Origin of the sequence: Nocardia sp. NPDC005998 (genome assembly GCF_040614395.1) — a bacterium.
Lineage (GTDB): Bacteria > Actinomycetota > Actinomycetes > Mycobacteriales > Mycobacteriaceae > Nocardia.
In genome coordinates, this window is record NZ_JBEXUI010000018.1 from 2,004 (window position 1) to 59,674 (window position 57,671).

The following is a 57,671-nucleotide window of genomic DNA, read 5'->3' on the forward strand; positions in this document are numbered from 1 at the left end:
GGACCAGAACAACACAGCGGACCAAACACCTTCCGCGGACCAGAACAACACAGCGGACCAAACACCTTCCGCGGACCAGAACAACACAGCGGACCAAACACCTTCCGCGGACCAGAACAACACAGCGGACCAGACACCTTCCGCGGACCGGAGGCCTATCGCGGACCGGAGGCCTATCGCGGACCGGAGGCCTATCGCGGACCGGAGGCCTATCGCGGACCGGAGGCCTATCGCGGACCGGAACAGCAGCGCGGACCAGATGCCTATCTAGGACCGGACGCCCACCGCGGGCCCGAACAGCAGCGCGGACCAGATGCCTATCTAGGACCGGACGCCCACCGCGGGCCCGAACAGCAGCGCGGACCCGACGGCTTTCACGGAACCGAGCCGCACGGTGGCCCCGCGGCACAGCACGGCCCAGAGCTCGGCGCCCCATACAGGCCGGGCCCACCGCAACCCGATGCGCGCCACGACTCCGGCCCACACGTACGTCCGGACACACCCGCGCAGGGTTCGTCGCACCCGGCCAACGCATGGCAAGGCGGCCAACCACTTCCGACCCGCAACCCGCGCCAACCCTCCGCTGGCTTCGATCCTCTCGGCAGCAGGCCCCCGACACCCCCTTCGCAACCGCTGGTAGCCCCGCTGAATCCCGCAGCCACCCAACAGCCGGGCGCGACCCAACTCCCAGACGACACCCAGCACCCAGGTGGCCCCGTACAGCCGGGTACCACCCAACAGCCGATGGCCACACAACCGCCTGCGGCCCAACAACTTGGAGCTGACCAGCAGCCGGGCGCCACCGATCAGCCAGGCGCTACCCAGCTACGAGGTGGCTCGCAGTATCCAGGCGCGGCCGATTACCCAAGCGCGCCCCAACAATGGGGCGCTGCGCAACCGCCCGCCCAACAACCTGCGGCTGTCCAGCAGCCGGGCGCTATCCAACCGACCACCGCCGAACCGCCCGCATCCGTCGAGGCGACGGTGCGCTACCAGTCGCAACGCCCCGACCTGCCGCCGCCACCAAATCAGGCTCCTGCACAACCACATTCGCCTGCCACATCGCCTGCGCCGACCGGTGCACACCCTGGAGCGCCGACCACCAGCGACGGCCCCAGCGCGCTGACCACCAGCGAGCACCCCGGCATCCCGACAACCGGCGGGCACCCCGCGATGCCGACAACGGGCGAACGCCCCGACATGCCGACCACCGGCGGGCATCCCAGCGGGCCGACAACCGGCGAACACCCAACGACCGGCGAACGCCCCGCAATGCCAGCGCCAGGTGACGACCCAGGCTTCCCGACAACCGGTGAACGCCCCGACATGCCGACAACCGGCGAACACCCCACCGGGCCAACGACCGCCGAACACCCAACGACCGGCGAACGCCCCGCAATGCCAGCGCCAGGTGACGACCCAGGCTTCCCGACAACCGGTGAACGCCCCGATACGCCGTCAACCGGCGAACACCCCACCGGGCCAACGACCGCCGAACACCCAACGACCGGCGAACGCCCCACAATCCCGACGCCAGGCGACCACCCCGGCTTCCCAACAACCGGTGAACGCCCCGGTACGCCGACAACCAGCGAACACCCCACCGGGCCGACAACCGGCGAACACTCCGGCGTACCAACGACCAGCGAACAGCCTGGCTTGCCGACAACCGGTGAACACCCGACAACCGGCGAACCCCCCACTGCGCCAACGACTGGCGAGCAGCCCGCAACGTCGGCGACCGAGGATCTCGACGGGCCTCCGCCATGGCTCGAGACTCCGCGCACCGAGCAGCCGCAACCAGGGGCTGAAGCCTCCGGTGTGGGCTCGCGGACCCCGGCGGCTACCCCGGAACTGGAGTCGACACCCGCTGCCGAACAGGATTCGGGCAGTGGCCGTCTCGCTCCGCCAGCGCGACTCGATGACCCGCACTCGCCCGCTTCACACGGAACCGACGGCCCGCCACAGCGAATCGACGACTCACGCCCACCGGCTGCCCGTCACACCGACAGTCCGCCGTCACGGCACGACGAAACGCACCCTGCAGGCTCACATTCATCCGATAGCGCGCCGCCGCGACTCGATGACCCACGCCCACCGGCTGCCCGTCACACCGACGGCCCGCCGTCACGGCAGGACGAAGCGCACCCGGTCGGTTCACATTCATCCGATAGCTCGCCGTCGCAAAACGACGAGTCTCAGGCGCCGGTTTCGCGTGGTGGCGATGAGCCGCCGCCGTGGCTGGCGCCGCAGCGGTCGACAGAGGGACCATCTGCTTCCGAGCAGGCGGCTGCGCGGGTGGGGCAGCGGCCCGAACTACCGCCGCCGCCAGGGGAATTCGATGTGCATCAGGGGGTGGACGCCGAATCGTCGGCCGGACCTGCCGCAGGAGGTATCGGCTCGGCGTCCGAGGCGGCGGCAAACGAGGCAGGCCGAGTAGGTCGTCCGGACCTGCCGCAGGTCCCCGGCATGGAACACGCCGCGAACGGCACCGCTGCCGATGCGACGGGCGATAGCGCGCAATCGCACGGTGCGACACCGATATTCGATCCCGCGACCGTCGATCCGACTCGGCGCGCGGGTCGACCCACGGCCCCGGTTCCCGCCGCACCCGCCTCATCGGAATACGGACCGACACCGGGTGATCTCGCCCGCGATTCGGCTCCGATCACCGGGCAGACACCGACACCAGCCGACTTCCGCACCCCTGGCTCCAGGCCACAGGGACCGGGCAGCGACTTCACTCGCCCGCCCGCGACACCACAGGCACCGGGTAGCGACTTCCACGGAACCGCGTCCGCACCGCACGCACCCAGCAGTGACTTCACTCGCCCGCCTGCCACACCGCAGGCACCCGGCGGTGACCTTCACGGAACCGCGTCCGCACCGGACGCACCCAGCAGCGACTTCACTCGCCCGCCTGCCACACCGCAGGCACCCGGCGGCGACGTTCACGGAACCGCTTCCGCACCGGACGCACCCAGTGGCGATTTCACTCGCCCGCCTGCCATACCGCAGGCACCCGGCGGCGACGTTCACGGAACCGCTTCCGCACCACAGGCATCTGGCAGCGACTTCACTCAGCCGCCTTTCGCGCCGCAGGCGACCGATTTCCATGGAGCGTCTGGCACCGGTGGTGTGCCGGGGCAACCGGATCGCGGTTCGGCGGGGCCGGACCGTGCCATACATCCCGGCCCTGGATCGGTGGGCTCGGAGCTCCGACCGGGATCGCAGGCCGACGAATTCGGGCGGCCGGGGGCGGCACCGCAGGGACCTGGGGCCGACCTTGCGGGGCCGACCGGGCCCGATGGCACTGCCGCACAGCCGGACTCGGGGCAGGCGAAACGGGATCGTGGGTTGGCGGCGCCTGGTTGGGCCGCGCACCCCGTGCCGGGGACCGCGGGTGGATCGTTGGCCGCTGGTGGGCGCCATCGGTTGCCATCGGAAATCGACGCTGGTACGCCGGGCGGAGCCGAGGCCGAAGAGGCCGGGCGTCCGACCGATGGGCCCGACGAGGCATCGGATCCGTATGGGTCCGGCGAACAAGGTCGCAATGCTGTCGATACGGGGCAATCCGCCGCAGGTGCGGACGCGCAGCACGGCGACGCGGCCGGATTTGTCCAGCCGGGTCAGCATGCGCCGGGCGGCGATCAGCCGAATGATCCGTGGCGCAATGGAACTGGGTATCAGCAGCCGCCGATGGGGCAACAAGCGCCGGGCGGCGCGCCGTGGCAGGGTGGGCCCGGGTATGCGCAGCCGTCGATCGGGCGGGCGCCCGAGGGTGAGCAGTGGCAGAATCCGGCGGCCCGTGGTCGGCCGGGGCAGCTGTCACCGACCGGTGGGCCGCCTGCCGACCAGTGGCAGCAGGGCCGGGGTTATGCGCCGTCGCCGATGGGACAGCAAGCACCCGTTGGGGATCCGCAGGCCGGATACGGTCAGCCGCCCGCTGGGGATGCACACGCCGGATACGGCCAGCCGCCCACGGGAGATACACACGCCGGATACGGCCAACCACCCACGGGAGATACACACCCCGGATACGGCCAACCACCTGTCGGCGGTCAACAGGCCGGATACGGGCAGTCGCCTCCCGTGCCGGGATATGGGCAGTCAGGCGGAATGCCGCAGCCGTATCAGCAGGGTGCGCAGCATCCGCATGGACCGCAGCCCTCACTCGATGATGTGCCGTTGCGGCGGGCCAAGAAGTCGCCGAGTAGCGGGTGGCGCAAGGCCGTGCATCACGTATCGGGCGGTGCGATCAATCCCGGGTTGTCCGCGGAGGAGTTGCGGCTGCAGGAACTGGTCGCACGAATCAGGCAGCCGGTGCGCGGTGACTATCGGATCGCGGTGCTCTCGCTCAAGGGCGGTGTCGGAAAGACCACGACGACTATGGGTCTCGGGTCGATCTTCGCCTCCATCCGGGGTGACCGGGTGATCGCGGTCGACGCGAATCCGGACTTCGGCACGCTGTCGCAGCGGGTGCCGTTGCAGACCCGCTCGACCGTGCGCGATCTGTTGCTCGATCCCGCGATCCAGCGCTACTCGGATGTGCGCAGACATACTTCGCAGGGCACCAGCCGACTGGAAGTGCTTGCCAGCGAACGCGATCCGGCAGCGTCGGAGGCATTCAACGACGAGGAGTACCGCGCGGTCGCCCGCATCCTGCAGCGGTTCTACAACATCATCCTGACCGACTGCGGTACCGGACTGATGCATTCGGCAATGGGCGGTGTGCTCGACCTGGCGCATTCGCTGGTGCTGATCTCCTCGGCCGCGATCGACGGCGCACGCAGTGCCGCGGCGACGCTCGACTGGCTGTCCCTGCACGGCCATGACCACCTGGTCCGCAATGCGGTCGTGGTGATCAACCTGCCGCGTGAGGGTTCACCGAATGTGGGCATCCAGCAGCTGCGCGAATACTTCCTGTCGCGCTGCCGCGCCGTGCACATCATCCCGTACGACTCGCACCTGTCCGAGGGCGCCGAAATCGATCTGCACCGCCTACACAAGACCACCAAGCGCGCCTACGTCGAACTCGCCGCGACGGTCGCCGACGAATTCGGCATAGACCACCGCAGATACGGTGGCTGACCGGCTGGGTTGAATTTACCGCGCCATCAGCGCGGCGAGTTCTCGAAACTCACTCCGACGTGCACGTAGTGGCGGGCGAAGCGGCGGCCCGCGATGAGCGCCTCGGCGTGCGCGGCCGAGTGGTGGTCACCCCATGTGCGGATCGTTCAGCGCCGGACAGACGGACACCGGGTGCACCGGCGGTGCAGCGCACACACTTCCACGGCTCGGCTCAGGTCGATAACCGCGCCGGGTATCGCGACCGGGCACTCGCAGGACTCGCTGGCGGTTACCAAGGCCGCAATCATGCACTTCACCAAGACAATCGAGAAGCGCGCACCTCTGCGATGGATCGGCCGCGGCGACGGCGGAACAGGCCGCGCAGGGTGCCCGCGTTCAGGTAGCCGACCTTGACGGCTATCGCTTCGATGGTCAGGGTTGTGGTGCGCAGTAGCTGGGTGGCTCGTTCCAGCCGCACCTCGTGCACGAAATCTCGTGGTGACATGCCGATTTCGGCCTGGGTCGCGCGTTGCAGGGTGCGTTCGGTGACGCCGAGCCGCTGTGCCGCGTCAGCGATCAGGAACTGTTCGGCGATGTGGTCGCGAACCCAGCGCTCGAATGCGGCGACCAGGGAGTCGTTGCGGGCGATCACCTCGGGAATCGCGCTGTCGAGCTGATTGCGCCGATCGCCGACCACCAGGTATCTGGAGGTCAATTCGGCCAGTGTCGGACTCTGCGCGGCGATCAGCGACAGGGCGAGGTCGATATGCGACAGTGTGGCCGCCGCGGTCGTGAGCCGGTCCGCGCGGCACAGGATCCGGCTCTCGTCCAGGTCGATGCGCGGATATCGACGCCGGAAGGCCGGGCCGAGCCACCAGCTCGTCGTCGCCACCGCGCCGTCCAGCACGCCCGCCTCGGCCAAGTAGAAGGTGCCGGTGCACGCCGCGGCGAGGTGCGCACCGGATTCGTAGGCGCGCGTCATCAGTTGCAGCACCGGCCGATTCGCGGGCGCGGAGACCAGTCCGATCAAACCCTCCGCATCCAGGACGCGCGAGGCGGGGACGACCACCAGACCGATGTCATCGGGCAATTCGGCCATCGGTGTCGTCTGCGCGAGGAAACCGTGCGCCGTACGCACCTGCCCACCGGGGGCCACCATATGCACCCGCCATGGTTCGGGTGCCGCCTCCAGTTCACCGCGTAGCCCATTGGCGGTGGCAAATGTTTCCAGTACGGCGGTGAGTCCGAGATCGGCAACGCCGTCCTGCACGAAGACCGCAACATCCATGTCGGAAACAGTACTGAATATGTCGTATCCGACACTCGGATCCGCGGAATAAGCGCCCTAGTCTTCGTACTACTTGTCCGTCCTGCCCTGCGGAGTTCCCATGACGCTCGTCGAAACCTTCGGTATCCACCACGTCCGCCTGACCGTGACCGATCTCGACCGGTCCAAGGCGTTCTACCGGGATGTGCTCGGCTTCCATATCGCCGCGGAATCACCGGGCAGCCCGGATGATCCGCAGGTGCGCACCGATCCCACCCAGCTCTACGGCGGCGTCGTATTCCAGACAAACGGGATGCTTTTCGGCCTGCGCCCGGTGGCCGCACCGACCGACCGATTCGATTCCGAACGCGTCGGACTGGACCATCTCAGCTTCAGTGTGCCGTCGGTGGATGATCTGGCTCGCACCGAAACCCGGTTGTCCGAGGCCGGAATCGAGCACGGGGAGATCATTCGACTCGAGGCATTCGGCATCGCGATCCTATCGTTCAGCGATCCCGACGGTATCCACCTCGAGCTCACCGCACCGCTGTGAACGCCCCCGCGCACTGTAGTAACCCGATGTCCCGCAGCCGTTCGACGCTGGTCCGCCCGACCGCGGACGCCGCACTGCCGAGCACCAGCGAATTACTGTGCGCAATGAGCGGTCAGCAGGTGCGCGGACATGTGTGCCGGTGGTCGCACGATCTGGTCCGATTGCATCGCATCCGGCGCGAGCGTCCACAGTCGACCGCCGTAATCGACTGTCTGCGAACCGAACTGGTCGCCAATATCAATGGCTGGGCGACCGAGCACCTGCCGCGTCGGTCCGCCGATCTGCTCGACGCCCAACTCGGCGACACCATCGATCGCATCGCGGCCAGCGCCGATCGCGCGTTCCACCTGATGATGACCGAGGATCTGTCCGGGGAACATATGCATGTGGCATGGACGCGATTGGCCGAACTGGCAATCGCCTACGGCGACCTGGTCCGTCAGGCCGAGGACGGGCGGTGGTGTCTGTCCCCGTACACCCGACGCCGCTGAGCCATCGATGCCCGGCACACCGAATCGACAAGGGGCCGTGGCCGGTCCGTCACGAACTGCCACGGCCCCTCGTCGACCCGGGTCGTCACCACTCCGGAAGTCGCCGCCGTCCCGCGAGTATGTCGCGCACCAGATCGTCATAGGCGTCAGCCAATTCGGCGAGATGGTGCCATGCGCTGTGCAACTGGTCGTCGTGGGCGTCCAGTGTCATCAACGCGTGGTGGGCGCGCACCGACGATTCCGCGATCCGGTCGATGACCGAGCCGACCGTTTCGGTGTGTAGCGTCGCGCCGAGCCGATGCTGCGGCACACTGCGCGCCACCCAATCGTCGATGGCCATGACCAATTCGACTCTCCGACGCTCGATTTCGAGAATCGTCGCCTGGTCGGTCGACACCGAACCACCGCGGCCGACGAGTCGTCGCTCGTGCAGCACCGCGAGGTCACGGGCGAACCAGAGGAGCGGGCCACCGACAACTCGGTGACCGCGGCACGCGCGAACGAGTAGATCCGAGGTCGGAAGCAGCCCGGGAGTCAGGGACTGCACCGTCGAATCGACACATCGCGATGTGCCGGGAAGAGCCATCACAACCGTAGATGAATCCGAACCTGCCACGTTGCCTCGCCGTCATCGCCGCACAACACCTGCTGGATCAGGACGTTCATTACAATAAACCTCTGAAGGCACCTGTCAAGCGTTACCCGGCCGTAGGGAGTCACGAAGAGTACACTTCGTTACCTGCATGACTGACCGAGGAGCAAGATGGCGGACGGTCCGACGTATCACCGGATCGCAGACCTCCTCCGCGAGGAGATCCGCGCAGGCAAGTGGAATGCGGGCGATCGGTTGCCCAGCCATACCGAGCTGGCCGATCAGATGCAGGTTTCGATCACTACCGCGCGCAACGCTATTCAGGTGCTCGTCGCCGAGAATCTGGTCTACACGGCTACTTCCCGTGGCACTATCGTGCGAAACCAGGAAGTGCTGGAATCGGTTGTCACCGACCATATTCGCCCGGATCGGCCGCAGTCGCCCCATGACATCTTCGAAGAGATCGCGCGCGCAGCACACCGCGAGCCAACCAAGGAATTCAGCGCGAAAATGGAACCGGCAAGTCCGGAGGTGGCGCAGTGGCTCGGTGTGCCGGAGGATTCCTGGGTATTGGCCAGGACGGTTGTCCAGTATCTCGATAACGAGCCGTGGTCGTGGGAGGTCAGCTTCTATCCACGAGACTTGGCGGAGGCGACCGGCATCGATTCGCCGCACGATATTCCCGAGGGCACGACACGCCGAATCGCGGACCGCGGACAGGCCGAAACCGCACATCGAGACACCCTCGTCGCCCGCCCGGCCAGCGCGGAAGAGGCGATCGTGCTCGGCGTCGCCACCGGCACCATTCTGCTGGACCACCTGCGCATCGGCGCCAATCACGAGCGCATCACCCGGGCCACCCGGCACCGCTCGATCGCCACCCGCAACCGGCTCGCCTACGAATTGGGTGACGCCGTGGGCACCGGCGTCATCCGACACACCCTCGGCATCTCTTACGGGTCGGGTATCTCCTTGCCATGAAAAATGTTTCGCCATGAATACGGTATTGCCATGACTACCGTGATCCGCCGGGCATCCCTCAGTGATCTCGGCTTGATCTGCCGCCTGCGGATCCAGCGCACCGCCTGGCTCACCGCGCGCGGCTCCGATCAGTGGACCGTGGCCGGACGCGGCCTGCCGATCGAGATCTTCGCCAGGTCGGTCGGCCGGTCCCTGGACGCAGGGGAAACCTGGATCGCCGAGGTGGCCGGGGAACCGGCCGGGACGATCACCGTCAACGAGCAAGCCGATCCGGGGCTCTGGTCACCGTGGGAACTGGCTGATGCGGTGATCGTGCACTACATGATCGTCGAGCTGCGCTTCGCCGGTCAGCGCATCGGCCACCGACTACTGGCCCACGCGGCATCGCTCGCGCGCGAACAACAGCGCCATTGGGTCCGGCTCGACGCCTGGACCACCAATACCGATCTGCACGACTACTACCGCAGCGCAGGCTTCCACCTGGCCAGGATCGCGGGACCGGTCACCTCCGGCCCGTCCCGCGCCCTATTCCAACGCCGCTCCGACAGTTGGACATTCGAGCCGATCACAACGGTGCTGACCCGGGTACCGGAGCCGCAGCCCGGGTTCGAGGCTCACAGCGGCGGCAGATAGGCGATCTGCACCATCTCCTGACCTCGGTTGCGCGACACCAGAATGCCGCGGCCGGGCGGCAGTTTCATCGGGCGGACATCGCCGATCAGCTTGCCCTCGTCCTTGGGTCCGCTCATGATCAGCGCGTCGACGGACAGGTTCTTCATACCGCCGAGCACATTGTCGTAGAGCGCGCGCGAGACGCCGCCGGTGCGCCGGGTGACCACCAGGTGCAGACCGATATCGCGGGCCTGCGGCAGGTATTCCAGCAGCGGGAGCAGCGGATTGATGCCCGCGGTGATCATGTCGTAGTCGTCGACGAGCAGGTAGATCTCCGGTCCGGTCCACCAACTGCGCTCGCGCAGCTGCTGCGGGGTGATATCGGAGCCGGGGATGCGCTTGGACATATACCTGGCGAGTTCGTTGACCATCGGGCCGCAGGTCTGCGATGAGGTGGAGTAGCCGCCGAGATGGGCCTCGTCGACCACGCCGAGCAGGCTGCGACGGTAGTCGATCAGGATGATCTTCGCCTGCTCCGGAGTCGCGTTCTCGGTAATGCCCATGGCGATATTGCGCAGCAGCGTCGTCTTGCCGCATTCCACATCGGCGAAGGCCATGAAGTGCGGCTCCTGGCCGAAATCCAGGACGAACGGGTCCAATTCGTTCTCGCCGAGTCCGACGAGGATCTTCGTCGGCCCGAGTTCGACGTCATGTCTGCGCGCAATCGCCACGACCTCCTCGCGGCTGATCTGCTGCGGCAGCATGCGCACCTCGGGGGCGCGGCGGCCGGGGTAGAGCTGCTGCATCTGGTCCCTGGCCTGGGCCGCGCCCTCGGCCAGAGTCTGCGGATCGGAATCGGAATCCAGCCGGGGCAGCGCGATGAGCATATGCAGTTCATCGGGGGTCAGACCACGGCCGGGACGGCCGACCGGAACCAGCGCCGCGGTGCGCCTGCCCATTTCGGAGTCCGTCGGATCGCCGAGGCGCAGCTCCACCCTGGTGCCGATCTGGTCCTTCACATTGGGCCGGATCTCGCCCCAGCGGGCGGCGCCGATGATCAGGTGGATGCCGTACGAAAGTCCCTGTGCCGCGATGGCGGTGATCTGCGGTTCGACGGCGTCGAACTCCTCGCGCATGGCCTGCCAGCCGTCGATGACCAGGAAGACATCGCCGAACTGGTCCGCGGCCAGCGGATCGTTCGGGTCGGCCTGGGTCCCGTTGATGAGCCTGGCCTCCATCTGGGAGTACTTGCGGCGCCGGAACTCCACCATGGACTCGATACCGAGTGCGGCGAAACGCTCCTCGCGCTGGCGCATCAGGGTGGTCAGCTCGGCGACGGTGCGCCGCACCCGATCGCCGTCGAGGCGACCGGCGACCGAGCCGACATGCGGCAGACCGGACAGACCGGCGAGACTGCCGCCACCGAAATCGAGGCAGTAGAACTGCACCTGCTCGGGGCTGTGGGTCGCGGCCGCGGCCATGACGATGGTGCGGATGGCCGTGGACTTACCGGACTGCGGACCGCCGACGACCGCGACATTGCCCTGCGCACCGGCCAATTGGATGGTCAGCACGTCGCGGCGCTGTTCGTAGGGCTTATCGATGATGCCGATCGGCATCCACAGCTGACCGTGTCGGTTGACCGGGGAACGCCAATCCGGATCGGGCAGCAGCATATCCACCGTCGGCGACTCGTCCAGCGGCGGCAACCACACCTCGTGCGCCGGACGACCGTGTCCGGTAAGTCGCTTCACGACCACCTCGAGCAGCGTCTCGGGAACGCCCCCGCTCTGCGGTTCGTCCGCCGGCTCGGCTCCCGGCGGCGGCGGCAGATCGGGCAGCTCCATGCGCACCGGCTGCGGCCGTTCCTTGATCTCGACCTGCGCTGCGGTGAACACCGTCGGCGACTGACCGCCGACCACCCGGCCGTCCACCTGCCTGCTGCCGCTCGGCGAGACATATGGGCCGGACACGTAGGTCGCGTTGAACCGCAGCGGATCATCGGCATCGCTCTTGAGATAGCCGGAGCCGGGGATGCCGGGCAGGTGATAGGCATCGGTGATGCCGAGCACCGCGCGGGATTCGTTGGCCGAGAAGGTGCGCAGACCGATCCGGTAGGACAGGTGCGAATCGAGGCCGCGCAGCTTGTTCTCCTCCAGTCGCTGCGAGGCCAGCAACAGGTGCACGTGCAGTGAGCGGCCCAGGCGGCCGATCATGACGAACAGATCGGCGAAATCCGGCTTCTGCGAAAGCAATTCGGAGAACTCGTCGACGATGACGAACAGTGCGGGCAGCGGATCGAGCGCAACGCCCGCCGCGCGCGCCTTCTCGTAGTCGGTGACATTGGCGAAATTTCCGGCGGCGCGCAGCAATTCCTGGCGGCGGTTCATCTCACCGGCCAGTGCGTCCTTCATGCGGTCCACCATCGAGAGTTCTTCCTCGAGATTGGTGATGACCGCGGCGACGTGCGGCAGGGAGTCCAGACCGAGGAAGGTGGCGCCACCCTTGAAGTCGACGAGTACCAGGTTCAGCGCGTCCGGTGAGTGCGTGGTCACCATCGAGAGCACCAGCGTGCGCAGGAATTCGGATTTACCCGAACCCGTTGCGCCGATGCACAATCCGTGCGGACCCATACCGCTCTCGGCGGATTCCTTGATATCGATTTCGACCGGGGTACCGTCCGGGGTGACCCCGATCGGCACGCGCAGCCGCTCGCGCGCGGTGCGCGGACGCCATACCTTCGACGGTTCGATCTGCGCGGCATCCGGAATCTTGAGCAGCGCCATCAGACCCGGATCGGTCCTGGTGTCATCGCCGAGGCTGACGATCTGCGCGGCGGTCGCGATCCGGAACCGGGCCAGGCTGCGGGCGAAGGCCTCGGCCTCGGCCGGACTCACCACATCGGCGGTGGCGAATTTCTCGGTGCCGGCGGCACTTTTCGCGCTCACTTCACCGTCACCGACCACCAGTTGCAGTCCGCGCCGGGCGGCGAGGCCGTTCTCGGGGGCGGTCAGGTCGAGCACGGTGACCGAGTCCAAGCCGGATTCGCTGATCAGCCGCTCGGTGCCGTTGACGTAGCCGTCATCGATGATGACCACCAGATGCAACCGGCCCTGTGTCGGTTGCGGATTGCGCATGAACCGGCCGCGCTCGAGCAGTTCCGAGGCGAGTGCGGTCTCGAGTTCGGCCAGCGATCCGTACATCATCCTGGCCGAGCCCATGCCGTCACGGACGGTCGGATGTTGCAGATGCGGCAGCCATTTCGCCCACGCCCAGGCCGGACCGTCGGGATCGGCGCAGACAATGGCGACCGCGACATGGTCGGGTCCATGAAATGCGGTGAGCTCCATCAGCATCGAGCGCGCCAGCATCCGCGCTGACGCGTTATCGCCACCGAGGTTGATGGCCGGGAAGGCCCGCAACGACACCGCGGTCGGCAGTTGGTGCACCACCGAATGGGTACGCACGAAACGGCGCAGCGCCACGGTGGAGACCGGCTCCAGGTCCTCCAGCGGTCCGGTTTCCGGGCGGGCCAGCTTCGTCGCCAACCGATGGCTGCCCACGCCGACCCGCACATGTCCGAAGTCCGGATCGTTCGGGCGACGTTCCCACATCCGGCGGGTGCCGACTACCGACGGCAGATCGATCGGTTCCGGATGACTCCAGGACAGCGACTCCAGCTGCTTGGTACCGGTGCGGCGGACATCCTTGCGCATCTGGTCCAGATACCGGAAGTAGTCCTTGCGTTCCTCGTTGAGCTCGCCAGCGCCCTTGGGGCCGTTGCCCCGCATGCCGAGCATCATGCCGCCCATCGACATGAGCATCATCATCGGGAACATCATCATGAACGGGTTGGCGAGCAGGTTGCGACCCATCATCACCATCATCGCGATCATGCCGACGACGGCGACCACCATGATCACCGGCATCAATTTCATGATCAGCGGTCCGGGCAGGGCCCGCTGGATCTCCGGCGGCGAATTCAACGCCACCTCGCCGCCCGGCGCGCGCGGCGGGGCGATGCGGGGGCGGCGCACGAAACCTTCGGTAACCATGGGTCCTCTACAGCTCTGTTTCGGAGTCGAGGTCGGCGGAGCCACGCGACCGCCGGAACGGAATCGACAGGGCCGCACCGAGTCCCAGCACGATCAGGCAGGTGACCGAGCCGATGACCGCGACGCGGCGCGGCAGTGGATCGGGTCCGGCCGGATGTACCGGGGCCGCCATGACGCGTGGGGTGTCCGCGCCGGTGCCGATCGCCTTATCCGGCAGCTGCGCGGTGAGCGCGGCCAGTGGATCGATGAGACCGTGTCCGACCCGATCGTCGTGACCCGGACCGGGCGCGTGCGCGGTGCGGGTGATCCGCTCGATCACCTGTCCGGCCGTGAGTTCCGGGAACCGAGACCGAACCAGTGCGGCCAGCCCGGCGACATAGGGTGCGGCGAAGCTGGTGCCCTGAATGGATCCGGTGCCCTCCTGGGTGATCGCGCCATTCACCAGTCCGGTGCCGCCCGGCTTATTGTCGAGCGACACGATATTGCGTCCGATGGCGGCCGCGCCGACCCACGGACCGTGCAGGGACAGTGCCGATGGCGAGCCGTTCGGATCGATGGAGGCGACCGTCAGCACGTAGGGCTGGAACCAGGCCGGGCTCGCGATGGTCTGCACGCTGTCCCAGCCCGAACCATCGTTCTGCTTCTCGCACGCGCCGCCGTTCTCCACATTGCCCGCCGCCGCGACCACCACCACATTGTGGTCGTAGGCGTACTTCACCGCGGACCCGAGCGGGACGTCGGCGGTATCGGTTCCCACTGCGCTGCACGAGACTTCGGAGATATTGATGACGGACGCGCCCATATCGACGGCGCGGACCACCGCGGCGGCCAGCGCAAGCACACTGCCGTAGCCGGAGCGCACCATGGCATCGGGCGGCTGATCGCCGCCCGCGCGATCCTTGCGCTCATAGTGTGTGCTCAACTGGCGGATGCTGAGGATCTCGGCCTCGGGTGCGACACCGACGAAGGCGTCGTCGGGGCTCGGCCGCGCCGCGATGATGCCGGCGACCAGGGTGCCGTGACCGTCACAGTCGGCGGTGCCGTCGGAATCCGAGACGTAGTCGCCACCGGCCTGTAGCGCGGGCAGGCGCGGATGCCGGTTCACACCGGTGTCGATGACCGCAACCTTCTGTCCGGCACCGCGGCTGAACTGCCAGGCCGCTGGCAGATCGAGCACGCGCTGCGGCAGCGGCGGCTCCGCAGGGGCGCCACCGATGAGCGAGAGTTCGGCGCAGACGACCTTCTGCTCGGTCGGCTCCAAGGGGGCGGGCCGCCCGCTGAGTGCCTGTGCCGGTCCGAGCGCACCCGAGTCGATCGTCGGCGGTGGGATCGCGCCGGCGGGCGCGGATGAGCCGAGGACGGCCGCGCCGAGAATCGCAGCGGCGCAGATGATTCCGGTCCTGCGCCGCCAGCCGGGCTTGCTCGCCCGAGCAGTCATAGGTTTCTGGCCATCGAATACACGCCCATGATCCACAGCACCAGCGGAATCACCGCGACGATGAGCAGATATTCGATGATCTCCATGGCCCGCCGGGTCACCGGCGTCACCTCGAGGTGCGGGCCGATCACGCCGAACACCACCACCGCGGCGGCGAAGGCGAGCAGCAGCACACCGGCCAGCAACAGCAGATCCGAATCGCCGAGGGCCAGGCCGGTGATCAGGCCGATGATGATGACGGCTCCACCCGCGATCAGCGCACCGGCCTGCACCAGATCGGCGAAGGAACGGCCGCGCAGACTCACGATCACCGCGGCGATGGCGGCCAGCGTAATCCCTTGCCAGCGCGCGGATCCCAGCGGATCTGCGGCACCGAGCGCACCGACCGCCGCCGCGATGGCACAGGCGATGAGTATGCCGGTCTGATACTGATTGGCGGCCCTGGCACGCTCACCGAGTCCGGCGGCCGAGGGCAGCGCGGTGGCGCCGATCGCGCCGATGCCCTCGATGGTGGGCCGCGGTTCGTGATCGGCCGGATCGATCGCACCGCCCGCGGTCGGCACCGGCGGAATCGGCAGCCGGGCCAGCACCGCCGCCAGCCGCGGCACCGCCGAGATCAAGGTGATCGCCACCACCAGGATCGCGGCGGAGATCTTCGGCAATTCGAAGTCCCAGACCATCCGGCACAGCGCGGCGACGCCGCCGAAGAGCGCGACGGTCACCGCGGCCGCCGCCAGCGCGGCACCGGTCGCGGAGGCGCGATAGATCACCGCCGCGGCCACCAGCGTGACCGAGCAGCCGAGCAGCAGATGTGGACTGCCGAGATCGCCGGGCACGAAAAGCGCTGCGCCGCCGAAGAACAGCAGCAATGCGCACAGCGACAACCAGGTGGCGGTCAATTGGTCCGCGTACCTGCGCGCGGCGATCGCTGCGGCGGCCGCGACGACAATGCCGACGCCGGTCGCGAGGAACGGCGCGGCGAGACCACCGCCGTGCGCGCGTCCGGCACCGAGCAGCAGCAGCGCGAGCAGCACCGCCGATACCGCGGCGACCAGACCGGTCCAGCGTGCCGCATTCGACGACCAGCCGCGGAAATCGGCTGCGGTGAGCCGGGATACGGCATCGATGACATCGTCGAAGAGCGCGGGCGATTCCTTCGCGGTAACCGCGCGCAGCACCAGCAGCTCACCGTCGTACACCTCGGCCTCGGTGAGGCTGCGGCTCGGCGCGATGGCGTCGCGGCCCAGGCGGGCCAGCGTCCAGTGTTCGGTATGCAGCGGGGTGCCGCCGTCGTCGCTCTCCACCAGATCGGGATTGCGGGATTCGATCAGGGTGACCAGATCACCGATAAAAGTGGCGATCGGCACGGTCGCGGGGAGCCCGACATCGAGTTGGGTATTTCCACCGATGACAGAGACTCGGCACAGTTCGGGTTCGGCGGCGCGAGTGCCGCCACTCAACGGCTCGGTCAATTGCGTGTCGACCCCAGCTCTTTACCGAAAGTTCCGAACACTTGCGCCCAGTCCCCTACTTGTCGAACCAACACTTGGTTCCACTCTCGCACGAACGCTCCCGTGTGGCATCCGGTTGTCACACACTTTGCAACCTATCGGTAGCAAACATAATGTATCGGACGAGCCGAGCCGCCGCGATCGCTAAGCTGGTCGGAAGATGAACGCGGCCAATCGCGTACCAAAATAGATAGCTCCAACCAAGACTTCGGGGTTTGACAGCAATGACCGGCAACCGCCAAGCACAACGGGCCTTCGACGCCGGAATCCTGTCGCTGGGCCTGACCATCGACGGACAGGAATCGGCTCGCGATCTCGAGTACGCGAAACTGGCCTTCCAGCGCGCCACCGAGTGGGATCCGACCATGTGCGACGCCTGGCTGGGACGAGCCGCGGCGGGTGAGGTCACCACCGAGGTGCTCTACAACCTGTACAAGAACAGCGCGACAACGCTTTACCGCGAGCAGCGGCGGCTCGGGCTGCCGCAGCGGGCATTGGCCGGACGCTTCCTCGCCGGGCTGTACATCGACTATCCCCTGGCCAGCTACACCGAGATCTGGCTGGCCCAAGCGGCACAGCTGATCTCGGAGAAGGAGTACGACGAGGCCGAGCGCGTGCTCGACGAACTCGCCGGGCACCGCGCCTCGATGCTCTCCGATACCGATCGCGAAATCGACGACCGGATCTGCGCATACATCCGTGGCGTACTGCATTTCAACACCCAGCGCTGGCCCGATGTGATGGCCGTACTCGCCGGATCCGCCGAATGGGACGATCCGTATCTGGCGGCGGGCGCACATGTGATGGTCGGTTCGGCCTGCGCCCAGCTCGGTCTGTTCGGCGAGGCCATCCGGCGCATGGAGCAGGCCGAGGCGGGTCCGATTCCGGCGGCGCGCACGACCGCCATGTTCTGCCGCGGCCTGTGCCTGCGCGAGACCGGTAAGGAGGCCGAGGCGCAGGCCCTGTTCGAGAAGGTGTATTCGCAGGCACCGGATTTCGCCGCGAATACCGCCGCCATGCGCGATCGCACCTACCGGCTCACGGTGACCACCAAGGAATCCATCGATGCGCGCACCGACCGCTGGGATCCGGCATCGGCGCCCTCGGTCGAGGCCATGCAGAATGCCGATGCCGAGGATCGCGCGAAAAAGATTCTGGCCGAGGCGCGCGCCGAACTGGATTCCCAGATCGGTCTCGAATCGGTGAAAACGCAGGTTGCGAAGCTGCAGGCGACCGCGCAGCTGGCCAAGATCCGGGCCGAGAAGGGCATGGCGAGCATGGCCCGCGGCAACCACCTGGCGTTCACCGGACCGCCCGGCACCGGTAAGACCACCATCGCCCGGGTGGTAGCCAAAATCTATTGTGGTGTCGGACTTCTCAAGACCGATAAGGTCGTCGAGGCCAAGCGGGTCGACTTCGTCAGCCAGAATCTCGGCGGCACCGCCATCAAGACCGACAAGCTGATCGATACCGCGATGGACGGTGTGCTGTTCATCGACGAGGCGTACACGCTGATCCAGACCGGCCTGCAGGGCGGCGACGCCTTCGGCCGCGAAGCGGTGGATACGCTGCTGGCCCGGATGGAAAACGACCGTGACCGGCTGGTCGTGATCATCGCAGGCTATGACGGCGAGATCGACCGGCTGCTCACCGCGAACGACGGTCTGGCTTCCCGATTCGCCAAACGCCTGCAGTTCCCGTCCTACACCCCGACCGAACTCGGCCAGATCGGCAGCCTCATCGCGCGCTCGCGGGATTCGGAGCTGTCCGATGGGGCAATGGAATTGCTGATCGAGGCGTGCGGGCGGCTGTACGAGGCCGAGCGGGTCGATCAGAGCGGTCAGCCGCGTCGCGGCATCGATCTCGCGGGCAATGGTCGCTTCGTGCGCAACATCATCGAATCCGCCGAGGAGGAACGCGAATTCCGGCTGGCCAATGACGATTCGCTGGATCTGAGCGCGGTGGACGAGACGGTGCTTATGCGGATCGAGGCGCCGGATATGCAGGCAGCCCTGAGCAGCGTGCTCGCCTCGCTCGGCGTTTAGGAGCTGGCTCGGCGGGCATAGCCGGGGCCTGGAATACCCGGACCGCGATCAGTTTCCGACGGGCAGGATGTCGTGCTTGACCAGCGCGTCGTTCTTGGACAGCGTCGGTCCCGGCACCAGTTGGCCGATGATCGACCAGGGGGCCAGCCGGGGGTCATCGCTCAGGCCGAGCACCTTCGCGGTCGCAACGTCCGGGATGCCGTAGCGGATTCCGTTATCCGCCACATAGAACAGGCCACCGCGACGCAGACTGCCCGGTTCCGTTCCGGTTACCTGCACGAACTCACCCGATGCCGGTGGGATGTAGGCGGCATCGACCCGATCTCCGGTCCCATCGGAGGTTGCCAGGCTCACCGGCTCGGCCGCACCGCGCAGCGGCACCCGGTTGCCCGCGAGCAGGCCGACCACGGCACGGTCGGTGGGACTTTCGTTCGCCTCGTTATCGGGCCCGCGTCCCTTCGCCCAGCTCAGACAGGTGACCGGGGCATCCTCAGCGGACAAGATCTTCGGGGTGTTCGCCGGGAAATGGTCGAGGGCGAGTCGGTGCAGCACCGGCATATTCGTCAGCACGTCCGGCGGCTCCGCCTTGATCTCGCGCATGCCCTGGGAATTCGCGGTGCGGATGACCTGTGCGGCGAAATCGGTGATCGGCTGCACGCCGTCGGCGAGTACCAGGTACAGCTGGGACTGATCGTTGCGGCCCATACCGCCGACGGCGATGACACCGCCGACCGGCACATCGGAAAGCTTTGCCGGACCGGGCTGTCCGGCCTGCGGAATATCCGGTACGGCCAGCGGCGGAACCGCGATCGCCGCATCCAGCAGGCCGGTGCCGACCGGCCGCGACTTGAGTCCGGCCAGATTCAGCGAACGGGCCAGCACCGAGTTGGCCGGGTCGACCTCCGCGCGTTTGCCGTCGTAGATCAGATAGGTCTTGTCATTGCGCTTGACCAGCAGTGCATCCGAGGGTCCGAGGGTCCGAACACGTTCGTCCAGTTGGGGTTTGCCCGCGAAGATCGTGGTTTCGACGCCGGTGGCCGCGGCCGCGCTGCCGGTGACCGAGAGCTGCACCGTCTCGCACAGCGACCAGTCCGAACGACCGCCCTGCTTCGAACCCGGCAGTGCCGCGGGCGCGCCGGGAATGCCGAGCATCGGGCCGCGCGGCAGTGACGAAAGTTTTGCGTCCTTCACCGATTTGGGAGATTCGTTGCTCCCGGTGATCAGTCGGGCCGAGGCCAGGTTGAGCACCGGATGCAGGCGCTTGTCGTCCTTCTTGTCCTCGGAATCGGCCACCACCACATACAGGGCACCGCTGTCCTTGCCGATCACGATATTCGCGTCGCCGATCGCGCCCTGTGGGCGCAGGAACGCCAAGATGGCAGCGCCGGCCACCACGAGCAGGCCGAGCACCGCGCCGACGAGCATCGAACGCAGCTGAGATCGCATGGGGTCGTGCAGCATCCGGATATCGCGGCGCACCAGCGCGTGATCGAGCCGTCGCAGCAGAAAACGGTAGCCGTTGACCTGAGCCTTGGTGGTCAGCTGTGCAGGCACATGGTCTCCATCGGACTACGGAAGGAACAGGATATTTACAGTATCGTTCGGCGCGCCCATGTCAATCCAGCGACAATTCAGCAAACCGTCACTGCGCCAACGAACAAACAGGTGGCGCGGTAGTGTTATCGCAATACTGGTCCGATTATCGTGGACGGGGCTGTGAACAAACGCGATACCGACTCCGGAGCGAAGAACCGTAAAGAAACCGGAAACGAAAACTCCGTGAACGCAACGCACACAACGCTGCGTGATCCGGAATTCTGGCTGCTGCGCCAAATCCCTTTGCGACGCATGATTCCGCTCGCACTGTTCGCCGCGACCGTGGCCTGGATCGCCGCCGCCTGCCATGCGCCGAGCGCGGCCGTCATCGCCGTCGGCGCGATCGTCCTCATTGTCGGCGCGGTACCGGTGCGGCGACGTGAGCCACGCAATATCGCTGGAATGCTGGCGCGGGCGATCGCATTCCGGTGGCGGCGCACCCGGCCCGGCCCCGCCGATGCCGGCCAGGCCGCCTTCGACGTACCGCTGCCCGAGGGCGGCAGTTACGGCGTGCGCTGGGATGGCAACCTGCTGCTCACCATGCTGCGCATCGACCCGCCGCCGGATGCGCTCACCCTGCTGCGGCGCGGCTCGCTGTCCACCGACCAGGTGCTTCCGCTCACCGAAATCGGGCGCTGCCTCAGTCAATTCGATATCAACCTGGCCTCCATCGATGTGATCAGCACCGGCGCGCGGACCGCGGGCGGCGGCCCGGTGGCCCAGCTCTACGACCGCATCCTCGGCCCGCTGCCCGCCATCGCGCATCGCACGGTCTGGCTGGTGCTGCGGCTGGATCCGCTCGCCAATGCCGAGGCCGTCGGCAATCGCGGCGGTGGCGGGGCCGGCGCGCTGCGCACCGCGATCATCGCGACCCGCCGGGTGGCCAATCGACTGGCCGCCCGCGATATCTCGATATCGGTGCTGACCGCCACCGAAATGAACAGCGCGGTGCGTCAACTCACCCGCGGCATCGCATTGGACGCCTTCGCCGAAACCCCGAAGTCGCTGGTGCACCAGGGCATTCACCTCACCAGCTACGAGATCGGCCCGGAGCTCATCGGATCGCGCGGCTTCGCCGATATCTGGGCCACCCCGAGCCTGACCACCACGGTGACCGTGCGCCTGCGGCCCGGTGCGCGACGGCCCGGCGATGGGCGCGAGCCCACCTCCCCGCCGATCACGCTGGGTGCACTGGTTCGCTTCGATACCGTCGCCGAACCGGGCGAGCCGCCGGTGCCCGGACTGCGCACCCTGTCGGGTGAACAGTTCCGCGCCCTGCTGGACAGCCTGCCCGCCCGCACCGCCCGCCGCGAAGGCGACAGCGCGGGCGACTACCGCGGCCCACTCGCCGCGCTCGACGGCATCGCGGTACCCACCGCCGGATGCGGTCAGCTGATCGGCGCCGACGATCTCGGTCAGGGCATCGCGGTGCCGCTGATCGGCGACGGCACCCGCCATCTCGAGGTCATCGGGCGGCTGGATCTGGCCCAGCAGGTGATCCTGCGCGCGATCGCCCTCGGCGCGCACACCGTTGTGCACACCGACCGGCCCGAGGCCTGGCAGTCCATGGTCGCGAATGTCGGTGCACCGCATTCGCTTTCTCTCGCACCGCGATTCGCCGGCGCGGTACAGCACAGCCTGCCACCGCAGCCGGGCGGCGGGCCCATTCCCACCGCAACCGTCGTGGTGTTCGATGGCATCGCACCCACCGCGCTGACCGGTGGCGCGACCATCGTGCACGTCCGTGCGCCCGAGCAGCCCGATGGCCAGTTCGATGCCGATATCGTTCTGGTACAGGATATTTCGGCTCCCAACCTGATCACGGTGCGAACCTCGACGGCGAGTGCGACGGTCAATATGGTGACCACCCCCGACGAAATGCGCTACATCGGCGAATCCCTCACCGCGGCACGGTAACCGCGAATCCAGATGACCCCGAACGGAATCCGGCCGGTCCCGCGAGCACAGCGCTGGCGGACCGGCCGGATGGCTGGCTTTTGCCTTTCGAGCGGGCTCAGGCTCCGAAGCCGTCACCGATCTTGCCGTCGGTGCCCAGCGCGCGGTGCAGCGAGTTCTCCACGGCCGCCGCGACATTGTTGAGCGAGGTCAGCGTGTCGCCGTACTCGCTGTGCCAGGCATCGTAGACCGTCTTGAAGCTGGAGTGGGCCACGTTGCCCTCCCACGCCACCTTGAGCACGCCGCCGGCGTCCTCCATATCGCTGCCGTACTTGACCAGATCGCCGTGCAGCGTGACCAGGTCGTTGAACAGAGCCGTCATCGGGCCCTTGGCGTATGCCATCGTCATGATGAGTTCCTCCGATTCGAAGACTGATTGTTGTTCTGGCCCAGTCGATTACAGGCTGATGTGCTGGAACCCCTCTTGGTTCTCCTGCTCCATCTGGATGTACTGCTGGGTACCGTGACCGACCTGCTCGGTAATGGCGTTGAGCTTCTTGTGCAACTCCTGAGAGTGCTGGGCCCAGTTGGTGGAGGCCGCGACGAACGCCGTCTTCGCATCGCCTTCCCAGTGGGTCGCCGCGGCGACCTCGTCGTCGATCTTCTTCAGCGTGCGCTGCATGTTGTCGACCGCCGCGGCCATGAACTCCTCGGCCTTCTTCGCGGTCGGCTCGTCTACGTGTACACCTTCACCACTCATCGTGGACACCCTCTCCTGTAGTGATTCCAATGCCCGGAAACGATGTCGGGTGACATCGCCGGAAGGTTTACTGCGGAAGCCACCTTCCCCCGGGCAGAGATTCGATCAATGCCGAAATCGCTTGCGCGATACGGTGATCGGTGCCCGGTGTCACCGTGGACCAGACCTGCTGATCCGCAGCAATACCGGGCGCGGCCACAATGCGACCGCGTCCGGTGTCATAGACCGCGACCGCGCCGGGCGGCCGGGTGGTCGTGCCGTCGAGATGGGCATAGGCCACGATCTCGGCGAAGCAGTGGCAGGCGGCGAAGGCGAGCCCATAGGCGGTGGCGTCGCGATCGGCGACACCGAGGGCATAGACCGCGTCCGCGTAATCCGCGGAGGTCTGTGCCGCCGCGAGCCGCTCGCTCAGTTCGCTCGACAACGCACTGAAATTGACAACCTCCGCGGGCGTCGCCGGGCCGAGCGCGTCGACCAGCGGCCGCATCAGCGCCTGACCCGATCCGTCCGCCCATATGGTGCGCACGTCGAAGGTGTCGCCGGTACGCACCGCGACGGCATGCTGTTCGCCACGGCGGGCCAGGCAGATTCGAGTCACCGCGGGCGTTGCATCGGGCGCGGTGCGGTAGATCCGGGCCACCAGCTCTCGATCGGGCTGGGCCAGCGTGAACATGGCGTCGGCCAGTTCGGGTGCGACATCGCCCTCGGCATCGAGTACGCCGGCGCCGACCAGTTCGGTCCGCGCGCGGCGCTGCGCCCTGGTCCATTCGTCGATCGACTCCTGTTGCGGCCCAACCGATAGCACCAGCGGTAGGGTTTGCACGCCGAGCCGTTCGGCGACCGCGAGCAGGCCGTCGTTGGTCATGGTGGTCATCCGGCACCTCCCGAGACCGTCCGGCCGGTCGCCGTGGCGGGCGCTTCCGGCGCGCCGAGTACGGCCGGGGCGGAGACGATTCCGAGGTCGGCGCCGATGGTGTCGCCGGTCACCGCACTCGCGCGCGGTGCGTACTCCTCGTCCTCGCCCGACCCGGCCGCCCCCATCGCTCCCGGAACCATGGGCAGTGCACTGGAACTCGCGGTGGTGGCTGTCGAAACCGGTTGCGGTGTCGTCATTTCCACCGGTTGGGGAGCTTCGGTGAGAACCGGCGCGCGATAGGGCTGTAGTTTCGCGGACGCCGCGATGGCACCGACCCCGCCCGGCATGAACATGCCCGGCGTGACGGCAGGCATTGCGGGCATGCCGGATATGGCCGACTCCGCGGAGACCGTCGTGCTCGCCTCCTCGGCCGCCAGTGCCGCGGGCGACGCGATCACCGGCGGTTCCTGCTGAATCCACGGTGTCGCAAGGGGTTCGGTCGCCGCCTCGTAGGTCTGCATCACGCGCGAGGCGGCGGCCTTTGCCATATCGGCGTCGGTATCAGCACTCGCCGCCACGGCCTTGATCGGTGCGCCGAGTGCGCCGCCGATCGATTCGAGCATGCGCTGCACGGCCTGGATGGCCGCGATCTCGGCGCTGTGCGGCATGGTCAGCCGGGCCAATTCATAGGCGGCTGCCTGAGTTTCGGCGCGCACCGCGTTATTGCCAGCGGCCGTCGCGGCATCGGCGAGCCAGTCGCGCAGCATCGAGATCCGGTCCAGCACCGGGCCACTCGTGGTGGACTGCCATGCGCCGCGCATCGACGCGACGATCAGTTCGTATTCGGCAACCGCCGTACCGAAACCGGCGGCCAACCGGGTCCACGCGGCACCGGCCTCGGCCATCGGTACCGCGCCGGGACCGGTGGACAGTTCCCGCGCCAGCCGATCCGGCTCGCGCGCGTCCCAGACCACACCGGTGAAACCGGGCTGCGGTGGTTCGATCATTGTTGCTCCGTGTCGTTTTCGATGTTGTCTCAGGCTGCGCCGGGGATGCCGAAGTCGGCGACGCTGTCGTGCTCGGCGCGACCGAACTGCGCGGCCTGCGAGCGCAGTGTCGCGGCCAGCTTGCGCAATTCCACGATTCCGGCGACCGCGCTCTGGCCGTAGGAGTCCGCGACATTGCTCATCGTCTGTGCCGCGCGCACCGACACCTCGTCGGTACCCGCGGGCGGCACCGTCAGCGCGGGCGAGCCCTCTCGCAACTCCGCCTCCAACCGGGCCGCCAGTCCGTCCAGCCGGGCGGCGGCGTCGCGGGCCGCCACCGGATCGAACAGCACACCATTGAAATCCGTACCGCCGCTTGCCATGGCAACCTCCTGAACCGTTAGAGGGTGAGTTCTTTATCGGGTGGTGGCTCCGAAATTTGTTCGGCCGCGCCGACCACCGGCAGCGAGACCCCTTCGATCGGACCGACGACCTCTTCACCGTGTTCGGCATTGACCAGGAAGGTCGGCATATCGCCGCCCGCATCCCCGGCCCCGCGCGCACCGGCCGCACCAGCCCCGCCGTAGGGCATCATGCCCGGGCTGCCCGGGGCCCCTGCCGTGCCGCGCACCGCGGCGGCGGGTTCGACTGCGGCGGAACCACTTCCGGATGCACCGAAGCCGGCGACACCGCTGAGTCCGGCGGCGCGCGGACCGGTCCACGGACTCAGTGGCGTGGCAATCGGTGCCGCGCCGATTCCGCCGACACCGACACCACCGCCGCCGCCCACGCCGCCGCCACCGCCGGTGCGCTCGGCCTCTTCGCGCTCCTTGGCCTCGCGTTCCTGTTCTTGTTTCGCGATGGTGTCGGCCTGCAGTTTCTGGGCCTGTGTCGCGCTCTGGGTCGCCACCTGGGTGAGCGTCTGCGCGCCGGTCTGCGCCATGGTCATCAGCGGGGTGAGCAGCTGCATCACCTGCTGCATCGAGTCGACGCCCTTGGGCGCGTCGGTGACCTTGACCTTCTTGCCCGCCGCGGTCATATTCGCCGAATGCGCGGTCATTTCGATCCGCGTCTTGGTCACCACCGCGACGCCCTCGGTGATCGCCTCCACCGTCGCCGCCGCGATGAACGCTTGGCCACCACCGGTGGCCAGCCACGGCGAGGCCGCGGTGACCGTGGCCATGTACTTGGCAATGACGGCCGCGAGCAATGCGCCACCGGTCGCCACCGAGGTCGCGCCGCCGACCAGCGTCGCCTTCTCATGTCCGCTCTGGGTGGCCAGTTCCGCGCCGTTCTCCGCCGCCTGCCCGGCCTTGTTCGCCGCCTGCATGGCGGCCAGGCCCTGCCACAGCGACATCACGGTCTGCAGTGCCTGGGTGCCGAGCTGGATCGCGGTCTGCGCGGCCTGAGCGGTATCGGAGAGCACCTTGGTCGGATCGGGTCCACCGCCCGCGCTCGCGCCGAGCGTTCCGGTGCCGAATCCGCTTGCCATATCGGTGAGCGGCCGGGCCAGCGCGGCCAGATCGAGCACCGGCAACGGTGGCATTTGCGGCAGCGGCGGCAGGCCGGACAGGTCAGGCAGCGGCCCGAGGCCCATATCCTGCAGAATGTCGTTGACCGGGCGATCCACCAGCGGCGCAAGAGCACTGCCACGCAGCAGGTCGACGATCGACGGATCGAGCGGCGCGTTCATTATCAAACGCCAGCAGCGCCGAATTCGGCGCCGGATGCCGCCTCGGCCGCCTCGTACGCCGCGGCGCCCTGGTGCGCGGTCAGCGCGGTACCCGCGTGCACACCGGCCAATTCGAACACCGAACTCACGTGATTGGCCTGTGCGTAGGCGAAGGCCATCAGGAAGTCCTGGCCGATCAAACCGAAGACCGGCGCGGCCGCCGCAACGGTTGCCACCTGATCGAACGCTCCTGCGGTTGCCACCCCGGTTGCCATCGCTACCGCCGCGTCCCCGTACGCGCGAATCGCATCAGGTGTTGCTACGACATCGCTCATCGTATTCCCCGATCCAGTAATGCAATTGACCGACTCATAGAACCTATCAATCAGGCTGCAATGCCTGAAAGCAAATTTGCACAAACTTAAGGTTCTTGACAAAAGTTCTACGGGGACGGAATGAACGTCGGGTGTCTAGCCGGCAACTTCCTCGTTGAACGCGGTGACCAGTTCGCTACGGCGTTCGAAGGCGCGCCGCACCGCGGCGGCTGCAGTCGCCACCAATGTCGACTCGAACTCGGCTGGCGTCATCGTCGAAACAGCTTGGGAGAACTGCAGATCCAGCAGCGCACCGTTGCCGTCGACCTCGACCGTGATGGAGCCGTCCGGCGCGGTTTCCCGGCCGCGCACCCCGGCCATATCGTCGGTCAGATCCCGAATCCGGTACAGCCGCCGCTGCACGCTGGCCATCAGTTCGTCCATGGTCTCGTACATGCTGAAAGCTCCTCTCGCACAACGGGGACTACTACACCTCGCGCAACCAACTGTCCGGCTCGGTCTCGTACTCCTGCTCCTCGGCAAACTCTTGGCGCGCCACGTCTTCCGCGGTCGGCAAACCGGTCAGCGCCAGCATGTCGGCGGGCACCCCGGCCGCAGCCAACTCCGCCCTGCGCGCCATCCCGGCCCGGTTGGCCGCCTGCTTGCACAGCCGCAATACCTCCGCAGCCAAACCCTGCGGATCCCGCTTCAATTCGGCGGGCTCGATCGAAATACCAAGTGGCAGGCCCTGTTCGGTGGTGCGCACCGAGATCGTGCCGCTGCGGGAGGCCGCGGTCCATTCGATCGGATCCTGCTGCTGATCATTCACGGTGTACCTCCGAATCACCGAAGCCGGTGCGGGTCAGACCCGCTCATCCTTGATCGCGCGGACCACCTCCGCGACGCGCGTATTGATCAGCGCCGTCAGGTGTTTCGCGTCGATGGCGCGCGCGACCGGCGGGGTCTGGTCATCGATCGCATAGCGGCCGTCGTCACGCAGGTCGCGCCATTGCAACCGATGCCGCGTGATCCCACGCGGACCGAAACGCGAACGCCCCTGGATCACATCGATCGTTCCGATGCGCGATATCGGCAGCACCAGGAATTCCGCGGAGCGATCGGCGATCGAATCGTCGAAGGAATCGTGCACCGCGGACCGGCCGAGCGAGTAGTCCAGGCCATCACCCTGGTCCTGGGTTGACAGCACCACATCGGCACGTCGTCCCGGCTCGACCGCAGGCAGCGCACGCACGATCGCACCGGCCAGATCGACGGCATCGCATTCGGTGACGGTGAAACCACCAGAATGCCAATATGTTTCGCCGGACAGCTCGGCGAAGACGTAACCGCGGTCACCACGCCGGACGCCGTGCAGCCGGACCTGAACGTTCGGATTCCACTGGTCTGCGGGGTCGTAGCCCTCCGCGACGATGCGTAGATCCGGGAAGGCCAGCACCTCCAGCACACCGTCGAACGACCGATCGCCGGAGTGCCGCAGCCGCGCCAACGCATCCTGCTGTTCCCGGATGTAGTCCTCGTTCACCCAGGTGCGACAGGTATACACGAACGGCTCCGGCAGGTAGTCCTGCTTCAGCGCCTCCCACTGGGCGATGAATTCCAGATCGGTGAAGTTCCAGGTGCGATTCATTGCTCGACAACGGGTTTGACGACGACCGGCGCGTCGCCGAGCGCGTCCTCGATGTGCTCGACCGAGTCGAGGTAGGAGGCGCGCTTGTGCTCCTTGTTCTGCCCGTGCCCGGCGCCGTGACCCGCGGGGCCCATACCTCCGGGCGAGCCCGGCTGGCCCGCGCTGGCAATGCCGGCCCGGCTCGCCGCCGCGACCCCGGCCGCATCGGCGACCGCGCGCGGGAACAGCTTCGAATTCTGCAGGCTGTTGGGCGAAAGGCTGGCGCCAGCACCGCCGCCCGCACCGCCACCGATACCGCCGCCCTTGCCCGCACCCGCACCGCCGCTGCCCGCCTTGAGCGCATCCTTGCCCAAACCCGATAGCGCCGAAGGCAGACCGGCCAGACCGGCGGACTGCATGTCCTTGGCCGCCGAGGCGGCTGCTTGCTGCGCGGCCTGCGACGCCTGATCCATCGCCTGCTTGGCACCCTGCAAACCTTGGTCCGCAGCCTGTTTCGCCTGATCGGCCGCCTGCTGCGCGGCTTGCTGCGCGCGCTGTTGCGCAGCAGCCTGTTCCTGTTGGACCTGGCGCTGCGCGGCCTCCTGCTGCGCCTGCTGCCGCTGTGCTTCGAGCTGCCGTTGTTGGTCGGCTGCCGTCTTCTGGGCCTGCTCGCTGGCCTGGCGCTGCGCGGCGAGCGCCTGCTGCGCCGCCCGCGACTGGGCGGCCGAGGATCCACCGCCACCGGTACCGCCGCCACCGGTACCGCCGCCACCCCCGCCGGGCCCGGTGTTCTGCTTCCTTTCCGGCGGTGGCGGCGCTGTCGGCTGCACCACCGGGCTCACCGGCTCCACCATCAACGGAATCGCATCGCTGGATGCGTCGAGCCCGGGTACGTACCAGTCCCGGAAGATCCGCTGGGCCAGGTCGACCTGTTCCCGCCCGTACTGGGTTCCGACCTGATCCGGCGGAATAATGGGCGTATTCGCCACCAGCGCATACAGCCAACCCGAGGTGTCCAAGAGATTCCGTGCGATCGTCTTCATGCCGTCGACCATGTTCTGAACGCCGGACGCATAGGCCTGGACCGCACCGGCCGCCTTGAGCGCGGCATCGCTTTTCCAATCGCCCGAGGTCTGCATCGTGGTCATCTGGTTGCCCAGATTCGTAGCGGGCGCCACCAGTTGTTCCGCCATCGATTGCCAGTAACCGGACGCATCTGCGGTGTGGTTCAGGCTGTCGTTCATGGATTTGTGCCAGCTGAAAGCGGTCGGATAGTCCAGGATGCTGGATGGCTCGGCACGGACCGGTGTCTTGTCGCGGCCGTCCTTTTCGTTGGCGTACGCCTTCAGGTCGGCGGGCGGCCCACCATATTTATCGGTCCGTCCGGTCTTCCCGCCCCATTCCGGAATCTTCGTCGATCCGGCGGCGGGCAGGCTCCACGTGCCATGCCGCTCGGCCGAGCGAGTATTCCGGAGCCGATCGAATCCGGAGGTATTCGCCTCCTCGGCAGCGGTGTACAGCTTGCCCGCGGTAATGAACTGCTGCGCCAGATCCTCGAGCAGGGTTTGGTGGCTCTTGGCACGATCCTTCAGATCGCGACCCGCACGTTGGAACTTGCCCTGTAACGCGATGCCGGACGGCAGATTTCCGAACCCGTCGACATTCTCCACGAAATGGGTCCAACCCTCGATGGTGTTGAAGACCTCGTACAGGTCGATGGCGTACCCCGCCAGCGTCTGCAGACTCTTCTGCTTCACCGTCAGATGCTCTGAATCCTTGCCGATGTCGTCTCCGGAGAGCTGCCACGCATTGGGCTTGTCATCAGTCGGTGCCATCGGTCAACTCCTGTCCCGCTCGATGCTGCCTCGACGCGCTCCCCACACCCGACTCGCGTCGCCCCTCATCCACGCAAACACGACTCCGATCATCCCATGACGTGCGTGAACAGCCGGTGTCCTCATCATGAAACGTCCTTGCGCTCTTCGGTATCGACAGCAACGTCGAAGGCTATCTCGACCCGACGGTTCGCAGGCCGGTCCTTTACGAAATCTCGACGTCTATGCCCACTGTGGCGCAGCGTAACTCGCGCGATCGGCCGCGGCGGACGATCGGGAGCCGATCGCCCTAAGGGGCGGTAAAGAATCGGTGTCATTTGCCCTCCGATTGGTCTGGGAGGCGGTGTTCAGTTGAGCCGTCACCGGTCGGGCCGGTGGGCAGGGTTCGGGTTCGACCGCCCAGACTGCTATTCACCTCGGCTATCTGGGTGGCGATATCGCGGCAGTGTGCGCAGTCTTCGAGATGAGCCTGGACCTGGGCATCGGCCCGCTTGCCCAACCCGTTGCGGGCCCATGCGCCGAGGCGTTCGACCGTTGGGCGGCAGGATTCGCTGGGGGCCTCGCTGATATGCATTTGCAGGTAGGCCTGCCGCAGTGCCTCACGAGCCCGAGAAGACAACTGGCTGAAAGCATTCGGGGCGAGACCGAACGACGGCGCCGCATCGCGTGCCTGGATACCCTCGACCTCGGTTTGCCACAGCGCGTTTCGCTGGCGTTCTTGCAGGGTGTCGAATGCCATGGCCGCCATCGACTCTTCCAACTGCCCCACGGCGGTATCGACGAAGGGTTCGCCGGGGTCGACCTGGGTCATATCGTCGGTGAACACCAACCGGCGATCGGCGTGGAGCGGACCGCTGTACACCGTGTTGCGCAGCGTGGTCAGCAGATAGGCGCGGAAGGAGCTATCGGGTCCGCCGCCCTTTCGTATGACGTCCAATACCTTGGTGAACGCTTCGGACACCACATCTTCGACGTCGGCCGGGGAGTGGACGAGACGGCGTGCCTGGGTGCGCGCCGCCCCGGCGTGGCGTTCGAAAAGGTCACCGTAGGCGGTTGTTTCACCGGCGCGGACGGCGGCGATGAGTTCGGCGTCGGTGCGGTCGATCGCGGGATCCGCGCGGTTTCGGGCATATTGTTCCGGCACCCTGTGGTCATGCTCAGGCGGTATCCGGTCCCCGTCCGCCAGCCTGCGGTGTCGATCCGGCGCCGAGCCGTCGCGCTCCGCTACCCTGCGGTCCCCGTCGGACACCCTGCCGTCCCGATCCGGCACCCCGCGGTCCCTATCCGCCGAACCACCGTCCCGATCCGACACCGCGCCGTCCGGTCGATCGGCTTCGTGTCGGGTCGGATCCTGCGCGGTTGTCATGTCCGGTGTCGGTCCGCGCTGCGCGGGCACTCTCCGATGCTGGATGTCCGGACGGTGCCCGTCCTCGTGCGGAACTGGTGCGGCGGTGAGGATTCGGTCGTCACGTACGACGAAACGGCCCGACATCTCGGTGACCGGTGGACCGGATATCGCCGTGCCGTCGACGAACAGCTGAGCGTGGAAGGTGCCCGCGTCGATGTCGAAGGTGAGCAGTGCGTCGCGGAAGCCGATCTTCGAGCGACCGGTTAGCTGGTACCACGCCTTGTAGACACTCTCTTTGGCAGAGAACAACACTCGATCCCAGTGCACGCCGCCGTGCCGGCCGACTTCCGCCAGCCACACCTGCTCCTCGGGTCGGGCGGCGATGCGCATCGCCCCTTCGGACATCGGGCCGTTGTCTTCGGCATCGATGCCGATCGACCGGATGTGCGCCGCATCCGCGACCACCGCGGCGTAGTAGCCCTCCTTGTGGGTGATGGCGCCGACAACTCCTGCTGGCCACAGCGGTTCCCCCTTGGGGCCGCGCAGGATCGGCGTCTCCGGAATGCCGAGACTCTGCAGCGCACGACGTGCCGCCGTCCGGCCATTGGTGGCCTCACGCACCCGGACATCGGCGGTCTTCTCGCTCAGCAGTACCGCGCGCTCTTCGGGCAGTAGCGACGCGGTCGGGTCGTGACCGACGATCTCGGCGGTGTGCAATTCGGCTTCGGGAAGCAGGTTCCCGAGCAAGGCAGGAGCCGGGTCAGTCGCAACCGGGTCGGCAGTAGCCAGGTCGGCAGTAGCCAGGTCGGCAGGAGAGGGGTCGGCAGTAGCCGGGTCGGCAGGAGAGGGGTCAGTCGGAACCCGGTCAGCCGGAACCGGGTCGGCGGTCGCGACGGCTTCGACGTCCGATCCACCGGACGGCGGCTTCTCGACCTCGAACCACACACTCTTTCCGCCCGCTCGGTGCAGATCGACGCCCCATACCGCAGTCGTTTCGTCGAGCAATCCGAGGCCGCGACCGTGCGTGCCGATCTCCAGCGAACCTGATTCCCACGCATCCAGATCGATCTCCAGTGCGTCGACGTCGAAGGTGTCGAACTCGCTCTCCTGCTGCCGCTTCGGCAGCCCGTGGCTGGCATCGTCGACGGCCCCCCTCAGATTCGTGTCATCCAGCCAAATTCGCAGGCGCGCATCGCCTTCCGGCGCATATCTGGCCACATTGGTGACCAGCTCGGAAACCAGGAGCCGCACATCCTCGCGCTTTCCCTCCGGCCAATCGGTGAGTACGTCGACGACGGCACGACGCGCATCGCCCACCCCCTCTTCGACGGCACCGCGCGGCAGGGTCAGGTCCACGATCGGCTCGGGATGCGGCTGCGCATCATGGGATCCGGCCGATTCGAAGAGTTCGAACCACCTCGTTCTCGTCCCATCGCTGTGCAAACGGAAGCCCCAGGCTCCGGACTTCTCGTCGAGCAGTTCGGTGGCGCGGGACTCGGTCGGCGCATCCGGATCGTTGCGTACGGGCAGATCGCGGCTCTGATCGGTCACCTCCACCCGCTCGGTTCGGGTGCCGGGCTCTCCGAGCAGCGAGCGCCGCACCGTCGGACTGTCCGTCGCGGTTCGGGTCAAGGCATCGGTCAGCTCGGCGCTCGACTCGGTCTGCGCGGCGGCATCGGGTGCGACCTGGTCCGCGGCAGGTACGACCAACTCCGAGTGGCGTCCAGGTTCGGTATCCGGTGCTTCGGGAGGATCGTGTGCCGCCGGTCGGTCGGGGCTGCGACCGGATTCCGCACCGGGCGTGGTCTGGCCGACCCGCAGGCCGCCGTCGGGCGGTGTCGCGGTCCGGTCGCCGACATTTTCGACAACCTGTCCGTCACGCCAGACTGCGGCCCAGGTGTCGACGACTTCGGCTCGGGAACCACCGGCCAGCTCCGGCAGCGATACCCGGCGGCCATCGCGACCGGTGAACGATTCCCGGCCCTGTGCGTCCAGGCCGTGGTAGGTGACCTCAACGCCGTCGAGAGTGAAAGTCCATGTGCCGTCGCCATTGTCGCGCACGTAGGTCAGAGTGTAGGCATGCGCGCCGACGCCGTGCTCGTCGACGGTGGCACGCTGCTCGACCACCCACGCCGTGGCACCGGGACCGGCGCCCTCGGCATGGATCAGACCTTCGGCGATGCGCCCGTGTCCGGTGGCCGCGGCATCGGTGCGGAAGCCCTCGAGCTGCGCCCCGTTCAGATGCGGGCGGATCTCATCGATCGACCGTCCGCTGAGATTGCCCGGCTGTGGATCGGGCACGCCCACCACGGGGCCGCGCTGGTCGGCATTGACCTGTCCCAGCGACTCCGGAACGCAGTTGTTCACCCCGGGCTGGAGTGCGTGCGGCGGGTGCAGATCGGTGACGGAGACGCGGCCGGATTCGTCGACCGTGACATGCTCGAACTGGACGTCGACACCCTGTGCGGCCCAGGCGCGGCGCAGATCGGCACCGACAATGTGATCCGGTGCGGCGGACGGCGAGGCCACCACTATCCGGGTGGGATTGCCATAGACCACCGCAACGGCGTCACCGTGGCGATCCCCACCCACGACATCGAGGACGTCACGTGCGGCGACGGTCGCTGCCTCGTGCCGAACCCGTGCTTCGTGCTCGAGGGCGCGCGCATGTGCGGGCATGCGCCGGTCGAGCTCCGCCGACAGCGTCCGCGCCGCGGTGACCTGCTGCTGGGTGCGATCGCGTTCGGTGAAGTACTCGACCATCTCCTCGGGTGTGGTCGGGTTGCGGTTCGCGGCGGCGTCGGCGACCGCAATGCGGCGGTACCGCTCCTGCAGCGCGGCATCGGTCATCTGCGCTGGGGTCAGCCGCTCGGGATCGGGTATCCCGAGTTGTCGCAACGGCTCACAGACCTGATCCAGCGTGGCCGCGGTTTCGCGTGCCGCGGTGGCGATTTCGCGGCCGTAGTCGACGAGCCGGGTAGCCACGTTCGCGCTCGTGGGCACATGCTCGCGGGTCGCGCCCTGCGTCCAGCCCGATGAAGTCCGCGTTGCAGGAGAGCCGGACCCACCCGAACCAGGATGCTGCGCCACCGCCGAATGGCCCGGTGTACCCGCGGAACCGGATTCCTCCGGTACCACCGTCGACTCGGGTACGGATGCACCCGAGGCCGGGGGTTCCCCAGTTGGTGCGGCAGGCGCTTCGGAAGCCTGTGCGGCCGAGGCCGACTCAGGCACCTCTCGAGCCGACGACGAGCCAGCCGACGATGCCCCGGCCGAGGGCGGCGACTCGGGTACCCCAGCAGAGCGCTCGGGTGCGGATGCACCTGAGGCCGCCAGTTCCCCAGTCGGTGCACCCGGCGATTCGGAAGCCTCAGCAGCCGACGGTGACTCGGGAACCTGTACAGCCGACGACTCCGGCAACTCCGGAACCGGGGGCGACCCCGGCAGTTCCACAGTCGGACCGGGCGGCTCGGGCAGCGGACCCTTGGGCGGCTCCGGTAGGGCAGGGCGGTTGCCGCCGGGACCCCGCTCGATGGCGGTGTCGCCCTGGTCGAGGGTGTAGTGGATGGTCGGGAGCTGGCCGTCGCCATTGCTTTCGATGGTGACGTCGAGGGTTTGGTGGCCGGGGTTGCCGGTGACCTTCGCGGAGACGTGGACGCCGCCGCGGGCCAGACCATGGTCACCGGTGTGGGATTGGGTGGCTTGCTTGGTGAGTCGCCGGACCTCCGTTTGCGCCTCGGCGATCTTGCCCTCCGGCCAGCCGTGCATGATTTCGCGGAGTTGCCCGGTGATGTGGGAGTGGCCTTGGCGGCCGTAGTACAGGGTGGTGCCGAAGCGGCGGGTCAGCCCGGCGCCGGGCGCGTGCGGATTCAGTTCGGGAGTGAAGCCGACGGTGAGCGGGCGACGGCCGGTCAGCTTGCCCCACAGGCTGCGTTCGGCGCGATCTCCGGTCAGCTGCGGGCGGTTGGCGTCCCAGTCGTATCCGGCCTTCTTCGCCACCTGGTGCGCCTGCTCGGAGGTGGCCTCGGGATGGCTGGCCAGATGCTGGCCTTCGGCCAGTGCCGCCTCTAGCCCGATTATGTCCTCCCGCAGCGGTTTCCCGTTGATCAGCCGGTGCCACATTTCGGCAACGTCGGCAATCCGGTTCAACTCCGAATTCCGCATCAAATGGTCGCGAACCGTTCGCAGATTCGCGACGATCTCCGGCTCCGGCCGCACATTGCCGCCGGCATCACGCAACCAGGTCGAACCATCGGAATGCCGCGGCAGCAGCGCACCATCCGGATCCCGCACCCATTCCTTGCCCTTACCGCGCACCCAACGCTTCGGATCACCGCCGGAATAGCGATCGGGATGTTGGGCGGCCTGCTCGGCGATCCGATGCACAAAACTGTCGTGCTCGTCCACCCGATTGCGCTCGAACCGGTCGTACTCGCCCTCGGTCCATTCCTGAATCCGTTCGCGCGCCTGCTCATTCGCCCGCCAGCGTTCCCGCAGCGACTCGGCGATATCCACGCTCTCGCCGGTGTAGGGACGCTGCACGCTGCCGTCGAGATGGCCGGAGGCCGTGCCGGGCGGCGGGGTCGCGATCTCACGGCGGTGTAGCGGCTGTGGATCGGGTTGCGCGTCATCGAACCACGCGTGCGTGCGGGTGCCCCGGATCACCGGAACAAGATGGATCCAGCGCCCGCCGCGCACCGCCGGAATCCACTTCGTGACACCGTCCAGCGCGAACGCGATGCGCGGATGCCGCCGCACGAAATCGGCCGACAATGGCACCTGTACCGATTTGCCGTGTGCGGTATTGGCGGGCAACCACTTGGTGGCGCTCAATATGGCGCGGCCGATCCACGGCCGATTCTGGATGAGATTGTGCACCCACGGATGGGTCGGAATCCGGTCGAGAATGCCCAGGCTCAGAATCCGCACGTGGAACAGATCCATACCCACCGGGGACTGCCACGCGTCCACGCCTTCCGGGACGGAGAATACGGTCTTCGAGAACGGCAGGTTCTCCGGAAATATGAATTCCGGATATTCTCCCGGCGCGAAATCGTGAAAGGGCGCCATGATTTCGTCGAATACCGGGATCATCGACACCTTGAACAGGAACGGCGGCTGCGGATCGGTCCACTTCGCCGGATACCTGGCCTTGCTGCCGGACTTCTCGACCGCACCCGCATCCGTCGAGGGCAGCCGCTGGACCTCCTGGAATCGTCCGTGCTCGTCGACAACGACCCGAATGAACTGCACATCAAGTGGCAGTGTCGCCGACTTCGCCAGTCCGAGCACCAGATTCAGATCCGTACCCGGCCGCAGTGCCTGCTGCAACGCCTGCCGGTACTCGGCGGGCGAGGTGCCCGTGCCGAGCACGACAATGCGCTCATACGGAAACAGGGTCGACGGCCGTGTCGCGGGCACCACCCCGACGCGATCCGAAATCGGTAGCAACTCGAGGGCATTGAGGGCGAGCAGGTTTGCGCGCTGTTCGGCGAACCGTGTCAGTTCGGCACCCGCCCGGTCCACCGCGGCGAGTGTGTCGCGCAGCGCGACGAACGCCGGTGGACTGCTCGGCGACGCTTCGCGATAGCTGGGGCGCAACTGCGCCGGATCGGCCGCCCCGAATCGATCGGCGAGCCGCTGGCGCGCATCCGTCGCATTGTCGACGGCCTCGACCAACGCCGGATGGCGATCGAGTAGCTCCTGTTGGCGGCGGGTCAGATCGGCGTGCGCTTCATCGAGTCGATCTAGTTCGAATTGTGCACGCACGAGAGCTTTTTCGGCGCTCCGCACATGCTTCTGGTCGGCGGGAACGACCTCGGTCCCCGGCTGCCCGGATTCGAGCTCGCGCAGGCCACTGTCCAGTTCGCGCACTGCCTCGCGACCTATATCGCGCTGCTCCTCGGCGACCCGAAGGAAATCCCGAACCTGTTGCTGAGCCGCGTCCGACCGGTCCCGATCCTGGATCGCACCGTCGAGCAGATCGAGTTGTTCGACATCGCGCTGGAACTCGCGGACCTCGTCGGCGCCGCCGAGCGCATCGGTCAACTGGTTATCCAGTTGCCGGAGGTGCTCCTGCACCGCCTCGCGCGCATCGGCCAGCTCGGTCAGCTCCAGCCGAATACCCCTGACCCGCAGGCTATTCGCCCGGCTGTGCAGTTGATCGGCGTGCTCTTGCTGCTCGCGCGCCCGGTCCTGCAATTCTTGCGCCCGCTGCTGGTCACCGGCGGTGCGGGCCAGGTCGGCCTCGGCCTGCAGGCGGGTCGCCTCGGTGCGCGCACGCGACTCGGCGGTGAACACATCCCGGAAGTCATTGCGCGACTGTTGGATTTCGGCGCGTCGCGGAGGCGGCGACTCCGCTTCTCCGGTCGAAGCGTGCTCGCCCGATGCCACGGGCGGACTGTGGGCGGTCGGTTCCTCGGGACCGCGCCCGGCACTGTGTTCATCCGATGCGCCGACGCGCAGATTCCCCTCCGGCGCCGCCACGGTACGGTCGCCGACATTCTCGACAACGTGTCCGTCGCGCCACACCGCGGCCCAGGTCGCCGCGGTTTCCTCGCGTGAGCCATTGGTCAACTCGGCCAGCGATATCCGATCGCCATCGGCTGTGACGAACCATTCCCGGCCACCGTCGTCGAGTCCGGTATAGGTGACCTCGACACCGTCGACCTTGAAAAGGTAAGTGCCGTCGCCGTTATCCCGGACATAGGTCACCGCGTACGCATGCGCGCCGACGCCGTGCTCGTCCACCGTCGTGCGCTGATCGAGCACCCAGGCCGTCGCACCCTCGCCAGCACCCTCGGCGTGTATCAGCCCCTCGGCGAGGCGCCCGTGCCCGGTCGAATCCGCGTCGGTGGCAAAGCCTTCCAGTTCGGCTCCGCGCAGATGCGGCTGCACCTCGCGCATCGGCATACCCGCCGGATCGTCTGCCGGATGGTCGGGCACATCGACGACACCGCCACCGTCCTCGCGCCGCTGATCCGCATTGACCTGCCCCAGCGACACCGGCACACAATTGTTCACGGCCGAACCAGCGAGCGCCGCCGCCGCACCACCCGCGGCGATCGCACCGGACGGCACCGCCGGCAAAGCCCGCTGGCTGCTGCCGTCGGATTCCTCCAGGGTGTAGCGCCGGAGACCGACTTGCCTTCCGTCGCCGTCGGTTTCGACCTTGATCACCAGCCGCTGCTGCCCCGGCTCGCCGCTCACCTGCCCCGAGACATGGACGCCGCCGCGCGCCAATCCGTGGTCACCGCGATACGATCTGGTCGCCGCATGGGCGAGCTCGGCCACCTCGGCCTGTGCCCGGGCGATCTTGGCCGCGGGCCAGCCGCGCATGATGTCGCCGAGCTGCCCGCGCACCTGTCCGAAATCGCCGAAATGCCGACCGTAGTACAGGGTCGTGCCGAACCTGCGGGTGCGCGCCGGATCCGGTGCGTACGGGTCGAGCTCGGTCGTGGCCCCGACGCTGAGGGGTCGGCGACCGGTCAGTTTCGCGGGGAGGCTGCGCTCGGCCCGATCGCCGGTCAGCTGCGGACGGTTGCTGTCCCAGTCGTATCCGGCCTTCTTCGCCGCCTGATGTGCCTCGTGCCCGGTCGCCTCGGGATGGGCGGCCAGATGGTTCGCCTCGACCAATGCCGCCTCGAGGCCGATCACGTCCTCCCGCAATGGCTTTCCATCGATCAACCGGTTCCACAGTTCCGCCACGTCGGGAATCCGGTTCAGCTCCGAATTGCGCATCAGATAGTCGCGGGCCCGCTGCAGATCCGCCGCGATCTGCGCGCGCGGCCGGACATTGCCCTCGGCATCACGCAACCAGGTCGAGCCGTCGGCATGTCTGGGCAATAGCGAACCATCCGGATCCCGGACCCATTCATTGCTCTTACCGCGCACCCACCGTTTCGGATCACCGCCGGAATACCGGTCGGGATGCGCGGCGGCCTGGTCCGCGATCCGATGGACGAGACTGTCGCCCGCCTCGGCCCGGTCGCGCTCGAATCGGTCGTACTCGCCATCGGTCCATTCCTGAATCCGCTCGCGCGCCTGCTCATTCGCCCGCCAGCGCTGCGCGAGCGATTCGGGGATCTCCACACTCTCGCCGGTGTAGGGACGGGTGACGCCGCCGTCGAGATGCTGCGCCTCCGGACTGAACGCTGGCTTCGCCAGATCGGCGCGATGCAGCGGTGCCGGATCTTTCCGCAGCGCCGGATCGTTCCGCGCATCGTCGAACCACGCATGCGTGCGCGTACCCCGGATCATCGGCACCAGTTGAATCCACCGGCCCTCGCGCACACTGGGGATCCATTGCTCGACACTGCCCAAGGCGAAGGCGATCCGCGGATGTCTGTTCACGAAATCCACCGATAGCGGCACGTGCACCGACCGGCCGTGGGCGGTATTGGCGGGCAGCCACTTGGTGGCACCCAGTATCGCGTTGCCGATCCACGGGCGGTTCTTCACGAACCGACGAACCCACGGATGATCCGGGATCCGATCGAGAATGCCCAGGCTCAGAATCCGCGCGTGGAACAGGTCCATGCCCACATCGGACTGGAAGGTGTGCACGCCCTCGGGCACGTTGTAGACCGTCTTCGAGAAGGGCAGATTCTGCGGAAAGAGGAAGGCGGGTACCTCGCCCGGCTCGAAGTGGTGGAAGGGCGCCATGATCTTGTCGAAAACCGGAATCATCGACACCTTGAACAGGAACGGCGGCTGCGGCTCGGTCCACTTCGTCTTCTCCCAGTTCCGCGCATGCTTCTTCGGATCCGGCCACGCGCCCGACTTCTCCAGCGCCGTCGGTGTGGTCGATGCCAATGCCTGCCCCGGCGCGTCCGGCTCGGCCACCTCGATGCGCACGAACTCCACCTGGAACGGCAGTTTGTCCGACTGGGCCAGGCGCAGCACCAGTTCCAGATCCGTACCGGGCCGCAGGGTGGTCTGTAATGCCTGCCGGTAGCCAGCGGGCGAGGTATCGGTTCCGACCACCACAATGCGCTGATCCGGGAAAGCCCTGGACGGCTCGGCCGCTGGCGCGACGCCGACGCGATCCGAAATCGGCAGCAGCCCCATATCGTCGAGTGCCCGCAGGCCCAGCTGACCGTCGGCCAGCCGGGCCGCCTCATCCTGGGCCCGGCCCAAGCGGTCCAACGCATCGCGCAGCGAATGCACCAGTTCCGTGCCGGGCGAGGGGACCCCGCGATAGGACGGATGCAGCTGTTGCGGATCCGGCACGTCGAAGGTGGCGGCCACCCGATCGCGCGCCTGCGTTGCCGCTTCGATCTCGCCGGTCAGCGCATCGTGCCGCTGGACCAGATCGCCGTGCCGATGCTCCAGTTCGCCGTAGACGCCCTGCAGCCAATCGATTCTGGCCTGGGCACGGGCCAGCGCGGGTCCGGTCGCGCGAGCGAGTTCGCCGCGTTCCAGCGGGGTCAAGGCCGTGCCCGGTGCGTCGGCCGCCCGGACCTGCGCCTCCAGTTCCCGCACGGCGGTCCGGCCGGTCTCCAACTGTTCCCCGATGGGCTCCAGCTGGTTTCGCAGTTCCCGCCGGGCACCGTCCACCCGGTCCCGCTCCTGGGTGGCGGCCTCGACGCGGTCGATCAGCTCGAGGTCGGTGCTGAATTGCCGTACCTGCTCCTGGTCACCGATGGCACCGGTCAACTGCTCGTCCAGTTCCCGGATCCGGGTCTGTACCGCCTCCTGTTGTACGGCGAGTTTGGCCTGTTCGGATTCGACCACCCTGGCGCGCAACAGATCTGCCTGCGTCCCGGCCGCATCCGCCCGGTCATCCAGCCGCCGCACCCGCTCGTCGAGTTCTCGGGCCCGATCGTGCAGACCGTCCTCGCGCGCCTGTCGTGCCTGCTCGCGCAGCCGCGTCGATTCGGCACGTGCGCGCGCCTCCTCGGTGGCCGCATGGCGATATTCGGCGTGCAGCGTACGGACCTCGGCCCGCGGCTCGGGAGTGGCGCCCATCATCAGGTCCCCGGACAAGCGGGGCGCATTCGGGTTGCCGAGGCCGCTGACCACCTCACCGGCACGGACAATGACGGCCTCGGTGGCCTCCGCATCCGCTCGGGTCGCGCCACCCGCCACTTCCGCCAGCGATTGCGGCGCGTGACCCGGCAGTGGTCTACCCTTCTCATCCGCCGCGATGAACCACTCCCGGCCCTGCGCATCGGTCTCGGTGTGGACCGCGGACTTGCCATTGACCTCGAAGTGGTTGTCCCCCTTGTAGGTCAGCGTGTAGACGTGCCCCTGCGCACCGCCCGCATTGACCTTGGCGCGCTGCTCCGCGATCAGCGCGCTCGCGCCCTTGCCCGCCCGCATCGTCGCATCGACGATCTGCGCATGGCCGGACGAGGAACGGTCCGGAGCGAATCCCTCGAATTTGCCAAGCGGAATCGCCCGCTGCACTTCGTGCAGCGGCACCCCGGCCAGACTCCGCTGCTGCGGCGCTGGCCCATCGGCCACCGGGCCCTGTGCCTGTTCGAGATGACGGAACGCCTCCGGGACACAGCTGTTGACCGCCGATTCCTGTGTCGTGCGCTGTTCGGGAACTCGGAACGACTCCTCGCCGCCGACCGGTGCCGGATGCGCCCGAGCCGGTTCAGCCATCGCGGGCCGATCGGCGACGTAGGCATGACTGCCATCGGATTCGGTCGAGACGACGGCGGATTCGCCATCGACGCGACCGGGCTGCGGATCGACCTGGCGCGGAGCCGGATCGTCCGGCGGGCGTGGCGGCGAAGCATCGAGGACGGCATCATCACCGCGGCGCTCCGAAACCGCTGGAGCACTCTGCTCAGCCACCCGCGCGTCCGGAGCACCCGGGTCCGGTGCGCTTCGTGCGGGCGAATCGCCGACCGGCACGTCGGGGCGACGCTGTTCCGGTACACGTGGTTCGGCCGCGCCATCACCATGTTCCGCGGGCCGAGCACGCGCACCGTCGTCGGATGCTGCGGGCGCCCGCTGCTCCGGGACACGGGCCTCGGACTCGACGCCGTGCCGTGCCTCGCCGTTGACCTGATTCGATGCAGCGGCCCTATCCTGTTGTCCGGCCACCAGATTCGGATCGCCGCTGGTGTTCTCGGAGGCGGCGATACCGGCGCGGGACTTCTCGGGAGCCCCGGTCCCGCCGCGCTGCACACCACCGCGGTCCGACTGTCCTTGTCCGGCAGGCCTTTCCGGCGTCGCAGGCGGGCGCGCACTGCCGTCGCCGGCTCCGGCCGCCCGCGCACCCGAATCCGCCGTTCGGGCAGTACCTTCCGTGGGCGTATGGGCACCCGACCCAGTTGACTGTGCTCCCGAACCTGCCGTCCTGGCCGCACTCTCGGCGGGTGTCGCGCCGGTGCCGCCGCCATGGCCGCTGGTAGCGGTGCTGCTCGCCAATTCGACACCCTGCTGATGCAGTTCCCGCAGCCTAGCAACATGCTGATCGCTGTATTGGTCATTCCGCTCACCGGCATTGGCCTGCGCCTTGATGTCGGTAGCTTCATAGATGATGGCGTCACGCTGCGCACTAGGCGGGGTTGTGTCGGGATGGGTTAGTCTGCTGACCTGTCTAAAGAGTTTCTTTCCTTCCGCGCTGGTCTCCGGGGTCACCACCGCGGGCTTGCCCGTGTGACCATCGGCCGCATGGGATGCCGTGCCTGCGCCGCTTACTTCCGCACGACCCATCCGCGCGCCGCCCAGCGCGCCCATGCCGAAACCCGCGGCGAGCATCTGTGGACTGAACTTCGCATTGGGGTCCACCGCGGCCATGGCCCCGTACATCCCGACGGCACCCGCGGCACCGCTGACCAAACCGGTGGCCAGACCCATGGTTCTCGGCGATACCGCCGCCCTGGCCACCGGATTGGCACTGGCCGCCATCCGCTGTCCGAGGTCCGATGACACCGCCTTGCCCAGCCCCTTGGATAGACCGAGGCCAGCCGCCCGTCCGGCCATCCCGCCCGCACCCCAGGTCAGCGCACTGGTCCCGACCTGTCCCCAATCGATCGGGCCGCCCGGATCGGAGATGAACTGGATCCCGAGATCGGCCATGGCACCGTGCATACCGGCCTTGGCCCCGGCCCCGGCCAGGCGCGCACCGCCGACCGCGGCCTTGCGGGCCAGCGAATCACCGGCCCACTTATCCATCTGCAAGCCGATCTTCTTGAGATAGGGCTTCAGCAGATTCCGCAGACCTGCCTTCGCCGCCTCCTCCGCCGCGAGTTCGGCCGCCTCCCGCTCGCCCAGGGCGAGGACTTCCCGGGAGATCACCAACTCCACCGATGCGGCCCCCATACCGAAGGGCCACAGCTCCACGATCAAAGCGATGGCCGAATAGGCCGTCATTCCGGCGAATAGCGCCGACCACATCTGGTCCTGGTAGAGGCCCTTCATGCCGTCGTGGGTGTAGTCGCCGAGATTCTCCAGTCCTGCAGCCACATTCGGCACCGAATTGTCACCGGTGAACTGCTTGTCGAACTCCTTCTTCATCTCGGCGGAGCCGTCGCCGCCCTCGTAATGTTTCAGTGCGGCATCGGTGGCGGCCTTCAACTCGTGCTCGAGCTTCCGCATTTCCTCCGCGGCCCATTTCCAGACCTCGCTGAGATCGTGCATGGGCGTCACGTGGCCGTTCGGATACGTCATGCCGAAATTCAGCGCAGTGAGAATCCAACTCGGAATCCAGCTCCACAGCGGAGTGATATCGATGAACATCTAACGCCCCCTATATCGAGCTCACCAGCCCGACTCGGACACACCCGACTGTCTCTGGGGGGAACGTGCATGGTCCCACGGTGTCACATCGGTGAACACCATGGGCGGGTCGGCATCTGTGGCTTCCGCGCTACGGCGTGCGGAGGGCGGCGCGCTCGATACTTCGGGCCGGGCGGGCAGCATCTCGCGCAGATCGGGTAGTCCGGGGACGAACTCGGATAGCTTCGGTAGTCGCGCGGTCTGGGCGCGCATTTCATCGACCATCTCGCTCGTGCGCCGTTGGATCTGGGCCGCGGCGTCCTGTCCGGCCGTGGTAATGGCGGCGGCCAACTCGGCGTAACTCAAATCCGATACGTCATCGGTGAAGCGAGTCTGGATGACCACATTATTGGCATTGACCACCACGGCGACTCGTTTGCCCGCCGCATAGCCGGTCGCGGTGAGCAGAGCCTGCTTCTCCTGAGCTCGCGCAATGGATTCGACGCCCATCCGCATCATCTCCATCAGATCGGTAAATTGCCCGATCGAAATGTCGTCAGCCATCGAATCCTCCTAGCTCACCCCGGTACCCGACTACCCCAGTTCGGACTTCGCGCCGTCGGCGTCAGATGTTCTCGAAGTCGTCGTGGCCCGCATGATCGGTATCGGTCAGCAGCACGCCGCTGTCGGTCACGCCCTGCGAATAGTTCTGCAGTGTCTCGATTTGTGCCTTCAATACGCCGATCAGATTGTCGTGCGACGACTCGTAGCCGTTTTCTCCGGTGGCGAAATTCGGGCCGCGACCGTTGGTCCCCCAACTGCCCCAGTTCGACGTATTCACCGCATCCAGCCGCGAGACGATCGTCTGGATCTTGACGGCGACTTCGGCGAGATCCGCCGACGGTTTGTTCAACCCGGACGGGGTCGCCCGGAAGCCCTCACTCATCTCGAACCCTCCTCCGAACCTGTGCTATAGCGCAATTCGATCACTGCATGGACGTCTGCCGTCCAAAATATGAAGTCCCGGCATACCGTCGGCGACCGGCTCCGGCCGACGCCCAACGGCACGAACATGATTCGGCCGCGACACCACCGCTCCGGCCGCCGTCAGCTGACGCATGGCGGCATCGATATCGGCATCGTCTCCGAAGGTGTCGACCACCAATTCGCGGGTGATCTCGCCGCGTTCGACGGCAGTCAGCAAGCGCGCCACCGCGGTTCGCGGCCTGGGGCCCGGATCCGCCGACAGCAACCGGGCCACCGCCTCGATCGCGGTGTGGGTGTTCCAGATCTCCGGCATCGCCGCACCGCACTGCTGCACCGACGGTGATTCCCCGCAGCACCAGCGGTGGCCGTCCCACCAGAAGCAGAACGACAGCAGGCCGACCGCCGCGCGCGGGCTCAGCACCGCGTTCGTCACCCAATCCGGCGCCCCCGCATAGAGATTCGGCAGATCGACGCCGCCGTTGTACGCCGCGTTCAAGGCCGGTGCGTTCCATACGCCGCCCGACAGCACGGCGCGGCCGCCCGGCACGGTGTACAGCGTGGAGCCGCTGCTGCCGGTGCCCGCGCTCTCGAACCAGCCGTTCGTGGCCACCATGCGCGGACCGCGGTCGGACGATACGGCGACGTGTGCCGCCGAAATCATCGCCCACCTGGCCCACAGCTGCGGAAACCGCGGAAGCTCCGGGTCCACCGGCCGGGCCGTGACCCCGCGGGCGCGGTCGGCGATAACCGCCGCGGCGGCCCGGCGCGGACGGCGGCACTGCCGCTCGGCGTGCCCCATATAGGCCGCGAGCCAGACCGGTAGGCGCGGACGCGGATGGGCCGCCACATCGGCGCGATAGGCCTCGGGACGGAAGAGCTGATCGGCGGGGAACGGCTCATCGCCGTAGTCGTAGTCGACCCCGATATCACCGGATGCGTTGGCCCACAACAGCAGTCGCCACCACGGCTCGGCACCGGATTCGGCGAGCTCGGTGCGGTACCGGCGCACGAGTGCCAGCACCGGCTCCGGCACTTCGAGGCGTGTCACGCGCAGCGGACCGGCGAATTCGACGCGCGCCGATTCGACGGTCACGGTCAGTGCGAAGACCGCATCCAACCGCCGCCAGCCGGGTGGGCCCAGTTCGGCCAACTCGTCGGCGATGTGCGAGATCAAGGTCTCGGCCGGGTCGACGACGACGGTGTCCGCGACGCCGATCTGTCCGTTGCGCCCACTCGTCATCCGACCATCACCCCCCACGGAATCGCTACGCGCTGTTTGCTTCACTGCTCTCGTCCCTGTTACACCACAACCGATTCGGATCGCCTGTTTCGGGCGTTCGGCACTAGTCGCCACCGGTCCTATTTCCGATGGTGGCACGCGGATCGGCAGTCGTATCCCGATACCGCCGACGACTAGCTAAAGGGATTGTTAAGAATTCGAACCGGCCTCCGACCAGGGCATCTGCCGCCTCGGCGGTCGAATTATCCGGCGTCGAAATCCGATCGAAGTTTTTTCCTAAGGGACCGTTAGAACATCGGCCGACCCCTGGCAATGCGCTGTGACTGCGCTCACAGTCGCCATTACTACGCCGGTAAGTGCGGCGCCAGAAGGAGATTCACAATGACTACGACACAACCCGTGGGCGAGCGCAGGGTCATCGCCAACGTGCTGCGTGGCTCGCTCGGCAATCTCGCCGAGTGGTACGACTGGTATGTCTACGCCGCGTTCAGCGTGTACTTCGCACACAGTTTCTTCCCCAAGGGCGATTCCACCGCACAGCTACTCAACTCGGCGGCCGTCTTCGCGGTCGGCTTCCTGATGCGTCCGATCGGCGGCTGGATGCTGGGCCGCTACGCCGACCGCTTCGGACGCCGTGCGGCACTGACCCTCTCGGTGACGGTGATGGCCGCGGGTTCGCTGCTGATCGCGTGCACGCCCGGCTATCAGACGATCGGCCTGGCCGCCCCGGTGCTGCTGGTGCTGGCGCGGCTGTTGCAGGGGCTGTCCCTCGGCGGTGAATACGCCACCAGCGCAACGTATCTGTCCGAAGTGGCATCGCCGGGTAAGCGCGGGTTCTATTCGAGCTTCCAGTACGTCACGCTGGTCGCGGGTCAGCTGGTCGCACTCGGCGTGCAGATCGTGCTGCAGCACATTCTCAGCGACGCGCAGATGAACAACTGGGGCTGGCGCATTCCCTTCCTGATCGGCGCGGGCGGTGCCCTGCTGATCATGTGGCTGCGGCGCAGCATGGACGAATCCGAACAGTTCCGGGCCGAATCCGATCGCTCGGCCCGCGGCTCGCTGCGCGTGCTCGCGCAGTATCCGCGCGAATGTCTGATCGTTTGCGGGCTCACCCTCGGCGGCACCGTCGCGTTCTACACCTACACGACCTACATGCAGAAATTCATGATCAATACCGCGCATATCTCCAAGCCGACCGCAGCCTGGATCAACTTCATCGCACTGTTGGTCTTCGTGGTGCTGCAGCCGCTGGCCGGAGCACTGTCCGACCGCATCGGACGGCGCAAGCTGCTGATCTTCTTCGGCATTGCCGGAACCTTGCTGACCGTGCCGATCATGACCGTGCTCGCGCACACCCGCAATCCGATCGGCGCATTCGGACTGATGATGCTGGCCCTGGTGATCATCACCGGCTACACCTCGATCAATGCGATCGTGAAGGCCGAACTCTTCCCGACCCGGATCCGGGCGCTCGGCGTCGGCCTGCCCTATGCGCTGACCGTGGCGATCTTCGGCGGCACCGCGGAAACCATCGCGCTCGCATTGAAGAAGGCCGATCACGAATCGCTGTATTTCTGGTACGTCGCGGCCTGTATCGCGATCTCGCTGACGATCTACTACTTCATGCGCGAGACCTCGAAGAACTCCGCGATCGAGGCCGAGGCCGAGACCGGCGCCGAGGTGACCGTCCATTGAGGATGGCAATGCGCAAACGCCTGCGCGCCGAACCTTCGCTTTGCAAGGATCGGCGCGTGCGGCTTGTGCTGGTGGAAGACGATGACGGGGTGGGCGACGCGCTACAAGCCGCGCTCACCGCCCGCGGTTACGTCGTCGACCGCAAGCGCCGCGGCGCGGACCTACTGCGCACACACCGTGATTACGACGCGGTGATCCTCGATCTCGGACTGCCCGATATGGACGGTCTGGAGGTTTTGCGACGACTGCGCGAGGTCAGCTCGGTGCCGGTGTTGATCCTCACCGCACGGGCCGGGGAGCGCACCATTGTGCTCGCGCTGCGCTCCGGTGCGGACGACTATCTGGTGAAACCGCCGCGCATCGCGGAGCTGGTCGCGCGACTGGAGACGGTCACCCGGCGCGTCGTCATCCACACCTCCCCCGTCGAGGCGGTCGTTTCCCAGGATGTGCGAGTCGACCTGATGGCCCGGCAGGTCGAAGTGGCCGGTGTGCCGATCATGCTCACCCACAAGGAGTTCCAGCTGGTCCGGATCCTGGCGGAGCGACCGGACACCGCCGTGAGCCGCCAAGAGCTGATGGACCGCATCTGGGGCGATTCGTCGGCCTCGGTATCGCGTGCGTTGGATGTGCACATGGCGGGGCTGCGCGCGAAACTCGATCGCCCCGGTCTGATCACCACCATCCGTGGCTTCGGCTATCGCTGGAGCACCGATGGTGGCCCTCAGGCCTGAACGGATCCGTGCCGCTGCTGGAAGCGCTGCTCGAACTCGGCGGCATAGACCGACGGCGCGACCGATGACGAAGACTGTTCCAGCACACCGTCATCGGCGACATAGAAGATCGCCCGGCCGATCGAGATCTCACCGGGTTCGGTCGGCACGTACACCATCCAGCCGACACTGATCCGGTCCGCGCGCAGATTCTCCAGCGGATAGCCGGTGGTATCCATATTCTGGTCCAAAATGTACTGCCGGACCTGCACCATCGCGGCGTCCCGCGAAATCGGCTGCGGCAGTGTGATCGTCACACCGGCCAGCGTGAGCTGGTAGAGGGCGCTATCGATATCGAAGGTGCCATCGTCGCCGAAGACCTCGACGAGCGTATCGCGGGTGACAACGCCGATTTCCGCGGCCGACACCAGGTTGGCCACCGCCGCGCGCTGCCCATCGGTCGGCTCGTCGGCCACCAATCCGGCGACCACACCGGCCACGGTATCGGAGGTCCAGATGCCGGGCACCGCATCGCTGAGCGCCACCGCGGACGGCGAGTCACCGCGATACCACCTGCCGCCGTCCCACCAATAGCAGAACGACAACAGCCCGCTGGCCGCACGGGGATTCAGCACCGGATTGGCGATCCACTCCGGCGCACCGGCGTACAGCCGCGGCATCGGCGCACCGGCGTTGTAGACGGCATCGAGTTCGGGCGCGTTCCACACGCCACCGGACAGTACGGCGCGACCGCCCGGCAACGCATACAGCGTCGACCCGCTGCGTTTGGCCCCTTCGAACCAGCCGAGTGCAGGCAAAACCCTTGGCCCCCACTGAGATCCGGCGGCGACGAAGGCGGCCGCGATGACCGCCCAGCGGGCCGACATCACCGGGAAGGCCGGAAAGTCCTGCTCCGACAGCACCGGCCGCACACCAGCTTCCCGGTCCGCGCGCGCCTGGACGGCCGCGATGAGCGCCGGGCGCGACTGCCGGTCAGCGTGGCCGACATACGCCGCCAGCCATACCGGCAGAGTTTGGCGTGGATACGCCTGCAGATCCGCGGCGTAGACCTCGGGCGGGAACAGGTGGTCGTCCGGGAAGGGCTCGTCGCCGTAGTCGTAGTCGACCTCGATCTCGCCGGTGCTCGCCAAGTTGATCAGCAGCCGCCACCAGGGGCCGTCGCTCAGTTGGGCCGCGAGGTGCCGCTGTTCCCGAACCAGTGTGAGCACCTCGGGAGCGGGCTGGGCACGGGCCTCGCGCTGCTCGTCGTCGGCGAAGGTGACCAGCGCGAATTCGGCGGCGGTCGTTATGACGAAGATGGCGTCGAGGCGGCGCCAGCCCTGCGGGCCACCGGAGGCGAGTGCGCGGGCGATGCGGTGGATGAGTTGTTTGGCCTGTTCGGCCACGTCGACCGGGGGTTCGTCGAGGGTGAAGCCGATATCGGGGGCGTCCTCGTCGCCGGGGTCGTCTTCGCCGGGGGTGTCTTCCGTGCGGTCGTTGTCGGTGGCTTCGAAGGCCTTCATGAACTCGGCCATGAATTCCGCGTCGCCGGAAGCGTCGGGTACGGCCTGCTCGAGGTTCGGCTCGTTCGCCTGGTTGTCGTTCGCCCGGTTGTCGGGGGCCTCGCCGTCAGGTGTGGTCACGTCGCCGCAATCTCCCTCATCTGCGCACCGCGCGCCGTGGATCGCACAGTGCCCGAGCAATTACCGTTCCTATCCTGGCACAGCGCCGCGACACGCGATTCCGGAAAGCCCGGGGCTTAACCGATCCTGAAGGTAGAGCTTTGGAAGCAAATGCGGCGCGGTCGAATTCGCCCGCCGACGCACCGCCGACAAACGCGTACGACTCGCCGGGCGTGACGACCAGCGCCGGTCTGGTGGGGTTCTCGGGCCATTGATCGGCGCGCTCGACGAGGCCGGGGAAGTCGCCGAGGGAGTCTTCGGATTCAGCGGCGCAGCGTGGTCTCCTGCTCCATGCGCGAGAGCTTGTCTGGGTTGCGGACCGAGTAGAGTCCGGTGATGAGGCCGTCGTCAACACGTACCGCAATGACGGTATCGATCTCGCCGGCAAGGCGAAGGACCAGCGCCGGGTAGCCGTTGATCTGCGCCGGTTCGGCAGTCATCTCGCGGCCGATCCTGGGCAGGCTGACCGCGAGTAGGTCGGCCACCAGTCCGGCGCCCGTGATGGGTTGCGGTGCGGCCTGTTTTATGCCGCCACCGTCGCCCAGGAACACGACATCCGGTGCGAGCCGGTCGAGCAAGCCCTGCACGTCGCCGGTTTCGATCGCGTGCTGGAATGCCTCGATCACGTCTCGGGTCTCGGCAGGAGACACCACCCCGCGCGGGCGGCGCGCGGCGACGTGTGCCCTTGCGCGGTGGGTGATTTGGCGGACCGCGGCAGGGGTCTTGTCGACGGCTTCGGCGATCTCGTCGTATCCCAGGTCGAACACCTCGCGCAGCACGAACACCGCCCGCTCGGTGGGCGCGAGGGTCTCGAGTACCAGCAGCATCGCCATCGACACGTTCTCGGCCAACTCCACATCCTCGGCGACGTCGGGGGCGGTCAGCAGTGGTTCGGGCAGCCAGGGACCCACGTAGGACTCCTTGCGGCGGCCGAGCGTGCGCAGCCGCATGAGCGCTTGGCGGGTGGTGATCCGTACCAGATAGGCGCGTTGGTCCTGCACAGTGTCGAGGTCGACGCCCACCCATTTAATCCAGGTCTCCTGCAATACGTCTTCGGCATCGGCGGCCGAACCGAGCATTTCGTAGGCGACAGTGAACAGTAGGTTGCGGTGGACGACGAAAGCGGCGGTGGCGTCATCGGTGGACGTGCTCATCAGCGGTGGTCCCGTCTGCTCGCTTGACACTGATGCGCACACGATGCCGGTCGCGTCCGGTTTGTGACACCTGAGATCGGTGGGATAGGTCACAGCGTCGCGCTGTCACGGGGATCTGGGCGTCGGCATCTTGTGATCGTTCAACCCGACACCACGAGTTGAGGACAACATCATGGAACCCCGTTTCCCCCAGTTCACCAACGAACCACCGGCTCGGGGTGATCGTGCGCCGGCAGGGCGGCTCCTATGAGCCCGGCATGTACGCCTGACGAACTGGTCAGCAACCGAATCCCACTCAGGCCCAGGATCATTCGATCCGGATATGGGGATTACCCCGGCGTGGCGACCCGCCGACCCATGCACCCTTCCCCTTCAACAGCCCACGTTCGACCAATTACTACAGCAAGGAATGCACCATGGATACTCGTTTGAACCTCTTCGCCAGCCCGGTCGTCGCCAAGGCGCTGGGGCACTACGGGGCCGCGGCCCCGGTGCTCATCGGCGAGTCGACGCTGTCGACCGTGACTCAGAACCTGGTGATGATCCGCGCCAGCCAGATCAACGGCGACGGCTACGCCACCGACGTCCACACCAAGAACGCCGCCCGAGCAGGGGAGAGCGCCACACGCATCAACCTGGTCGCAGTGTGGCGAGAGTCCACGGTGTTCACTGACGCCGAGCGCGCCGCCCTGGAACTGACCGAGCAGGGCACCCGCATCGCCGATGGCGGCGGTGTCACCGACGCGGCCTGGGGCAACGCCGCCGAGCACTACGACGAGGACCAGCTCGCCGCGCTGGTGGCGTTCATCGCCCTCATCAACGCCACTAACCGCTTCGCTGTCATCAACCGCCAGCGCGGCGGCAACTACCAGCCCACCCAATCCGCATAACCGGCCCCAGGCGGAGAAATCGTGGTCAGGGATTTGAGACTGCGGCTGGTGGTTACGGTGTGAGTGAGACTTCGCAGGTCAGGACGTTCTGCACTGCGCCCCGGCGGTATCGAATGATGAAGAAATGCCACTGTTTTGAGACTAGAGGTGGTGGTGGAGGCGTGAGACCAGATCTGAAGCCGTAGGTCACAGCCTCGTGAGATGCCATGACTTTCCGGCCCCTACAGGATGTTCGGATGCTGGGACCGACAGACGAGACGAGCGGCGGCTGGACGTGGTGTAGGCGCTGTTGCGGGAGCAACAGCGCCCACGAGCCCCGTCCAGCGTGCGTGCGAGCGGCCTCACAGCCTCGGTGGCGTGGGTCCCCCGCGTTCTGCTAGTAGCCGCGGTGGATGCACAGCAGTTGGTCTTGCGTGCCGTTCTTGTCGCGGTAGGCGATGAGTGCTGGGCCCTGGGCGCTGGAGTGAGCGCCGAAGCGAGTGTCGTCGCTCCAGTCGTTGCCGTTGAATCGGGTCCACCACAGTTGCTTGTCGTTGGTGGCGCCGCGGTGCGCGCAGTACAGGTGGTTGTCGTAGACGGCCAGAGCTGGGCCTTCGGTGCTCTTGTGGGCGCGCAGCTTGCTGTCGCCGTGCCACCTGCCACCGCTGAAGCTGTTCAGGTACAGATCCGACGAGTTGTAGGCGGTATACATGGCATACAGGGTGTTCTTGTAGACGGCCAGCGCGGGGTTGGAGTTGGTCTTGCCGGGTATGGAGCCTTCGCTGCCCCAGCTGTTGCCGGTAAGGGTTCGCCAGTACAGCTGGTTGTTGTTGTAGCCCTTGTAGGCGCAGAACAGTTTGCCGTCGTAGACGGCCAGGCCCGGACCGTGACTGGTCCTGCCACCGATCTGGACATCGTCGCTCCACCTGGTGCCGTCGAAGGTGGTCCACCACAGTTCGGTTTGGCTGCCACCACCCCGGTGCACGCAGTGCAGCTTTCCGTTGTAGGCGGCGAGGGCTGGGCCGGCCCCACTGGTATGGGCGCGGAACTCTGTGTCGTCCGACCAGCCGGTATCGGGGTCGTAGGCGGTCCACCAAAGCTTTTCGTTGTTGTCGCCGCGGTGCACGCAGTACAGTTTCCCGTTCAACGCGGCCAGGGCGGGGTTGGACTTGGATTTGTGGGCGGCGAACTTCTCGTCCTGGTTCCAGCCTTCTGCGGTCTCGTAAACGGTCCACCACAAGCTGGTGTCGTCCTTGGGTGCCAGGGAGATCGGGATGAGCATGCCCGGAGCGATCCACGGGGAGACCAGCCGGCATCCGTAGGTCTCGCCCACCGCCTTGATCCAGTTGGCCTTGAGCTTGCAGGCTGCGTCGATCAGTGGCGCGAACGGTTTCAGCTTCGGGAACTGCTGCAAGGCCGTGCCGATGTACTGGGTGAGATGGGCAGCCGCAAGGGCCCCTTCCTTGTTGAGGACCATCTCGAACCCCCACCACTTCGTGTTGAAATGGACTTCGATCCCCTTGGCGGCCATTTCACGCTGTGCGTCTCGGATCTGTTCCTGGCTCGCCCGCGGCAGCTCAGCGATCTGCTCATCCTCCAGACGCCGCGCCTCCGCGAGCCGCTCGGCCGCGATTTTCTGCGCCTCCGTCTCGCTCACCGTGTACCCCGGCTCCACCTCCTCCCGTGGAACGCCCTGCTCGATCAACTCCGCGATACCGGCGTCGCCCTTGCCGTCAGTCTGCTGGGTAGCCTCTACGATCGGATGTGTTTTGGACATGGCTCGATTCCGTTCTGTCGGTGGTCGACCAGTGGAACTTTGCGCGAAGAACGGCACCTGGTGTCGCCGGTGCCTTGCCCCCTGAACAAGAGGATATCCGCTTCGAGGTCGTCGGTGCTTCGGCTTTGTTCGAAAAGTCCGCATGATCCTGGTTTAGAGGAGCCAACTGAACCGCATGGGAGGTTCAGGCCTTACCTGAACTGACGCAAGCTGCGGGACGTGCGAGTCGGGTCCCGAGTGATGCCGTCCGGTGAGTGCCGTTGGCGGAGAGCGCCCCCCGATCGACGTTGCCCGAAACAACGATTCACTCTGGATGCTTTGCAGCGGCAATGGTGGCATTGCATACCAGCACCGCATATTGTGAGCCGGACTTTCTGGTGATGAACCCGATCGATCTGGGCAACGTGCGACTGCTCAGGAACTCCTTGGGTGACTACATCGTGGGGCCGCCCGCACAGACCGGTGTCGGTATGTTGTGGGAGCTGAAGGTCGTCGATTCCCCGACAATGCCGCTCGGGACGATGCTCATGGGCAATTCCGACCTTGCTGCCCGCGTGTTCATTCGGCAGAACATGTTCGTAATGTCAAGCAATGCACCGGGATTCGCGAAACACATCACTAGCTCCGTCGTGAACGGAGAGGTTGACCATCGGTGCGATTCGACCCGCCGCGATGTGCACAGTGACTGGCCTGGGCAGCGGAACGGCAAGCTAGACCGGCTCCGGGCTGTCCGGGGGTACGTGAACCGGCGTACCCCCGGAAAGCCGCAGGGAGGGCTCGTCGGGTCTACTGGCGCAACAGTTACGTCAATGCCCTGTCTGCATTTACCGATCGGTCGTAGCGTGGGGGCTATGAGTGTGGTCGGTGCCGAGCGGCTGAAGAATGCCCGGAAACGGGCAGCGATGACACAGCGGGACCTGGCGGCCGCGTCCGGTGTCTCCCTGTCGCAGATCCGGAAGATTGAGCAGGGGGAGTACGAGCCCCGCCTCGAGACGCTGCGCATGTTCGCGGTCGCGATGAACATCCGTACCTCGCAGCTTCAGGAGGTGCCGGACTATCAGGTGCCTGATATCGACACCTCGACGCAATGGGAAGCGGTTTTCCCCGCCTTGTTCGGCAAGGCTCCGCAACCCGACGAGCCCGCAACCGCTGCGGGCGTCCAAGCCGTTCTCGACGGCGTCCAAGCGATGATCAGCGCGGACCGGTATCGCGAGGTGACCGCGCTACTGCCGTCCCTGCTGCGTGATGTCGACAGCCTCGGGGACGCGCGGGCAATACGGTTCCGGGTCCTGAACTTGACCGCGTCACTGCTCGCCCAGACTCGCCAGTTCGATGCCGCCGACATGGTGCTGAGCCGCGCTATCGACGCCGCCGAGAACGCCATCGAAGCCGCGACGGTCATCGATACGATGCTGTGGGCGCTGCTGCGTCAGGGCCGTCTCGACGACGCCCGCTCGATGGCGATCAAGTGGGCCGACGATATCGAGCCCCGGTTCTCGCGCGCCAGCTTGCAGACGGTCGCGATATGGGGCCGCCTGTGGTTGAAGATCGCGAACGCTGCGGTGCGCGACAACCAGCCGGGCGAAGTCGAAGACGCCTTGTCGATGGCTCGAGCAGCGGCGTATCGCATCGGGCGCGACATCTACGCCGAGCGGCTGTTGGGTCGTACGTTCGGCCCGTTGGAGGTCGCATACATCAGTGCGGAGTCGTTCGTGATCGCGGGAGAGCCTGAGAAGACCTTGGCGATTGCCGGTCAGGTTCCGATTCCAGCTATCGAGCCCACCGGTGCGAGCAGGCTCCGGCATCGGCTGGACGTGGCCAACGCACACACCCAACTCGGTCATTACGGCGATGCCTTGGACGAGATGCGGCGTGTGCAGCGGATAGCGCCGGAATGGCTCGTACAGCAACGGTATTCGCGTGACATCCTTGGCAAGATCGTGGCCAAAAGGCGCACGTTGACGCCGGAAATGCGGGAGTTGGCGAACGGGATTCAGCTCGAATACTGAGGTCGAACATTGATCCAATTGGGACGAATGTTGCTGCGTCGCAAGTCATCCCATCAATGACACTTTGAGGCGACCCGTTCCAGAAGTGCCATAGGAATCGCGGACCGCACGGTGTGACCCTCAGGTTGGCACCCGACGCCGCTTCGTAGCTGCCCGGTCTTCCGCCCTGACCACCGGGAAGTGTGAAGTCTGGCGTCCGGTGCCTCAACCCACCGGACACCACACCGAGGCGGCACCACATGACCGCGGAACTCATCGCCACCCTTCTCACCATCGCAGCCGTCTTCCTGCTCGGCTGGCTATTGTTCTTCTTCTTGCCCTGGCTGATCGACCGCGACGATTCGGTTCCCGATGGCGCGATCTCGGCCGCCGACATCCTCGAACGCGTTGCGGCGCAAGGTTCGCTGCGCACCGACTCGTGGGAACTCGAGCCGTCGCATCGCGCACCAGCCGAGCCGTACACCCCGGAGCAGGCGCACGCCGAGATGCAGCGGCATCGCAAGTGCGGCACCGACCTGTGCCCGGCGAAGTATTCGGCGTTCTGGACGCTGGTTGACGCCGGGCGCGCGGTCCCCGGCCCAGGGGTCACCCGATGACGCCCTCGCTCGACAGCACCGACGACGCGGACGAAGACCGGCCTGCTGGCTGGGTCCAATACGACGATGGAACATGGGCAGCGGTCGGCGAAGACGGAACACCTGGTGAGCCGTTCATGCTCGACGTCGGCAGCCTGTCCGAGTCCGATGTTCCCGAAGCGCTCGTCGCGGCCGTAACCTATATCGACCCGCTCGACGCCCACGACCACGCCAACGCGTTCGACAACGACATTGCCCCGCAGCAGTTCGTTACGCCAACCCTCGAGCAGCTCACCGAACTATTCGAGCAAATGTCGGCGGCAGGCTGGGGCTCTCCGGGTTCGCAAGAAGTTCAACCGTAGCCCTAGAGGCCACAGTCGAGGGACCAATTGGTCCTCAATTGGGGGTACGGGAATTCCCGTACCCCCAATGTCGTTCTGTCCACCTCGAATTCGTTGGCGCTTCCGCGTGGAGCCGGCGATGATCGGTGGGTGGATGTCACCACCTCGGACGGCGGTTCCTGGCGAATTGGAACCGACACGGAGAGCGCGTGGATCGCGGACGGTACGTCGGTCGGCCTGACCATCGTCTCCGCGATCCCGCCGGTCTTCGACAGCTACGCCACGATCGTGGTGCCGGAGGACGACGACGTGGCGTGGGAAGCGCTGGATCGAGCGCTGGTGTCGGTCCTGCGCGTTGAGTCGGCGAACGAGCGTTGGTGGTTGGGATACCTCGATAACGGCGTCGACGACGTCGTCTTTCCCGAAGCTCCCCGGGTGATCTTGTA

General features: G+C 66.8%; 38 protein-coding genes (1 of these 38 only partly in view). 14 read left to right on the top strand and 24 right to left on the bottom strand.

What is annotated here, in order from left to right:
* Positions 1–2,298: 2,298 nt before the first annotated feature.
* Complete coding sequence (locus ABZ293_RS23265) at positions 2,299–5,091, top strand: AAA family ATPase (RefSeq protein WP_355183724.1); 2,793 nt, start codon at positions 2,299–2,301, stop codon at positions 5,089–5,091.
* A gap of 292 nt (positions 5,092–5,383) precedes the next feature.
* Here ABZ293_RS23265 and ABZ293_RS23270 read toward each other — a convergent pair whose 3' ends face one another.
* A complete protein-coding gene (locus tag ABZ293_RS23270; RefSeq protein ID WP_355183726.1) occupies positions 5,384–6,358 on the bottom strand; it encodes a helix-turn-helix domain-containing protein in 975 nt (324 codons plus the stop codon).
* 100 nt (positions 6,359–6,458) lie between these two features.
* Here ABZ293_RS23270 and ABZ293_RS23275 point away from each other — a divergent pair, with 100 nt between their 5' ends.
* Positions 6,459–6,890, top strand: coding sequence for a VOC family protein (locus tag ABZ293_RS23275; RefSeq protein WP_355183728.1), 432 nt, complete (start codon positions 6,459–6,461; stop codon positions 6,888–6,890).
* 26 nt (positions 6,891–6,916) lie between these two features.
* Entirely contained in the window at positions 6,917–7,381 is a 465-nt protein-coding gene (locus ABZ293_RS23280) for a hypothetical protein (protein ID WP_355183730.1), read from the top strand.
* 85 nt (positions 7,382–7,466) lie between these two features.
* On the opposite strand, the gene ABZ293_RS23285 is transcribed toward ABZ293_RS23280, so the two are convergent.
* The gene (locus ABZ293_RS23285; RefSeq protein WP_355183731.1) at positions 7,467–7,928 is read right to left on the bottom strand and encodes a DUF4254 domain-containing protein; all 462 of its coding nucleotides are present in this window, start codon (positions 7,926–7,928) and stop codon (positions 7,467–7,469) included.
* Positions 7,929–8,144: 216 nt separating this feature from the next.
* Between ABZ293_RS23285 and ABZ293_RS23290 the strand changes: the two genes are divergently transcribed.
* Both ABZ293_RS23290 and ABZ293_RS23295 read left to right on the top strand, forming a co-directional pair.
* Entirely contained in the window at positions 8,145–8,954 is an 810-nt protein-coding gene (locus ABZ293_RS23290; protein WP_355183733.1) for a GntR family transcriptional regulator, read from the top strand.
* A 30-nt stretch (positions 8,955–8,984) separates the two neighbouring features.
* On the top strand, positions 8,985–9,587 hold the full coding sequence (locus ABZ293_RS23295; RefSeq protein ID WP_355183735.1) for a GNAT family N-acetyltransferase: 603 nt from the start codon (positions 8,985–8,987) through the stop codon (positions 9,585–9,587).
* On the opposite strand, the gene eccCa is transcribed toward ABZ293_RS23295, so the two are convergent.
* The 3 genes from eccCa to eccD are packed head-to-tail and all read right to left on the bottom strand — an operon-like array spanning position 9,569 to position 16,531.
* The gene (gene eccCa / locus ABZ293_RS23300) at positions 9,569–13,621 is read right to left on the bottom strand and encodes a type VII secretion protein EccCa (protein ID WP_355183737.1); all 4,053 of its coding nucleotides are present in this window, start codon (positions 13,619–13,621) and stop codon (positions 9,569–9,571) included. The genes ABZ293_RS23295 and eccCa overlap by 19 nt on opposite strands.
* A gap of 7 nt (positions 13,622–13,628) precedes the next feature.
* Positions 13,629–15,059: a type VII secretion-associated serine protease mycosin gene (mycP, locus tag ABZ293_RS23305; RefSeq protein ID WP_355183739.1), complete on the bottom strand. Its 1,431-nt coding sequence runs from the start codon at positions 15,057–15,059 to the stop codon at positions 13,629–13,631.
* Positions 15,056–16,531: a type VII secretion integral membrane protein EccD gene (gene eccD, locus ABZ293_RS23310; RefSeq protein ID WP_355183741.1), complete on the bottom strand. Its 1,476-nt coding sequence runs from the start codon at positions 16,529–16,531 to the stop codon at positions 15,056–15,058. The genes mycP and eccD overlap by 4 nt, the downstream gene beginning before the upstream one ends.
* A gap of 263 nt (positions 16,532–16,794) precedes the next feature.
* On the opposite strand from eccD, the gene eccA reads away from it, so the two are divergent.
* Positions 16,795–18,615, top strand: coding sequence for a type VII secretion AAA-ATPase EccA (eccA, locus tag ABZ293_RS23315; RefSeq protein WP_355183902.1), 1,821 nt, complete (start codon positions 16,795–16,797; stop codon positions 18,613–18,615).
* A 48-nt stretch (positions 18,616–18,663) separates the two neighbouring features.
* On the opposite strand, the gene eccB is transcribed toward eccA, so the two are convergent.
* Positions 18,664–20,169: a type VII secretion protein EccB gene (eccB, locus tag ABZ293_RS23320; RefSeq protein WP_355183743.1), complete on the bottom strand. Its 1,506-nt coding sequence runs from the start codon at positions 20,167–20,169 to the stop codon at positions 18,664–18,666.
* A gap of 225 nt (positions 20,170–20,394) precedes the next feature.
* Here eccB and eccE point away from each other — a divergent pair, with 225 nt between their 5' ends.
* The gene (eccE, locus tag ABZ293_RS23325) at positions 20,395–22,128 is read left to right on the top strand and encodes a type VII secretion protein EccE (RefSeq protein ID WP_355183745.1); all 1,734 of its coding nucleotides are present in this window, start codon (positions 20,395–20,397) and stop codon (positions 22,126–22,128) included.
* A 97-nt stretch (positions 22,129–22,225) separates the two neighbouring features.
* On the opposite strand, the gene ABZ293_RS23330 is transcribed toward eccE, so the two are convergent.
* The 15 genes from ABZ293_RS23330 to ABZ293_RS23400 form a co-directional block, all read right to left on the bottom strand.
* Positions 22,226–22,516, bottom strand: a complete 291-nt coding sequence (locus tag ABZ293_RS23330) for a hypothetical protein (protein WP_355183747.1) — start codon at positions 22,514–22,516, stop codon at positions 22,226–22,228.
* A gap of 48 nt (positions 22,517–22,564) precedes the next feature.
* Positions 22,565–22,867, bottom strand: a complete 303-nt coding sequence (locus ABZ293_RS23335; RefSeq protein WP_355183749.1) for a WXG100 family type VII secretion target — start codon at positions 22,865–22,867, stop codon at positions 22,565–22,567.
* A 67-nt stretch (positions 22,868–22,934) separates the two neighbouring features.
* On the bottom strand, positions 22,935–23,741 hold the full coding sequence (locus ABZ293_RS23340) for an ESX secretion-associated protein EspG (RefSeq protein ID WP_355183751.1): 807 nt from the start codon (positions 23,739–23,741) through the stop codon (positions 22,935–22,937).
* On the bottom strand, positions 23,738–24,730 hold the full coding sequence (locus ABZ293_RS23345) for a PPE domain-containing protein (RefSeq protein ID WP_355183753.1): 993 nt from the start codon (positions 24,728–24,730) through the stop codon (positions 23,738–23,740). Before ABZ293_RS23345 ends, ABZ293_RS23340 begins: the two co-directional genes overlap by 4 nt.
* 29 nt (positions 24,731–24,759) lie before the next feature.
* Positions 24,760–25,092: a PE family protein gene (locus ABZ293_RS23350; RefSeq protein ID WP_354951844.1), complete on the bottom strand. Its 333-nt coding sequence runs from the start codon at positions 25,090–25,092 to the stop codon at positions 24,760–24,762.
* A 17-nt stretch (positions 25,093–25,109) separates the two neighbouring features.
* A complete protein-coding gene (locus ABZ293_RS23355; protein ID WP_355183755.1) occupies positions 25,110–26,402 on the bottom strand; it encodes a hypothetical protein in 1,293 nt (430 codons plus the stop codon).
* Between the two features lie 2 nt (positions 26,403–26,404).
* Positions 26,405–26,716 carry a type VII secretion target gene (locus ABZ293_RS23360; RefSeq protein WP_355183757.1) on the bottom strand — a complete coding sequence of 104 codons (312 nt, stop codon included), beginning with the start codon at positions 26,714–26,716 and terminating at the stop codon, positions 26,405–26,407.
* 135 nt (positions 26,717–26,851) lie between these two features.
* Positions 26,852–27,151 (bottom strand): YbaB/EbfC family nucleoid-associated protein, encoded by a 300-nt coding sequence (locus ABZ293_RS23365; RefSeq protein WP_355183759.1) that lies wholly within the window; start codon positions 27,149–27,151, stop codon positions 26,852–26,854.
* 31 nt (positions 27,152–27,182) lie between these two features.
* On the bottom strand, positions 27,183–27,524 hold the full coding sequence (locus ABZ293_RS23370) for a hypothetical protein (RefSeq protein ID WP_355183761.1): 342 nt from the start codon (positions 27,522–27,524) through the stop codon (positions 27,183–27,185).
* A 33-nt stretch (positions 27,525–27,557) separates the two neighbouring features.
* Positions 27,558–28,343, bottom strand: a complete 786-nt coding sequence (locus ABZ293_RS23375; RefSeq protein WP_355183763.1) for an ESX secretion-associated protein EspG — start codon at positions 28,341–28,343, stop codon at positions 27,558–27,560.
* Positions 28,340–30,157, bottom strand: coding sequence for a hypothetical protein (locus ABZ293_RS23380; RefSeq protein ID WP_355183765.1), 1,818 nt, complete (start codon positions 30,155–30,157; stop codon positions 28,340–28,342). The genes ABZ293_RS23375 and ABZ293_RS23380 overlap by 4 nt, the downstream gene beginning before the upstream one ends.
* Before the next feature lie 313 nt (positions 30,158–30,470).
* Positions 30,471–44,204, bottom strand: a complete 13,734-nt coding sequence (locus tag ABZ293_RS23385) for a sigma-70 family RNA polymerase sigma factor (protein WP_355183767.1) — start codon at positions 44,202–44,204, stop codon at positions 30,471–30,473.
* 21 nt (positions 44,205–44,225) lie between these two features.
* Positions 44,226–44,747: a YbaB/EbfC family nucleoid-associated protein gene (locus ABZ293_RS23390; protein ID WP_355183769.1), complete on the bottom strand. Its 522-nt coding sequence runs from the start codon at positions 44,745–44,747 to the stop codon at positions 44,226–44,228.
* A 61-nt stretch (positions 44,748–44,808) separates the two neighbouring features.
* Positions 44,809–45,129 carry a hypothetical protein gene (locus ABZ293_RS23395; protein WP_355183771.1) on the bottom strand — a complete coding sequence of 107 codons (321 nt, stop codon included), beginning with the start codon at positions 45,127–45,129 and terminating at the stop codon, positions 44,809–44,811.
* 24 nt (positions 45,130–45,153) lie between these two features.
* The gene (locus ABZ293_RS23400; RefSeq protein WP_355183772.1) at positions 45,154–46,410 is read right to left on the bottom strand and encodes a hypothetical protein; all 1,257 of its coding nucleotides are present in this window, start codon (positions 46,408–46,410) and stop codon (positions 45,154–45,156) included.
* Between the two features lie 381 nt (positions 46,411–46,791).
* Between ABZ293_RS23400 and ABZ293_RS23405 the strand changes: the two genes are divergently transcribed.
* Both ABZ293_RS23405 and ABZ293_RS23410 read left to right on the top strand, forming a co-directional pair.
* Positions 46,792–48,108, top strand: coding sequence for an MFS transporter (locus ABZ293_RS23405; protein WP_354952764.1), 1,317 nt, complete (start codon positions 46,792–46,794; stop codon positions 48,106–48,108).
* A 56-nt stretch (positions 48,109–48,164) separates the two neighbouring features.
* Complete coding sequence (locus tag ABZ293_RS23410; protein WP_355183774.1) at positions 48,165–48,839, top strand: response regulator transcription factor; 675 nt, start codon at positions 48,165–48,167, stop codon at positions 48,837–48,839.
* Here the strand turns inward: ABZ293_RS23410 and ABZ293_RS23415 are convergent.
* Both ABZ293_RS23415 and ABZ293_RS23420 read right to left on the bottom strand, forming a co-directional pair.
* On the bottom strand, positions 48,830–50,461 hold the full coding sequence (locus ABZ293_RS23415) for a hypothetical protein (RefSeq protein WP_355183776.1): 1,632 nt from the start codon (positions 50,459–50,461) through the stop codon (positions 48,830–48,832). The genes ABZ293_RS23410 and ABZ293_RS23415 overlap by 10 nt on opposite strands.
* Positions 50,462–50,763: 302 nt before the next feature.
* Complete coding sequence (locus ABZ293_RS23420; RefSeq protein ID WP_355183778.1) at positions 50,764–51,654, bottom strand: RNA polymerase sigma-70 factor; 891 nt, start codon at positions 51,652–51,654, stop codon at positions 50,764–50,766.
* A gap of 416 nt (positions 51,655–52,070) precedes the next feature.
* Here ABZ293_RS23420 and ABZ293_RS23425 point away from each other — a divergent pair, with 416 nt between their 5' ends.
* Positions 52,071–52,544: a carboxymuconolactone decarboxylase family protein gene (locus tag ABZ293_RS23425; RefSeq protein WP_355183780.1), complete on the top strand. Its 474-nt coding sequence runs from the start codon at positions 52,071–52,073 to the stop codon at positions 52,542–52,544.
* Positions 52,545–52,920: 376 nt separating this feature from the next.
* On the opposite strand, the gene ABZ293_RS23430 is transcribed toward ABZ293_RS23425, so the two are convergent.
* Positions 52,921–54,300 carry a hypothetical protein gene (locus tag ABZ293_RS23430; RefSeq protein WP_355183782.1) on the bottom strand — a complete coding sequence of 460 codons (1,380 nt, stop codon included), beginning with the start codon at positions 54,298–54,300 and terminating at the stop codon, positions 52,921–52,923.
* Between the two features lie 380 nt (positions 54,301–54,680).
* Here ABZ293_RS23430 and ABZ293_RS23435 point away from each other — a divergent pair, with 380 nt between their 5' ends.
* The 4 genes from ABZ293_RS23435 to ABZ293_RS23450 form a co-directional block, all read left to right on the top strand.
* The gene (locus ABZ293_RS23435) at positions 54,681–56,309 is read left to right on the top strand and encodes a helix-turn-helix domain-containing protein (protein WP_355183784.1); all 1,629 of its coding nucleotides are present in this window, start codon (positions 54,681–54,683) and stop codon (positions 56,307–56,309) included.
* Between the two features lie 239 nt (positions 56,310–56,548).
* Entirely contained in the window at positions 56,549–56,905 is a 357-nt protein-coding gene (locus ABZ293_RS23440; RefSeq protein WP_355183786.1) for a hypothetical protein, read from the top strand.
* Complete coding sequence (locus ABZ293_RS23445; protein WP_355183788.1) at positions 56,902–57,246, top strand: hypothetical protein; 345 nt, start codon at positions 56,902–56,904, stop codon at positions 57,244–57,246. Before ABZ293_RS23440 ends, ABZ293_RS23445 begins: the two co-directional genes overlap by 4 nt.
* A 129-nt stretch (positions 57,247–57,375) precedes the next feature.
* On the top strand, positions 57,376–57,671 hold the 5' portion of the coding sequence (locus ABZ293_RS23450) for a hypothetical protein (protein WP_355183790.1). Its footprint extends 268 nt past the window's final position; 296 of the gene's 564 nt are visible here — the first part of the coding sequence; it begins with the start codon at positions 57,376–57,378; the stop codon falls past the right edge of the window.

Bases quoted from the DNA above. Each gene is read 5' to 3' on its own strand.
- ABZ293_RS23270 (WP_355183726.1), bottom strand. From the start codon at position 6,358: ATGGATGTTGCGGTCTTCGTGCAGGACGGCGTTGCCGATCTCGGACTC.
- ABZ293_RS23275 (WP_355183728.1), top strand. From the start codon at position 6,459: ATGACGCTCGTCGAAACCTTCGGTATCCACCACGTCCGCCTGACCGTG.
- ABZ293_RS23280 (WP_355183730.1), top strand. From the start codon at position 6,917: ATGTCCCGCAGCCGTTCGACGCTGGTCCGCCCGACCGCGGACGCCGCA.
- ABZ293_RS23290 (WP_355183733.1), top strand. From the start codon at position 8,145: ATGGCGGACGGTCCGACGTATCACCGGATCGCAGACCTCCTCCGCGAG.
- ABZ293_RS23295 (WP_355183735.1), top strand. From the start codon at position 8,985: ATGACTACCGTGATCCGCCGGGCATCCCTCAGTGATCTCGGCTTGATC.
- eccCa (WP_355183737.1), bottom strand. From the start codon at position 13,621: ATGGTTACCGAAGGTTTCGTGCGCCGCCCCCGCATCGCCCCGCCGCGC.
- mycP (WP_355183739.1), bottom strand. From the start codon at position 15,059: ATGACTGCTCGGGCGAGCAAGCCCGGCTGGCGGCGCAGGACCGGAATC.
- eccA (WP_355183902.1), top strand. From the start codon at position 16,795: ATGACCGGCAACCGCCAAGCACAACGGGCCTTCGACGCCGGAATCCTG.
- ABZ293_RS23330 (WP_355183747.1), bottom strand. From the start codon at position 22,516: ATGACGATGGCATACGCCAAGGGCCCGATGACGGCTCTGTTCAACGAC.
- ABZ293_RS23335 (WP_355183749.1), bottom strand. From the start codon at position 22,867: ATGAGTGGTGAAGGTGTACACGTAGACGAGCCGACCGCGAAGAAGGCC.
- ABZ293_RS23340 (WP_355183751.1), bottom strand. From the start codon at position 23,741: ATGACCACCATGACCAACGACGGCCTGCTCGCGGTCGCCGAACGGCTC.
- ABZ293_RS23345 (WP_355183753.1), bottom strand. From the start codon at position 24,730: ATGATCGAACCACCGCAGCCCGGTTTCACCGGTGTGGTCTGGGACGCG.
- ABZ293_RS23350 (WP_354951844.1), bottom strand. From the start codon at position 25,092: ATGGCAAGCGGCGGTACGGATTTCAATGGTGTGCTGTTCGATCCGGTG.
- ABZ293_RS23355 (WP_355183755.1), bottom strand. From the start codon at position 26,402: ATGAACGCGCCGCTCGATCCGTCGATCGTCGACCTGCTGCGTGGCAGT.
- ABZ293_RS23360 (WP_355183757.1), bottom strand. From the start codon at position 26,716: ATGAGCGATGTCGTAGCAACACCTGATGCGATTCGCGCGTACGGGGAC.
- ABZ293_RS23365 (WP_355183759.1), bottom strand. From the start codon at position 27,151: ATGTACGAGACCATGGACGAACTGATGGCCAGCGTGCAGCGGCGGCTG.
- ABZ293_RS23375 (WP_355183763.1), bottom strand. From the start codon at position 28,343: ATGAATCGCACCTGGAACTTCACCGATCTGGAATTCATCGCCCAGTGG.
- ABZ293_RS23380 (WP_355183765.1), bottom strand. From the start codon at position 30,157: ATGGCACCGACTGATGACAAGCCCAATGCGTGGCAGCTCTCCGGAGAC.
- ABZ293_RS23385 (WP_355183767.1), bottom strand. From the start codon at position 44,204: ATGTTCATCGATATCACTCCGCTGTGGAGCTGGATTCCGAGTTGGATT.
- ABZ293_RS23390 (WP_355183769.1), bottom strand. From the start codon at position 44,747: ATGGCTGACGACATTTCGATCGGGCAATTTACCGATCTGATGGAGATG.
- ABZ293_RS23395 (WP_355183771.1), bottom strand. From the start codon at position 45,129: ATGAGTGAGGGCTTCCGGGCGACCCCGTCCGGGTTGAACAAACCGTCG.
- ABZ293_RS23400 (WP_355183772.1), bottom strand. From the start codon at position 46,410: ATGACGAGTGGGCGCAACGGACAGATCGGCGTCGCGGACACCGTCGTC.
- ABZ293_RS23405 (WP_354952764.1), top strand. From the start codon at position 46,792: ATGACTACGACACAACCCGTGGGCGAGCGCAGGGTCATCGCCAACGTG.
- ABZ293_RS23420 (WP_355183778.1), bottom strand. From the start codon at position 51,654: ATGAGCACGTCCACCGATGACGCCACCGCCGCTTTCGTCGTCCACCGC.
- ABZ293_RS23425 (WP_355183780.1), top strand. From the start codon at position 52,071: ATGGATACTCGTTTGAACCTCTTCGCCAGCCCGGTCGTCGCCAAGGCG.
- ABZ293_RS23430 (WP_355183782.1), bottom strand. From the start codon at position 54,300: ATGTCCAAAACACATCCGATCGTAGAGGCTACCCAGCAGACTGACGGC.
- ABZ293_RS23435 (WP_355183784.1), top strand. From the start codon at position 54,681: ATGAACCCGATCGATCTGGGCAACGTGCGACTGCTCAGGAACTCCTTG.
- ABZ293_RS23440 (WP_355183786.1), top strand. From the start codon at position 56,549: ATGACCGCGGAACTCATCGCCACCCTTCTCACCATCGCAGCCGTCTTC.
- ABZ293_RS23445 (WP_355183788.1), top strand. From the start codon at position 56,902: ATGACGCCCTCGCTCGACAGCACCGACGACGCGGACGAAGACCGGCCT.